Origin of the sequence: Pseudomonas sp. MWU12-2037, from assembly GCF_023242345.1 — a bacterium.
In the GTDB taxonomy this organism is placed as follows: Bacteria; Pseudomonadota; Gammaproteobacteria; order Pseudomonadales; family Pseudomonadaceae; genus Aquipseudomonas; species Aquipseudomonas gingeri_D.
In genome coordinates, this window is sequence record NZ_JALLIZ010000004.1 from 172,528 (window position 1) to 230,198 (window position 57,671).

The 57,671-nt window shown below is 63.5% G+C and carries 36 protein-coding genes (2 of these 36 only partly in view); 22 read left to right on the top strand and 14 right to left on the bottom strand.

Going from position 1 to position 57,671, the window contains the following annotated elements; translation table 11 throughout:
- A protein-coding gene (locus M5B42_RS08870) for a calcium-binding protein (RefSeq protein ID WP_248745591.1) crosses the window boundary here: on the top strand, positions 1-15 show its end. It extends 3,456 nt beyond the left edge of the window; 15 of the gene's 3,471 nt are visible here — the last part of the coding sequence; its start codon lies off the left edge, out of view; it ends in the stop codon at positions 13-15.
- Positions 16-249: 234 nt separating this feature from the next.
- A complete protein-coding gene (locus M5B42_RS08875; protein ID WP_248745592.1) occupies positions 250-2,973 on the top strand; it encodes a membrane-targeted effector domain-containing toxin in 2,724 nt (907 codons plus the stop codon).
- A 34-nt stretch (positions 2,974-3,007) separates the two neighbouring features.
- Here M5B42_RS08875 and M5B42_RS08880 read toward each other — a convergent pair whose 3' ends face one another.
- The 4 genes from M5B42_RS08880 to M5B42_RS08895 all read right to left on the bottom strand — a co-directional run bounded on the left by M5B42_RS08880 (position 3,008) and on the right by M5B42_RS08895 (position 6,882).
- The gene (locus M5B42_RS08880; RefSeq protein ID WP_248745593.1) at positions 3,008-3,232 is read right to left on the bottom strand and encodes an MbtH family protein; all 225 of its coding nucleotides are present in this window, start codon (positions 3,230-3,232) and stop codon (positions 3,008-3,010) included.
- Positions 3,233-3,315: 83 nt separating this feature from the next.
- Positions 3,316-4,728 carry an aspartate aminotransferase family protein gene (locus tag M5B42_RS08885; RefSeq protein WP_248745594.1) on the bottom strand — a complete coding sequence of 471 codons (1,413 nt, stop codon included), beginning with the start codon at positions 4,726-4,728 and terminating at the stop codon, positions 3,316-3,318.
- A gap of 151 nt (positions 4,729-4,879) precedes the next feature.
- Positions 4,880-6,205, bottom strand: a complete 1,326-nt coding sequence (locus M5B42_RS08890) for an ATP-binding protein (protein WP_178129724.1) — start codon at positions 6,203-6,205, stop codon at positions 4,880-4,882.
- A complete protein-coding gene (locus M5B42_RS08895) occupies positions 6,202-6,882 on the bottom strand; it encodes a response regulator (RefSeq protein ID WP_103496883.1) in 681 nt (226 codons plus the stop codon). The genes M5B42_RS08890 and M5B42_RS08895 overlap by 4 nt, the downstream gene beginning before the upstream one ends.
- A 192-nt stretch (positions 6,883-7,074) precedes the next feature.
- Here M5B42_RS08895 and dsbD point away from each other — a divergent pair, with 192 nt between their 5' ends.
- Genes dsbD through dsbG form a run of 3 tightly spaced genes read left to right on the top strand, consistent with a single transcriptional unit; the run spans position 7,075 to position 10,447 of the window.
- A complete protein-coding gene (gene dsbD, locus M5B42_RS08900; protein WP_248745595.1) occupies positions 7,075-8,823 on the top strand; it encodes a protein-disulfide reductase DsbD in 1,749 nt (582 codons plus the stop codon).
- The gene (locus M5B42_RS08905) at positions 8,823-9,692 is read left to right on the top strand and encodes a TlpA disulfide reductase family protein (protein ID WP_103496881.1); all 870 of its coding nucleotides are present in this window, start codon (positions 8,823-8,825) and stop codon (positions 9,690-9,692) included. Before dsbD ends, M5B42_RS08905 begins: the two co-directional genes overlap by 1 nt.
- Entirely contained in the window at positions 9,668-10,447 is a 780-nt protein-coding gene (gene dsbG / locus M5B42_RS08910) for a thiol:disulfide interchange protein DsbG (RefSeq protein ID WP_152736981.1), read from the top strand. Before M5B42_RS08905 ends, dsbG begins: the two co-directional genes overlap by 25 nt.
- A 170-nt stretch (positions 10,448-10,617) precedes the next feature.
- On the opposite strand, the gene M5B42_RS08915 is transcribed toward dsbG, so the two are convergent.
- On the bottom strand, positions 10,618-23,649 hold the full coding sequence (locus tag M5B42_RS08915; RefSeq protein WP_248745596.1) for a non-ribosomal peptide synthetase: 13,032 nt from the start codon (positions 23,647-23,649) through the stop codon (positions 10,618-10,620).
- Positions 23,650-23,748: 99 nt separating this feature from the next.
- Entirely contained in the window at positions 23,749-24,507 is a 759-nt protein-coding gene (locus M5B42_RS08920; protein ID WP_103499701.1) for an alpha/beta fold hydrolase, read from the bottom strand.
- A gap of 298 nt (positions 24,508-24,805) precedes the next feature.
- On the opposite strand from M5B42_RS08920, the gene M5B42_RS08925 reads away from it, so the two are divergent.
- Positions 24,806-25,354, top strand: a complete 549-nt coding sequence (locus M5B42_RS08925) for an RNA polymerase factor sigma-70 (protein ID WP_152736984.1) — start codon at positions 24,806-24,808, stop codon at positions 25,352-25,354.
- 7 nt (positions 25,355-25,361) lie between these two features.
- On the opposite strand, the gene M5B42_RS08930 is transcribed toward M5B42_RS08925, so the two are convergent.
- Positions 25,362-26,171 carry a transporter substrate-binding domain-containing protein gene (locus M5B42_RS08930; protein WP_248745597.1) on the bottom strand — a complete coding sequence of 270 codons (810 nt, stop codon included), beginning with the start codon at positions 26,169-26,171 and terminating at the stop codon, positions 25,362-25,364.
- A 98-nt stretch (positions 26,172-26,269) separates the two neighbouring features.
- Positions 26,270-26,893 (bottom strand): TetR/AcrR family transcriptional regulator, encoded by a 624-nt coding sequence (locus tag M5B42_RS08935; RefSeq protein ID WP_248745598.1) that lies wholly within the window; start codon positions 26,891-26,893, stop codon positions 26,270-26,272.
- 178 nt (positions 26,894-27,071) lie between these two features.
- On the opposite strand from M5B42_RS08935, the gene M5B42_RS08940 reads away from it, so the two are divergent.
- From M5B42_RS08940 to M5B42_RS08970, 7 genes are all read left to right on the top strand, one after another.
- Complete coding sequence (locus tag M5B42_RS08940; RefSeq protein ID WP_248745599.1) at positions 27,072-28,856, top strand: acyclic terpene utilization AtuA family protein; 1,785 nt, start codon at positions 27,072-27,074, stop codon at positions 28,854-28,856.
- Positions 28,857-28,911: 55 nt separating this feature from the next.
- On the top strand, positions 28,912-30,528 hold the full coding sequence (atuC, locus tag M5B42_RS08945) for a geranyl-CoA carboxylase subunit beta (RefSeq protein ID WP_248745600.1): 1,617 nt from the start codon (positions 28,912-28,914) through the stop codon (positions 30,526-30,528).
- A 24-nt stretch (positions 30,529-30,552) separates the two neighbouring features.
- Entirely contained in the window at positions 30,553-31,710 is a 1,158-nt protein-coding gene (gene atuD / locus M5B42_RS08950) for a citronellyl-CoA dehydrogenase (RefSeq protein WP_103499695.1), read from the top strand.
- Positions 31,707-32,498 (top strand): enoyl-CoA hydratase-related protein, encoded by a 792-nt coding sequence (locus M5B42_RS08955; protein WP_349292769.1) that lies wholly within the window; start codon positions 31,707-31,709, stop codon positions 32,496-32,498. Before atuD ends, M5B42_RS08955 begins: the two co-directional genes overlap by 4 nt.
- A gap of 135 nt (positions 32,499-32,633) precedes the next feature.
- Positions 32,634-34,586, top strand: coding sequence for an acetyl/propionyl/methylcrotonyl-CoA carboxylase subunit alpha (locus tag M5B42_RS08960; protein WP_248745601.1), 1,953 nt, complete (start codon positions 32,634-32,636; stop codon positions 34,584-34,586).
- A gap of 69 nt (positions 34,587-34,655) precedes the next feature.
- Positions 34,656-35,198 (top strand): exonuclease domain-containing protein, encoded by a 543-nt coding sequence (locus M5B42_RS08965; protein ID WP_103499702.1) that lies wholly within the window; start codon positions 34,656-34,658, stop codon positions 35,196-35,198.
- A gap of 85 nt (positions 35,199-35,283) precedes the next feature.
- Positions 35,284-35,565, top strand: a complete 282-nt coding sequence (locus M5B42_RS08970; protein ID WP_218224964.1) for a pyrimidine/purine nucleoside phosphorylase — start codon at positions 35,284-35,286, stop codon at positions 35,563-35,565.
- A gap of 67 nt (positions 35,566-35,632) precedes the next feature.
- Here the strand turns inward: M5B42_RS08970 and M5B42_RS08975 are convergent, their stop codons facing one another.
- The gene (locus tag M5B42_RS08975) at positions 35,633-36,655 is read right to left on the bottom strand and encodes a Fic family protein (RefSeq protein ID WP_248745602.1); all 1,023 of its coding nucleotides are present in this window, start codon (positions 36,653-36,655) and stop codon (positions 35,633-35,635) included.
- Between the two features lie 62 nt (positions 36,656-36,717).
- On the bottom strand, positions 36,718-38,496 hold the full coding sequence (locus M5B42_RS08980) for an ABC transporter transmembrane domain-containing protein (RefSeq protein WP_248745603.1): 1,779 nt from the start codon (positions 38,494-38,496) through the stop codon (positions 36,718-36,720).
- Positions 38,497-38,754: 258 nt separating this feature from the next.
- Here M5B42_RS08980 and M5B42_RS08985 point away from each other — a divergent pair, with 258 nt between their 5' ends.
- Positions 38,755-38,931 (top strand): PA1571 family protein, encoded by a 177-nt coding sequence (locus tag M5B42_RS08985; protein WP_177103040.1) that lies wholly within the window; start codon positions 38,755-38,757, stop codon positions 38,929-38,931.
- A 54-nt stretch (positions 38,932-38,985) separates the two neighbouring features.
- On the opposite strand, the gene pdxB is transcribed toward M5B42_RS08985, so the two are convergent.
- Positions 38,986-40,128, bottom strand: coding sequence for a 4-phosphoerythronate dehydrogenase PdxB (gene pdxB / locus M5B42_RS08990; RefSeq protein ID WP_248745604.1), 1,143 nt, complete (start codon positions 40,126-40,128; stop codon positions 38,986-38,988).
- A gap of 184 nt (positions 40,129-40,312) precedes the next feature.
- On the opposite strand from pdxB, the gene M5B42_RS08995 reads away from it, so the two are divergent.
- Positions 40,313-41,722, top strand: coding sequence for an MATE family efflux transporter (locus M5B42_RS08995; RefSeq protein WP_178129726.1), 1,410 nt, complete (start codon positions 40,313-40,315; stop codon positions 41,720-41,722).
- On the opposite strand, the gene tusA is transcribed toward M5B42_RS08995, so the two are convergent.
- Both tusA and rlmM read right to left on the bottom strand, forming a co-directional pair.
- On the bottom strand, positions 41,719-41,970 hold the full coding sequence (tusA, locus tag M5B42_RS09000) for a sulfurtransferase TusA (protein ID WP_103499689.1): 252 nt from the start codon (positions 41,968-41,970) through the stop codon (positions 41,719-41,721). The two genes, M5B42_RS08995 and tusA, sit on opposite strands and share 4 nt — an antisense overlap.
- Before the next feature lie 26 nt (positions 41,971-41,996).
- A complete protein-coding gene (rlmM, locus tag M5B42_RS09005) occupies positions 41,997-43,064 on the bottom strand; it encodes a 23S rRNA (cytidine(2498)-2'-O)-methyltransferase RlmM (protein WP_248745605.1) in 1,068 nt (355 codons plus the stop codon).
- Positions 43,065-43,226: 162 nt separating this feature from the next.
- On the opposite strand from rlmM, the gene acnA reads away from it, so the two are divergent.
- The 4 genes from acnA (at position 43,227) to M5B42_RS09025 (ending at position 51,131) form a co-directional block, all read left to right on the top strand.
- Positions 43,227-45,968, top strand: coding sequence for an aconitate hydratase AcnA (acnA, locus tag M5B42_RS09010; protein ID WP_248745606.1), 2,742 nt, complete (start codon positions 43,227-43,229; stop codon positions 45,966-45,968).
- A 386-nt stretch (positions 45,969-46,354) separates the two neighbouring features.
- Positions 46,355-47,146: a CPBP family intramembrane glutamic endopeptidase gene (locus M5B42_RS09015; RefSeq protein ID WP_248745607.1), complete on the top strand. Its 792-nt coding sequence runs from the start codon at positions 46,355-46,357 to the stop codon at positions 47,144-47,146.
- Between the two features lie 213 nt (positions 47,147-47,359).
- On the top strand, positions 47,360-48,925 hold the full coding sequence (locus M5B42_RS09020) for a PAS domain-containing methyl-accepting chemotaxis protein (RefSeq protein ID WP_177103028.1): 1,566 nt from the start codon (positions 47,360-47,362) through the stop codon (positions 48,923-48,925).
- 352 nt (positions 48,926-49,277) lie between these two features.
- Entirely contained in the window at positions 49,278-51,131 is a 1,854-nt protein-coding gene (locus M5B42_RS09025) for a hypothetical protein (protein WP_248745608.1), read from the top strand.
- 78 nt (positions 51,132-51,209) lie between these two features.
- On the opposite strand, the gene M5B42_RS09030 is transcribed toward M5B42_RS09025, so the two are convergent.
- The gene (locus tag M5B42_RS09030; RefSeq protein WP_248745609.1) at positions 51,210-53,372 is read right to left on the bottom strand and encodes an autotransporter outer membrane beta-barrel domain-containing protein; all 2,163 of its coding nucleotides are present in this window, start codon (positions 53,370-53,372) and stop codon (positions 51,210-51,212) included.
- 503 nt (positions 53,373-53,875) lie between these two features.
- Between M5B42_RS09030 and M5B42_RS09035 the strand changes: the two genes are divergently transcribed.
- The 3 genes from M5B42_RS09035 to M5B42_RS09045 form a co-directional block, all read left to right on the top strand.
- Positions 53,876-55,666: a hypothetical protein gene (locus M5B42_RS09035; protein ID WP_248745610.1), complete on the top strand. Its 1,791-nt coding sequence runs from the start codon at positions 53,876-53,878 to the stop codon at positions 55,664-55,666.
- A 117-nt stretch (positions 55,667-55,783) separates the two neighbouring features.
- Positions 55,784-57,256: an addiction module component gene (locus tag M5B42_RS09040; protein WP_248745611.1), complete on the top strand. Its 1,473-nt coding sequence runs from the start codon at positions 55,784-55,786 to the stop codon at positions 57,254-57,256.
- A 31-nt stretch (positions 57,257-57,287) separates the two neighbouring features.
- Positions 57,288-57,671: the 5' portion of a hypothetical protein gene (locus M5B42_RS09045; protein ID WP_248745612.1), read on the top strand. 339 nt of this gene lie beyond the right edge of the window; only the first 384 of its 723 coding nucleotides appear in the window; it begins with the start codon at positions 57,288-57,290; its stop codon lies off the right edge, out of view.

Consider the following 57,671-nt stretch of genomic DNA (forward strand, 5'->3'; position numbering starts at 1 on the left):
CACACCCCGCGCTAGCCGCGCGGGGCCTCCAACCCTACCCGAGAAACACCGGACCGGGCTTGCCCACGGCACAAGACGCGCCGTTGGCCGGCCCAGTGAGAACACGCTCAACGAAAGGATTCCGTCATGTCCCCCAGAACACCGATTCGCCCCGGCACCTCCGGCACCGGACAACCCGATCTGCCGGCCATCAGACTCCCCGAAATCAGCCCGGCGATACGCAACCGCCTGCCCGCCACCGGCACCCCGGTGCTGCCGAGCGCCCCCGGGGGCACACCGCCCGTCAGGCCGGTAGTGGCTCCCGTCGCACAAATCCCCGGCACGGCCCCCATTGCCATCAGCAGCATCGTCGGTCCCGTTGCCAACAGCCTATCGCCGGGCCGCCCCTTGAGCGCCTACTCAAGGCCCGCGCCCAAAGGCCTGCCGCCCGCCGACAGCGAAGGGTTTCGCGTGGCCCAGCAGCGCAAGTTCGTCAATCTCGAAGATGGCCAGGTGGTCATGGTCCGCTATGACGAAAGCGTCAGGTCCTACTGCGCCCAGGCGCGGGAAGAGTTCCTACCCTCGGGCCCGGCCTTGTACCGGGTCGCGGGCAGCGATATCTGGAAAGAAAACAGTGCTGCAACGGCCTTGCGTCAGTATCAACTGCCTGAGGAACATCGACTGGTTGTCGCCCAGGCGCCAGCCTTGTCGAACACCAGCAGTTCCCTCGTGCAAATCGCCACGAAGAAGAAACTCGTGGAGCTGCGCGCACGGCTGCTGGCGAATTCCGACACTTTCTTCAGAAACAACACACTGCCGCCCGCGCCCACACGTCCCCAGCCAAGCCGTGGCACCAGCCCCCGCGCAATGATCGAAGCCTTTTATCAAGACGCCGAAGGCTTGGTCCTCGGCGAAGTGCTGACCAGCCCGGGCAGCAAGCTGTTCCTGATCGAGAACATGGCCACCTTGGCTGAAAAAGGCGTGAAAACCCTTTATCTGGAGCACCTCAGAACCGATATCGAGCAAATTCACCTGGACCACTTCCACAAAACCGGAATCATGAGCCATCAACTGGATACCCACTTGCGAGTACTGGGCACCGTGTATGGCAGCTCCTCGCCGGGCTTTTACAATTACCATCGCCTGGTCAGCACCGCGCAAGCTCACGGTATTCGGGTTCAGGCGCTCGATTGTGCGGCGAGCTACTCACTCTCGAAAGATGAACGCGCCCTGTTCGACCACGGACGGGTGATGGTCCAGCATGCCAATCAGGTCATCCACGCCGATCGGCTGAATGGCGCCGGGGGTAAATGGATTGCCCTGCTGGAAAACAAACATGCCAATAGCCGTCACTCCAGAATTGCCCCGGGACTGGCCATGGCCCAAGGCGTTATCGGCCTGCAGGTCGAAGATGTGGTGATCGGGCCCGCGGCACAAACGCTGCTGCCGGTCGCCTCCAGCACCACCCATACCAACTTCATCGGCGCCGACCTGAAACTGTCGGTAAAAGTACCCTGGAATGTCTCGTTTGAAGCTTCGCCCCGCTTCAGGGACTTGCTCAACCCCGAAATCCGCGAAAAAAAGGGTGTCGCGATAATGGACTCCGGCAATGCCACGAATAGCGTCAATCGCAATATCCGCAGCGAATTCTTTCGCCGCAAGGAACTCCTGGAGAAAACCGCCCAGGCCTTCTTTTCCCACTCCCAGGTCATCCCTGGCCAACGCCCAGTGCCGCAGTTATCGGCAGAAAGTCCTCCGGCGCGGTTCCTTGAAAAAATCTACGAAAACAGCCAGGGACTGGTGCTGGGGGCTGGTAGCCAGTCAACCATGGCGAGGCAACTGCTGATCGACAACCTGCCGGTTCTCTCGAAGCTGCAGGTGCAAAGGATTTATGTACAGCACCTGATGAAAGACTTCGACCAGCAGCTTCTGGACGACTTTCACACCACGGGTGTGATACCCGACGAACTGAAGAACCTGCTTCGCAATGAGGACAGCAAGGACTCGATTGATCCGAAGGGCAAGTATTCACTGCGGCAATTGCTGGTCGGCGCTCGCCAGCACGGTATCAGGATCCAGGCACTGGACACGGCCATCAGCTATCCCGATGGGAAGCGCGTGCAGAACCGGGACCCGGCATGGAGTCCGAGCATCAGGCGCTTGTCCACCTTCAACTATATTGCCCACAAGCTGATCAGCGCCGACCAACAGCAATACGGTGCGCATCGATGGCTGGCGCTGGTGGAAAGTATCCATGTCAACACGCTCAGGCAAATACCCGGTCTGGCCGAATTACAAGGCGCGGTGGGCCTGCGTACTGTCGCCACGGGGGGGAAGCCGGCGCTACGGATCACGCCAGACAGCGGCGAAGTGGCGCTTTTTTCCAATGGGGTTCATCAGGTCCGCGTGGACCTGAAGCTGGAGATCAGTATTCAGTCCTCCCCCCTGCGCCCCAACCAGCACAACCCCAGGGAGTGTCTGCACAAGCCATCGGACTTCCTGATTGAAACCACCAACGAGGGTTTCCTGCTGGTCCAGAAACCTAAAGACAGGCCCTACACGGAGATCCCATTGATTGCCAGCGAAGGACAGTTCCTTGCCCCGGCCGGATCCGGTATTCCTGACAGCGAAAGATTCAGCAGCATTGGCGATCTGGTATGGCGGCTCAAGAGCATCGGCATGGTGCAGGTGGCCGGGACGCCCGGAGGCCTGCCCGGGACACTCAGGCTCGATACCCATCCTCAACTCCATCGACCTGGCATGTTTCTGTTCGGCCAGGTCGAGAACGGCCCCGTTCTGGTCTATCGCTCAACGGACCGCTCATTGAAGGTCATCCCGATCCTGCAAAAGGCCGGGATGCCCGACCAGCTCTGCCTTAAAGCACCAGCACTGGGCTACGACGGATCGGAAGTCTTTGACGATCTCGATCATTTGAAGCGCGAATTGATCTACGCGAAGAATCTGGACCCTTACATAGCCCATCACGATCTCTGAACAGTCGGCCCCCATCGCGCGCGGGGGCAAGCCTTCAACCCGAGATGGCCTGCGCCTCCATTTTCTGGCGCAGGCTCAGCGGGCGCATATCGGTCCAGACCTCTTCGATATAGTCCAGGCACTCTTTCTTGAAACCGCTTTTACCCACGGCGCGCCAGCCATTGGGGATCGCCTTGTAGTCCGGCCAGATGGAATATTGCTCCTCGTGGTTGACCACTACCTGGAAGAGGATGTCGTCGCGGTCGAATACTGAAGTCATTGCTGTTCTCCGTCGTGTGGGGATGAGGCCGCGCCCGCTGCGCAGCGCTCGTGTAGAAGGAAACGTTGAAGCCCGGCAAAAAATTAGAGGCCGGCCACCGCCGCCGCCAGCGCATCACCGAAAATCCGTGCCACTTCGTCAATCTGAGGCGCGCTTATCACCAGGGGCGGCAAGAACCGCACCACGCCACCGTGACGCCCGCCCAGTTCGAGAATCAGCCCGCGCTTGAGGCACTCACGCTGAATCAGCGGCGCCAGGCGCGCAAAGGCTGGCGGATGACCCTGGGCATCCGGGGTACCGCTCGGATCGACCAGTTCGACCCCCAGCATCAGGCCGCGCCCACGGATATCGCCCAACTGCGGGAAGTCCCGCTGCAGGATGCGCAGGTGCTCGCTCAAACGCGCGCCCATGGCCGCCGCGTGGGCCGGCAGGTCGTGTTCCTTGAGATAACGCATCACCGCGGAACCGGCGGCCATGGCCATCTGATTGCCACGGAAGGTCCCGGCATGGGCGCCCGGGGCCCAGGTGTCGAGCCAGTCGCGATAGACCATCACCGCCAGGGGCAGGCTGCCGCCAATGGCCTTGGACATCACCACCACATCCGGAATGATGCCGGCGTGTTCAAAGGCGAACATCTTGCCGGTACGCCCGAAACCGCTCTGGATCTCGTCGACGATCAGCGCCACGCCGGCCTGCTCGGTGATCCGCCGCAGGCCGCGCAGCCAGTCGAGGTCCGCCGGGATCATGCCGCCCTCGCCCTGCACCGCCTCGACAATGATCGCCGCCGGCAACTGCACGCCGCCCTCGGGATCGTTCAGCAGGTTTTCCAGGTAATGCAGGTTGACCTTGACCCCCTGCGCGCCACCCAGGCCGAACGGGCAACGGTAGTCGTAGGGATACGGCAGGAACTGCACGCCATTGCCCAACAGTGCACCCAGCGGTTTTTTCGGCCCCAGGCTGCCCATCAGGCTCAAGGCGCCCTGGCTCATGCCGTGGTAGGCGCCCTGGAAGGACAGGATGGTGCTACGCCCCGTGGCCGTACGCACCAGTTTCAGCGCGGCCTCCACTGCATCGGTGCCGGTGGGGCCGCAGAACTGGATCTTCGCCTCCTTGGCCAGGGCCTCGGGCAACAAGCCGAACAGGTCCTGGACAAACTGGTCCTTGACCGGCGTGGTCAGGTCGAGGGTGTGCAGCGGCAGCTCATCGGCCAGGACCTGTTGGATCGCCTCGATCACCACCGGGTGGTTGTGCCCCAAGGCCAGGGTCCCGGCACCGGCCAGGCAGTCGATGAAACGACGGCCCTCGACATCCTCGACATACAGGCCCTTGGCGCGCTTGAGCGCCAGGGGGATACGCCGTGGGTAGCTGCGAGCGTTGGATTCCTGGCGACTCTGACGGGCCAGGATCGGCGACTCGTCGAACTGATAGAGCGTTCCAACCGGCAGCTGGCTGGCGCTCACCGGTATTTTTTCGATAAGGCTGGTAGCGACTGACATCTCTCGATCCCTCAATACTCTGCTGATAGTGACCAAAACCCTGTGCCCGCGCGCGGGTGCGCGCAGGCTTTGTGTTCTGGAAACGCACTGGCGCCGCCAGGATTTACACCCGGGCGACGCTTTGCATCAGGAGTTTTTCAGGAGAGGGGGTTCAGACCGCCTGCAACGGCATGGTCAGTTCGACCCGCAGCCCGTCGGGACGGCTGTCGAAGTGCAGCACGCAGCCGCAACGCTGGACGATGGCGTTGACAATCGCCAGCCCCAGGCCGCAACCGGTGCTGGTGCTGTTGCGCCAGAAACGTTGGGTCAGGTGTTGCAGATCGTCCGGGGCGATGCCCGGGCCGTGGTCGCGGACCTGGAAGCGCACGCGGTTGCCGATGGTTTCCACGTTCAATTCCACTGGCGCATCCCCCGGTGTGTGGCGCAGGGCATTGTCCAGCAGGTTGCGCAAGGCGGCGATGGACAGGGTCGAGGGCATTTCCAGCGGCGCCGCGGAGAAGTTTTCCGCGAGGTGCAAGGCAATGCGACCACGATTGCCATTGGCCGAATCCTGGATCGCCAGGCGCGCCACCTGCTCGGCATTGCACTGCACACCATCGTCGAACGACAGGCTGCCTTCGACCCGCGCCAACAGCAGCAATTGCTCGAGGGTCCGGTGCAGGCGGTCGGCGCCGGCCTCGGCGTGGGCCAGGGACTGGTCACGGGCCGCGCCTTCGGTCATGCGCGCCACTTGCAGGTGGGTCTTGATCGCGGTCAGCGGGCTGCGCAGTTCGTGGGCGGCATCGCCGGTCAGGCGGCGCTCGCGCTCGATGGTCTTGCCGATACGCTGGAACAGCTGGTTCTGGGTGTCCAGCAGCGGCTGCAATTCCCGGGGCAACGGCTGCACCTGCAAGGGTTCGAGGGAGTCGGGGCTACGGCGCATCAAGGCATCGCGCATGCGATTGAGCGGCGCCAGGCCCTGGCCGATCCCCAGCCACAGCAGGCACAGGCAACCCACCAATGCCACGCCGACCGGCACCGAGGCCGCCAGCAGCACCGAAAGGTTCAACGCCTCGCGTTCGACCTGGCGGTCGGCGGTGGTGATATGCACGTCGCCGCGCACCAGGGTAAAGCTGCGCCAGGGCGCGCCGTCGATCATCTGGTCGTGGAAACCGGCGGTCTGGTCCTCCAGGGCCTGTTCCGGGTTGTTGTGGCTGCGGGCGAGGATCTCGCCGCGCAGGGAGCTGACCTGGCAGGCCATACCGCCGGGGATATTAAGCTGCTCGGCGCTGAAATGGGTGCCGTCGCCCTTGGTCGAAATCGGCGGCAACTGCTCCAGCAACCCGGCGACCATGCGCGCCGAAGCCACCAGGCGCTGGTCGAGGGAAAACATCATCTGGTGACGCAGGTCGCTGAGCATCCAGGTCGCGGCCAGGGCCCAGATCAGGATAAACGCCGCGCCGATGGTCAGGCTCAGGCGCAGACGCAGGCTCATCATGACGCGGTGTCCTCGTTACCCGCCGGGCCCAGTCGATAGCCGAGGCCGCGAACGGTTTCGACAATGCCGTTGCCGAGCTTGCGGCGCAGGTGGTGGATATGCACGTTCAAGGCATTGCTTTCCAGCTCGTCGCTGAAACCGTAGACGCTGTCTTTCAGTTGCTCGCTGGAGAGGACCCGGCCGCGGTTGTGCAGCAGCGCCTGCAACAGCGCCTGCTCACGGCGCGACAGGTCCACCGGCTGGCCGCCGAGCAGGGTCACGCGGCTGCTCGGGTCGTAGCTCAGGGCGCCGTGCTCGATCAGGTTGACGCTGCGCCCGGCCACGCGCCGCAGCAGGGTTTGCAGGCGGGCGAAGAGTTCGCGCAGGTCGAAGGGCTTGAGCAGGTAGTCGTCGGCGCCGGCCTGCAGGCCGTCGACCCGGTCGGTCACCGAGTCGCGGGCGGTGAGGATCAGCACCGGTATCTCCAGGCCCTTCTGGCGCAGTTGTGCCAGCAGCTTCAGGCCGTCTTCATCGGGCAGGCCGAGGTCAAGTACCATCACGTCGAACTCGGCCGCGCGCAACATGGCCCGCGCCGCCGCGGCATTGGCGACATGCTCGACGATCATGCCCTGGGCGGTCAGTCCGGCCTTGATGCCGCTGGCGATCAGTTCATCGTCTTCGCAAACCAGTACATGCATGGGGATACCTGCGCAAATGTGTCGATTGGAACGCAAATGGATTAAGCGGCGATTATGCCGCCAATGCCCGCAGAATAGTTAATCACCCGGTGCCTACAAAGTCCGTGTACAACCCGGATAATATCGGGTTAATGATCGGTTAATCGCCCGCTTGCAGGCTGGCCCCACTCGCCACGGTTCTAAGGCTTTTTTATGCGTTGGTTGTTGACCTTTGTTTTTGTCCTTTTCGCAGGCCTGGCCCAGGCCGGTAACGATCCGTTCGCGGTAAAAAAGCCGGACTTCCTGCCCGTCGGCCAGGCCTTCGCCTTCAGCACCGAGACCCTGGCCTCGGGACAAACCCGGCTGTACTGGCAGATCACCGACGGTTATTACCTCTACCAGAAACGCCTGAAGCTCGACGGCCTCGACCCGGCCCAGCGGCCCGCGCTGCCCGAGGGCGAGCACCATAGCGACGAGTTCTTCGGCGACCAGCAGGTCTATCGCAGCGAACTCGAGCTGCTGATCCCGGCCGGCGCCACGGGCAAGGTCACCGTGGGCTGGCAAGGCTGCGCCGACGCCGGCCTGTGCTACCCGCCACAAAGCCAGGTCGTCGACCTGGGCGGCAAGGCCCCGGTGTCCACGGCGCCAGGCCAGGCTCAGGCGCAGGATCAATCCCTGGCCGCCAACCTGCAGCACAACGCCCTGGGCTGGAGCCTGCTGGCCTTCTTCGGCCTCGGCCTGCTGCTGGCGTTCACCCCGTGCATGCTGCCGATGCTGCCGATCCTCGCCGGCCTGGTAGTGGGCAGTGGCGCCAGTCCAAGGCGCGGCTTTGCCCTGGCCGGCAGCTATGTGATCTGCATGGCGCTGGTGTATGCCGCACTGGGTATGCTCGCGGCCCTGCTCGGCGGCAACTTGCAGGCGCTGCTGCAACAACCCTGGTTGCTGGGCAGTTTCGCCGCATTGTTCGTGGTGCTGGCCCTGCCGATGTTCGGTTTCTTCGAACTGCAATTGCCGGCGGCCCTGCGTGACCGCCTGGAAAACGCCGGCAGTGGCCGTCGCGGCGGCAGCCTGGTGGGGGCCGGGATACTCGGCGCCCTTTCCGGCTTGCTGGTCGGCCCGTGCATGACCGCGCCCCTGGCCGGTGCCCTGCTGTATATCGCCAAAAGCGGCAATATCGTCGAAGGCGGCCTGGTGCTGTTCACCATGGGCATCGGCATGGGCTTGCCGCTGTTGCTGCTGGTGACCGTCGGCAACCGTTTCCTGCCCAAGCCGGGATCCTGGATGGACCGGGTCAAGGCGGTGTTCGGCTTCCTGTTCCTCGGCACCGCCGTGCTGATGATCCGCCCGGTGGTCAGCGAATCCCTGTGGCTCGGCCTGTGGGGCGCGTTGCTGCTGATCATCGCCTGCAGCTGCATCTGGCAACAGACCCGGCAGCCGGGCCCCACCGCCCTGCTGAGCACCTGCGCCGGCGTCCTGCTCGGCCTCTGGGGTTCATTGCTGGTAGTCGGGGCGGCGGGTGGCAGCACCGAGCTGTGGCGACCGTTGCACGTCTATACCGGGGCGGCCGCGGCCAACGGCGCGACAGCGGCCCACGATGCCTTTATCACCCTCAATGACCCGGCTGCCCTGCAGCGCGAACTGGACACGGCCAAGGCCCGGAGCCAATGGGTGCTGGTGGACTACTACGCCGACTGGTGCGTGTCGTGCAAGATCATGGAAAAAACGGTCTTCTCCCAGGCCGAGGTACAGGCTGCCCTGGGCGATGTCCGGCTGGTGCGCCTGGATGTGACCAACGACAACCCCGCCAGCCGCGAACTGCTCGGCCGCTATGAAGTGCCGGGACCACCGACCCTGCTATGGCTCGCACCGGACGGCCAGGAACGCCGGGCCAGCCGGATTACCGGCGAAGTCGATGCCAAGGCTTTTCTCCAGAACTGGAACAGCACACGGGATGCTCGCTGATGCTCACCCTGACCCTCGGTACCTTCGCGTTGTCGATCAACCACCTGCTGTTGTTGCTCGCCCTCGCCCTGGCGACGCTGGTGGGCTGGCGGGTGGCGAAACGCAGCGGTGACAACCCGGAGTCGGTGCTGTTCGGTCTGTTCATGCTGGCCATGCTGGTGGCGCGGATCAGTTTCGTGATCGCCTACTGGAGCTATTTTCGCGAAGATCCGTTGCAGGTGCTGGATATCCGCGACGGTGGTTTCCTTGCCTGGCCGGGGGTGCTGGCGCTGCTGTCGGGCACCGTGCTGTTCTGCTGGCGACGTCCGGCCCTGCGCCGGCCGCTGGGTTTCGGCCTGGGCAGTGGCCTGGCGTTCTGGCTGCTGGCCAGCCTGTCGATGACCCTCTACGAACAAGGCACCCGCCTGCCGGAAATCACCCTGCGCAATGCCCAGGGCCAGGAGGTGCAATTGCGCGACTACCAGGGCGGCCCGCTGGTGATCAACCTCTGGGCCACCTGGTGCCCGCCGTGCCGACGGGAAATGCCGGTGCTGCAAAAAGCCCAGCATGAACGCCAGGACGTGACCTTCCTGTTCGTCAACCAGGCCGAAAGCATGCAGAGCGTCAGCACCTTCCTGATGACCCAGGGCCTGAACCTGGACAACGTGCTGTTCGACGGTACCGGCAAGCTGGCCCAGAGCGTCGGCTCCATGGCCCTGCCCACCACCCTGTTGTACAACGCCGAAGGCCGCCTGCTGGGTACTCACCTGGGCGAATTGTCCCAGGCCAGCCTGGCCCGGGCCCTGGAAAACTTCGGTCCGCCCAAATCCACTTCGGCCACACCGGCCACCGCAAGGAAACCGCTATGCCCTTCAACCGCCACCTGCTGAACCTGAGCCTGAGCACCGCACTGGGCGCGTTGCTGCTGCAAGCGCCCATGGTCCAGGCCGAAGAACTGCCCGCGCCGATCAAGAGCATCGAAGCCAAGGGCGCGAAAATCGTCGGCAGCTTCGACGCGCCGGGTGGCCTGCGGGGTTATGCCGCCCAGTTCCAGAATCGGGGCATGGCCCTGTACCTGACCGCCGATGGCAAGAATGTGATCGCCGGCAACCTGTATGACGCCGACGGCAACGACCTGAGCCAGGCGCCGCTGCACAAGCTGGTGTATGGGCCGATGGCCAAGCAGGTCTGGGGACAGATGGAGAAGAGCAGCTGGATCGAGGACGGCAAGCAGGATGCACCGCGCACCGTCTATCTGTTCAGTGATCCGAACTGTCCGTACTGCAATATGTTCTGGGAACAGGCACGGCCGTGGGTCGACTCGGGCAAGGTGCAATTGCGCCATATCATGGTCGGGATTATCCGCGAGGACAGTGCGGCCAAGGCGGCCGCGCTGTTTACCGCCAAGGACCCGCAACTGGCCCTGCATGACCATGAGAAGGCCGGCAAGGGCAGCAAGCTCAAGCCGCTGGACACGATCCCGGCACCGATCCAGGCCAAGCTCGATGCCAACATGAAGCTGATGGAGGATCTGGAGCTGTCGGCGACCCCGTCGATTTTCTATCTCGATGAGAATGGTGATCTGCAACAGCAGCAGGGTGCACCGTCACCGGACAAGCTGCTGAAGATTCTCGGGCCGAAGTGATTCGCGGCCAAGCTCCAGACGGCTGGGCCTGACGCTATTTGGCGCCAAAACACGTGACTGTAGGAGCAGGGCTTGCCCGCGAAGCTTTTAGCGTCCTCACGGGCCTCTTCGCGAGCAAGCTCTGCTCCTACAAGTTTTGCAGTGTATTCAGGTTCCCTACTCCGGCCCCCTTACAACCCTTCCAGCTCCGCCATCAGGTCACTCAGGCGATCAACCTTATCCTCGCTGATCCCATTGGCTTCCAGCCCGTCGATATAAACCGCCAACGCCTCCACCGTGCCGCACTCGAACATCGCCCGCAGCGGCACATTGCGCTGCAGGACCTTCTGCACCCGTGAAGCGATCTGCGTGGCCAGCAACGAATGCCCGCCCAGTTCGAAGAAGTTGTCGCGTACACCGACCTGCTCGACCTTCAGCACTTCGGCCCAGACCCCGGCCAGAATCTGCTCCAGTTCATTGCGTGGAGCCAGGTAGTCCTGGCAGACCAACTGGCCGATCTCCAGGACCGGCAAGGCCTTGCGATCAAGCTTGCCATTGGCGTTCAACGGCAGCGCGTCCAGCCACAACCAGTGCAACGGCACCATGTACTCCGGCAACTCGGCCCGCAGGCGCTGGCGAATTCGCTCCAGTCGTTCGTTCACACCCAGGGCCGAATCCGTCGCCACCAGATAACCCACCAGATGCTTGCCATTGGCCCCCTCCTGGACCCCGACCGCCGCCTCGCAAACCTCCGGCTGTTCATGCAGGCGCGCCTCGATTTCCCCCAGTTCGATCCGGTAACCACGGATCTTCACCTGATGGTCGATCCGCCCGACATACTCCAGCACCCCATCGACACGGCGCCGTGCCAGGTCACCAGTGCGATACAGACGCTCGCCCGGAGCTCCGAACGGATGCGGCACAAACACCTGCGCGGTGCGCAACGGATCGCTGACATAACCGCGACCGACCCCGATCCCGGCCACGCACAACTCGCCCACCGCCCCCGGCGGCACCAGTTCATCGGCACCGTCGAGCAGGTACAGACGGTTGTTGTCGGTCGGCAGGCCGATCGGCAGGTAGCTGCCCCGCGTCGAGGCCTCGTCGACCCGGAAAAACGCCACATCATCCGAGCACTCGGCTGGACCATAGGCATTCACCAACCCGACCTGTGGATAGCGTTGCAACCACTGATGGGCCAGCTCGGGCGGCATCGCCTCGCCGGTCGGCAGCAACCAGCGCAGGCCGTCAAGGCTGACCGGGTCGAGGGCGAGCATGCCCTGGATCAGCGACGGCACGCTTTCCAGCACACTGATGCCCTGCTCCCGGACATGCTCCAGCAAAGCTTGCGGATCATGGGCCAGGGCATTCGGCACGATAGCCACCCGCGCGCCGAACAACGGCGCCGCCAGGAACTGCCAGACCGAGATATCGAAGCTTTGCGAGGCCGTCTGGGCAATCACATCCGCCTCGCTCAGTTGCAGGTACGGCACCTTGCTCAACTGGTTGTTGAGCATGCCGCGCTGCTCCACCATCACGCCCTTGGGCAGGCCGGTGGAGCCGGAGGTGTAGATCACGTAGGCCAGATTATCCGGGGCGCTGTGGATACCCGGGTTGGACGACGCATATCCCCCTTCCTGGACGTCTTCCCAGACCAGCAGCTTCGGTCGCAGCGGCTCGGCGAACTCCGCCAGCAAGGCCCGCGCCCGCGCCAGGCAATCCCGGGTGCAGACCAGCAACGGCGTGCGGCTCAATTCGACAATCCGGCTCAGGCGCTGGCCCGGCAGACCCGGGTCCAGCGGCAGGGAGCCGGCGCCGGCCTTGAAGCTGCCGACGATCATGCCCAGCAGCTCCAGGCCCCGTTCGGCCAGCAGCGCCACGGGCTGATCGAGACCGACACCGGCTTGAACCAGTGCATGGCCCAGTCGGTTGGCCGCCAGGTTCAGTTGTTCGTAACTTTGCTGTTGATCCCGGCAGCTCGCCACGATCCGTTGCGGATGTTCGTCGACCCGCGCCTCGAACAGCGCCACATAACTCTGCTCCAACGGATAAGCCCGTTCGCTCTGGTTGCAGTCGTGCAACAGAAATTCCAGCTCCTCTTCAGCCAGCAGCGGCAAGTCGGCCATATCGCCGTGCAAACCGTCCATCAAGGCCAGCAACAGGCGTTTGAACTCGCCGAGCAGACGCTCGATGCTGGCTTCCTCGAAATAACGCCGGTCGTAGGACAGGTGCAGCCCGAGGTCATCGCCCGGATAGCAGACCGCCGTCAGCGGGAAGTTGGTGTGGGTCCGACCCGAATCCGAAGTGGCATTGAAGCTCTGCGCATGGTCGAGTACCGAGACCTGCACCGGGGCGTTCTCGAACACGAACAGACTGTCGAACAACGGCTGGCCCTTGGGCAGCTCGCTGTGTTCCTGGATATTCACCAACGGCAGGTATTCGTACTCGCGCAGTTCCAGATTGTGCGCCAGCAACCCGCTCAGCCAATCACGCACGCTGCAGGTCACGCCGTCCCGGGGCAGTTTCACCCGCAGCGCGATGCTGTTGATAAACAGGCCGACGGTGCGTTGCATCTGCGGCATATCCACCGGACGACCGGCCACGGTCACACCGAACAGCACGTCGCGATCACCGCTGAAACGACGCAGGACCAAAGCCCAGGCCGCCTGGGCAAAGGTGTTCACGGTCAGCTGATGCTGCTGGGCCAACTCCCGCAGACGTGCGCCATCGCGGACATCAAGACGGGTATGGCAATCCCCTACCCGCATCCCGCCAGTAGCCCCCGCATGCTCGCGCAGGAACGGCCGGTCACTCGGAATATGGGTGGCCCGCTCGAAACCTTGCAGGTTATGTTTCCACCACTGCCGGGCCTGCACCAGGTCCTGGCGTTGCAACCAGCCGATATAGTCGCGGTAGCGCGGTGGCTGCACCAGTTGCGCCTCACGGCCCTCGCCCATGGCCGTGTAGATTTCGAAGAAATCGTCCATCAGCAACGAGCGGCACCAGGCATCGATGAGGATATGGTGGTTGCTCATCAGGAACCAGTAGCGCGCCGCGCCGACCTTGATCAGGCGCAGGTGGAACGGCGCCTCACGGAGCAGATCGAAACCGGCTTCGCGCTCGCTTTCGAGCAAGGCTTGCAGACGCGGCTCATGGCCGGCCTCGGCTTCAAGGCTCCAGTCCAGGTATTCGAAAGGCGTGCTGCCCGGCTTGTGGATAACCTGCAACATGTCCTCGCCGACGTTCCAGCAGAAGGAAGCGCGCAGGGCTTCGTGACGGGCGATCACCTGCCGCCAGGCCTCGGCGAAGCGCTGCGGGTCCAGTTCGCTGTCGATGCGGTAGCGGTCCTGCATGTAATAGAGGCCGGTGCCCGGTTCCAGCAAGGTGTGCAGCAGCAGGCCTTCCTGCATCGGCGTCAGCGGGTAGACGTCCTCGATCCGCGCGGCCGGCACCGGCAGTGCATCGAGCTGCGGCTGGGTCAGGCGCGCCAGGGGGAAGTCCGATGGGGTCAGGCCGCCGTTGCCGTCTTTCAGGCAATGTTCGATCAGGCTGTCCAGTTCGCCCAGGTAGGCCTGGGCCAGCTCGGCGACGGTCTGTGGGGCGAGGCGTTCGCGGCTGAAGGTCCAGCGCAGGACCAGCTCACCGCCATACACCTGGCTGTCGATACTCAACTCGTTGGGCAGCGGTGCCTCAGGCGAATGGGCTTGCCCGACCGATTCGTCCAGCGGCCGGAACAGCGCCTCGTCGCCAAAGCTCTGGTCGAACTGCCCCAGGTAGTTGAAGGTGATCGCCGCCTGCGGCAACGCCGCCATCGCCGCGCGATGCGCCGGATCGGCCAGATAGCGCAGCACGCCATAACCCAGGCCCTTGTGCGGCACGCCGCGCAATTGCTCCTTGATTGCCTTGATCGAGGCGCCCTGCCCAGAGGCCTCTTCGATCAGGCACGGGGTCAGGCGCACCGGGTAGGCACTGGTGAACCAGCCCACGCTGCGGGTCAGGTCGATTTCGTCGAACAGGGTTTCGCGGCCATGGCCTTCGAGCTGGATCAGCGCCGAGTCGCTGCCGGTCCAGCGGCAGATCACCCGCGCCAAGGCGGTCAGCAGCAGGTCGTTGACCTGGGTGCGATAGGCCGCCGGAGCCTGTTGCAACAAGGCCCGGGTGCGCGCCGCCGGCAGGCGCACGCTGAGGGTTTGCCCATGACGGTTCTGCAACCCGCCCTGGCGGTTCGTGCCCGGCAGTTCGGTCCCAGGTCCAGCCAGTTGCGCCTGCCAGAGGGTCATCTCTTCGCGCAGCGATTCACTGCCGGCATAGGCCCGCAAGCGCACCGCCCAGTCGCGCAAGGCACTGGTCTTGGTCGGCAGTTGCAAAGCCTGGCCTTCGATCAATTGGGCATACGCCGTTTGCAGATCGTCCAGCAGGATGCGCCAGGAAACGCCATCCACCACCAGGTGATGAATGGCCAGCAGCAGGCGTTGTTCACCCTGCGGCCCGTCCACCAGCAAGGCCCGCAGCAGCGGTCCCTGTTGCAGGTCGAGGCTGCGCTGGGCTTCGGTGTACAGCTCGGTGCACTGCGCCCAGTCCAAGACACGAACCAGCTGCAACACACTGACTTCCGTGGGCGCCACGTACTCCGCCAGCCACTGGCCATGGGGCTGGGTAAAGCGCAGGCGCAACGCGTCGTGATGTTCCAGCAACACCAGCAGCGCCTGTTCCAGGGCATGGGGTTCGAGGACACGTGTTGGGGCCAGCAAGACCGCCTGGTTCCAGTGCTGGCGTTCGGCAATTTCATTGTCGAAGAACCAGTGCTGGATCGGTGTCAGGCCCGAGGCGCCGCTGAGCAGGCCTTGTTCGGCGACGATCCGCTCGCTGCGGGTGGCCACCGCCGCCAGGCTTTGCACGGTCTGGTGCTGGAACAGGTCGCGGGGGCTGAAATGAATCCCCTGCGCCCGCGCCCGGCTGACCACCTGGATCGACAGGATCGAGTCGCCGCCCAGTTCAAAGAAGTTATCGTGCAGGCCCACTGGCGAGAGGTTCAGCACTTCGCTCCAGATAGCCGCCAGGGACTGCTCCAGTTCGTTGCCTGGCGCCACATAGTGCTGGCGGTTGAGCTCCGGGTCCGGTGCCGGCAAGGCGCGGCGATCCAGTTTGCCGTTGCCGGTCAGCGGCATCTGTTCCAGCAGGATCAGGTACGCGGGGACCATATAGTCCGGCAGTTGGCGCTTGAGATGCAGTTTGAGGGCTTCACGCAAGGCAGCCTGTTCGGTCTCGCCCTGCTCGACCACGTCGCTGGTCAGATACGCCGCCAGTTGCCGGCCGCCCGGCATTTCCAGGGCGAGGACCACCGCCTCGCGAATCGCCGGATGTTCCAGCAGACGGTTTTCGATTTCCCCCAGTTCGATGCGGAAACCGCGAATCTTCACCTGATGGTCGACCCGGCCCAGGTACTCGACCTGGCCGTCGGCCAGCTGCCGGACCCGGTCACCGGTGCGGTACAGGCGTCCGCCATCGGCCGAGAACGGATCGGCGACAAAACGCTCGGCGGTCATGCCGGGACGCGCATGGTAACCCTGGGCCAGGCCCGCGCCGCCGACATACAGCTCGCCGGTAGCGCCTTGTGGCAGCAATGCCAGGTCCTCGTCGAGAATAAACGCCACCCGCGCCCCGACCACGCGGCCAATCGGCACGCTGGCGGCACCCTCCTCCAACTGCTCGGGAGCGAGACTGGTCAGGGGCATGACCACGGTTTCCGTCGGGCCGTAGGCATTGAAGAACAGTTGTGGCTTGAAGGCCGCGCGAATCCGCTGCAGGTGCTCACCGGTCAGGGCTTCGCCGCCGGTGATGCACAGGCGCACCGGCAAGATCCGCTCCTGGGTCGCCAGCCATTGGGCCAACTGGCTGCCGTAGCTGGGGGTAAAGCCAAGAACATTGACCCGCTGCTCATCAATCAACTGGCAGATCTGCTCGGCATCCCATTGTCCCTGGGCCCGCAGTACCACTCGGGCACCGCTGAGCAACGGCACCAGCAGGCGTTCGGTGGCGGCATCGAAGTTGATCGAATAGAAATGCAGTTCACAATCGTCGGGCCGCATCTCGAAACGCCGGATCACCGCCTGGCAATGCATGGCGATTTCGCCGTGGGATACCACCACGCCCTTGGGTTTGCCGGTGGAGCCGGAGGTGTAGATCAGGTACGCCTGGTGCTGCGGCAGATTGATAAACGGCAGCTCGGTGGCGGGATAGTCGGCCAGGGCCGGAGCGTCTTGCTCCAGGCACCAGCTCGCCACACCGGTCGGCAGTGGCCCGAGGGCGTCGAGCAACGCGGTGTGGCTCAGCAGCAAACCGACGCCGCTGTCTTCAATCATGTAATGCAGGCGGTCCAGCGGGTATTCCGGGTCCAGCGGCACATAGGCGCCGCCGGCCTTGAGAATCGCCAGCAGACCAACCACCAGGTCCAGCGAGCGCTCCAGCGCCAGGCCGACCCGCACCTGCGGGCCGACGCCCTGCTCGCGCAGGCACCAGGCCAGGCGATTGGCGCGGCGGTCGAGTTCGCCGTAGCTCAGGGTCTCGCCGGCAAAGGTCAGCGCCGGAGCGTCCGGACGGGCCAGGACCTGCTGGCCGAACAGGCTCTGGATGCACGGGTCCAGGCGCTGTTCGCCGGCCTCGTTGCCCAGGCTGTCATGCAACGCCTGTTGCTCGTCGGCCTGCAACAGCGGCAGCTCGCAGAGGCGTTGTTGCGGATCCTCCAGCAAGGCCCGCAGCAGGTTGCGCCAGTGCCCGGCCATACGGGCAATACGCGGCTCGTCGAACAGATCGGTGCTGTAGGTCAGGCAGCAACCCAGGCGCTGGTCGAGGTCGGTGACTTCCAGGTTGAGGTCGAACTTGGTCGCCCGGGCATCGTTGACCAGGTATTCCACGGTCATCTCGCCCAGGCGCCGGCTTTGCTGGAACTCCCAGCGCTGGACATTGCACATCACCTGGAACAGCGGGTTGTAGGCCGCGCTGCGGGGCGGTTGCAGGGCCTCGACCAGTTGATCGAACGGCAGGTCCTGATGGGACTGGCCTTCGATCACGGTATGCCGGACCTGCTCGAACAGCTCGCCGACGCGCATCTGGCCGTCGAGCTGGCAACGCAGCACCTGGGTATTGAGGAAGGCACCGATCAGGCCTTCGCTTTCCGGACGGATCCGGTTGGCCACCGGCGCGCCGATGCGCAGGTCGCCCTGGCCGCTGTAGCGATAGAGCAGCACGGCCAGGGCGGCGGTCATGGTCATGAACAGGGTCAGGCCGTGCTCGGCATTGAAGGTACGAACCCGCGCGGCCAGGGCATCGTCGAGGTCGAAGCGGTACAGCTCGCCACGGTGACTTTGCACCGGTGGCCGCGGCCGGTCGCCGGGCAGTTCGAGCAACGGGTGTTCGTTGCCCAGTTGCGCGGTCCAGTAATCCAGCTGGCGCTGGCGCTCACCGGACTCCAGCCATTCGCGCTGCCAGGCGCTGTAGTCCAGGTATTGCACGGCCAGTGGCGCCAACGGCGATTCGCGGCCTTCGACAAAGGCTTCATAGAGCGCGCTCAGTTCACGGGCGAAGATATCCATCGCCCAGCCTTCGGTGACGATATGGTGCAGGGTCAGGACGAAGTAATGCTCCTGTTCCCCGGCCTTGACCAGGCAGGCGCGCAGCAAGGGTCCGGTTTCCAGATCGAATGGCTGGTGCGCCTCGTTGTCCGCCAGTTGCCGCAGACGCTGCTCGCGGGTGACGGGGTCCAAGGCGGAGAAGTCCTTCAGGGCCAGGCTCAGACCGGTCTCGGCGGCAACCCGCTGACAGGCCACGCCATCCACGCTCGGGAAGGTGGTGCGCAGGGTTTCGTGGCGCAGGATCAACGCCTGCAACGCCGCCTCGAAACAGCCCAGGTCGAACACACCACTGAAGCGCGCCATGCCGCCGACGTTGTAGGCCGGGCTGTCCGGTTCCATCTGCCAGAGGAACCACATGCGCTGCTGGGAATAGGACAAGGGCACCGGCCGGCTGCGGTCGACCGGCTGGATCGCGGTTTGCAGATTACGCCGACCGGCCCCCTGGATCAGCCGGATCTGTTCGGCAAAGGCCCCCAGTTCGCTGGCTTCGAACAGCACCCGTAGCGGCAGCTCGACATCGCAGGCCTGGCGGGTGCGGGAAATAATCCGGGTGGCCAACAACGAATGGCCGCCGAGGGCAAAGAAGTCGTCCCGCAGGCCGACGCGCGGCTGGCCGAGCACTTCGCGCCAGATCGCGGCGATCTGCTGCTCCAGCGCACTTTGCGGCTCCAGATGCTCGCGCACCTGCCACTGCGGTTCCGGCAGGGCCTGGCGATCCAGCTTGCCGCTGGGGCTCAGGGGCATGGCGTCGAGGCGCACCAGTTGCGAGGGCACCATATAGTCCGGCAGCTCGGCGGCCAGCGCGGTCTTGAGGCGTTCGTTCTGTTGCGCTTCGGGCTCGGTGCTGGCGACGCTGGTGTAATAGCCGATCAACTGCGCACCGGCCGCGGTTTCGCGTACCAGCACCACGGCCTGGACCATCTCTTCATGGGCCAGCAGCCGCGCTTCGATTTCCTGCGGTTCCAGGCGGAAACCGCGCAATTTGACCTGCTGGTCGAGACGTCCGAGGTATTCCAGCACGCCGTCGGCATTCCAGCGCACCCGGTCGCCGGTACGGTACAGACGCGCGCCCGCCTCTCCCAGTGGATCGGCGACAAAGCGCTCGGCCGTCAGTCCCGGCCGTCCCAGATAACCCCGGGCCAGGCCGATACCGCCAATGCACAGTTCCCCGGGAACACCGGCGGGCAGCGGATTGAGGTCGGCATCGAGGACCCGGGCAAGCACATTGCCCAGCGGCCGGCCGATAGGTGAACGCTCGCCGTCCGTTACCTGGCAGTGCCAGTGGGTCACGTTGATCGCGGTTTCGGTCGGGCCATAGCGGTTGTGCAACTGCACATTCGGCAAGGCTTCCAGGGTCCGGTCGCGCAGCTCGGCGGGCAAGGCTTCGCCACCGGAAAACAGCCGCCGCAAACTGCCGCAAGCGGACACCTGCGGCTCATGAACGAAGAGTTGCAGCAGTGCCGGGACAAAGTGCAGCGTGGTCACGCCGTAGGTCTGCACCAGTTGCGCGATACGCTGCGGGTCACGGTGTTCGCCGGGGCCGGCGAGCACCAGGCGGCAGCCGCTGATCAGCGGCCAGAAGCATTCCCAGACCGATACGTCGAAGCTGATCGGGGCCTTTTGCATCAGCACGTCGCGGTCATCCAGCACGTAGGTCGCCTGCATCCATTGCAGGCGCTCGGCCAGGGCCGCGTGGGTGTTGCCGACGCCCTTGGGCTGGCCGGTGGAACCGGAGGTGTAGATCACATAGGCGAGGTGCTCGCCTTCCAGATGCAGGCCCGGCGCCTGGCTCGGCCAGGTGTCGAGCTTGAGCAGGTCGAGGGCGATGGCACTGACCCCGGGGGCCACCGGCAAGCTGTCGAGCAGATGACTCTGGGTCAGCAGCAGTTCGACGCCGCTGTCGGCGAGCATATAGGCCAGGCGCTCGGCCGGGTAGTCCGGGTCCAGCGGCACATAGGCGCCGCCGGCCTTGATGATGGCGAGCAGGCCGATCAGCAGTTGCGGCGAGCGCTCGACGGCGATGGCCACCCGCACGTCCGGGCCGACGCCCTTGTCCCGCAGGTAGTGGGCCAGGCGATTGGCCTGGGTGTGCAGGCTGGCGAAGTCGAGACTGCCGCCCTCCCATTGCAGGGCGATGCGTTCCGGGGTCAGCCGGGCCTGTTGTTCGAGCAGCTCCGGCAGCCATTGCCGGGCCGGGGCACAGGCCGCCGCGCCCCATTCGATCTGCCGTGCCTGTTCGGTGTTATCCAGCAGTTGCACATCAGCAATAGCCCGTTGCGGTTGGGCGCAGACTTCACGCAGAAGGCTGACGAAATGTCCGGCCAGGCGCTCGATGGTCGGCGCGTCGAACAACTCGTCGGCGTAGTCGAAGGACAGGCTCAGGCGCCCGCTGCGGTCTTCCTCACTGTGCAATTGCAGGTCGAACTTGGCCTCGCGGCTGTGCCAGGGCAGCTCGTCGGCCAGCAGGCCGGGCAAGCGGCGCAAGGCCCCGAGGTCGCGTTGCTGGTGGTTGAACAGGACCTGGAACAGACCCTGTTCGCGGGCCTGCGGAAAGGCTTCGAGTAGTTGTTCGAACGGCAGGTCCTGGTTCGCCTGGGCTTCGAGGGTGGCCTGGCGGGTGCGGGCCAACAGTTCGCTGAACGGCAGGCGCGCGTCCAGCTCGACCCGCAGCACCAGGGTGTTGATAAAGAAGCCGATCAGCCCCTGGGTTTCCAGGCGCGGACGGTTGGCGCCGGGCACGCCGATGCGAATGTCCTGCTGGCCGCTGTAGCGGTGCAGCAGGCCCTGGAACACCGACAACAACAGCATGAACGGCGTCGACTCGAAGGCCTGGGCGGTCTGGCGCACGGCCTCGCCCAGCGTCTTGTCCAGGCGCAGGGTCAAGCGTTCGGCGCTATGGCGCTTTTGCGCCGAGCGCGGGTGATCGGTGGCCAGGCTCAGGGTCGGCAGTTCGTCGCCGCCCAGGCGGGCTTTCCAGTAATCCAGCTGCCGCTGGCCTTCGCCCTGGGCCAGCCATTGGCGCTGCCAGCCGGCGTAGTCGGCGTACTGCAGGGACAGTGGCGCCAGCTCCGCAACCTGGCCTTGGGCCGCCGCGGCGTAAAGCCTGGCGAACTCGTCCATCAGGATATTCAACGACCAGCCGTCGGCGATGATGTGGTGCATCGTCACCAGCAACTGATGTTCCTGGTCGTCCAGGCGTACCAATGTCACCCACAGCAACGGGCCGTTTTCCAGATCGAATCGAGTGCGCGCTTCGTCCTCGCGGATTTGCCGGGCGCGGGCTTCACGGGCGTCGGCGGGCAAGTCACCGAGGTCGATGCATTGCAATTCGAAAGTGGCCTTGGCCTCGATCCGTTGCAGGGCCTGACCGTCGCGTTCGAGGAACCGCGTGCGCAGGGATTCGTGGCGGTCGATCAATTGCTGGAAGCTGCTGCGCAGCGCTGCTTCATCCAGCTCACCGCGCAGGCGCAGGGCACCGGGAATCGTATAGGCGCTGCTCTGCGGGTCCAGTTGCCAGAGGAACCACAAGCGGTTCTGGGCCAGGGATTGCGGCAGGTCCTGGTTTCGCGACAGCACGGCAATAGCGCCCTGGGCCAGGCCGCCGTCCTGCTGCAAGCGCGCCACTTGTGCGCTGAAGTCGCCGAGGGTCGGCGCTTCGAACAACAGGCGCAGGTTCAGTTCGATACCCAACGCCTCGCGCAGGCGGGCCACCACCTGGGTCGCCAGGATCGAGTTGCCGCCGAGCAGGAAGAAATGATCGTCGCTGGCGACTTGCGTAACCTGCAACAGCTCGGACCAGATTCGGCCGATCAGGGCTTGCAGTTCATCGCCGGCGTTATCTGCCGCCAGGGCGACGTCCGGCTCCACGCCTGTCGTGCGATCCGGGAAGACGGCATAGGCGTCAAGGCTGCCATCGGCCAGGCGGCTGCGGCAGGCCGAACGTTGCAACTTGCCGCTGGAGGTTTTCGGCAAAGCCCCGGGATTGAGCAGCACCACCAGGCTCGGCGCCTGCTGATACGCCTCGGCCACCGCCTGGCGGATCGCCTTGATCAGGGCTTCTGGCGGCAGGATCTTGCGCACGCTGCGGCTGATCTCGGCGGCGATACCGATGCCCTCCTCGCCCCGTTCGGTAACCGCAAACGCCGCGACCCGGCCTTTGCGCACCACCTCCACTTCCCGCTCGATGGTCTTTTCGATGTCCTGGGGATACAGGTTGTGACCACGCACGATCAGCATGTCCTTCAGGCGCCCGGTGATGTAAAGCTCACCGTCGCGCAGGAAACCCAGGTCGCCGGTGCGTAGCCAGGTCGCCCCGGCGTGCTCGACAAAGGTCTTGGCCGAGGCTTCGGGATTGCGCCAGTAACCCCGGGCAATACTCGGCCCGGTGGCCCAGACCTCACCGACCTGATTGTCGGCCAACACGTGCAGAGTGTTCGGTTCGACCACCTGCACGGCATGCCCGGGCTGGCCGGTGCCGCAACTCATCACCGCGTTGCCGTCGCCCGGTTGCGCGCGATTCTGCGCCAGGGCCGCATCGTCCAGGCGCAGGGCGGGAATCCCCCGGCCACGCTGGCCACCGGCAACGAACAAAGTGGCTTCCGCCAGGCCATAGGAGGCGAACCAGGCATCGGCGCTGAAACCGCAAGGCTCGAATTGCTCGGCGAAACGCTCCAGGGTGTCGAGGCGAATCGGCTCGGAACCGGAATAGGCCACCCGCCAGCTTCTCAGGTCCAGGCGCGCCAGCGCGCTGTCGCTGACCCGCTCGCTGCACAGCCGATAGGCGAAGTCCGGGCCGCCGCTGATGGTGCCGCCGTATTCGCTGATCGCTTCCAGCCAGCGCAATGGGCGAGCGAGGAAATAGGCCGGGGACATCAGCACACAGGGCACGCCGCTGAAAATCGGTTGCAGCAGCCCGCCGATCAGGCCCATGTCGTGGTAAAGCGGCAGCCAGCTGACGATCACGTCATCAGGATTGAGATCGATACCGAAACCGCGACGGATCAGTAGTTCGTTGGCCATCAGATTGCCGTGGCTGACCTGCACGCCCTTGGGAAACGCGGTGGAACCCGAGGTGTATTGCAGGAAGGCGATGCCGTCGGCATGCAGTTCGGGCGGGATCCAGTCAGCCGCCAGCGCGCTGTCCAACTGATCGACACAGAGCAGGCGCGGGGCGTCGCCGGCGGACAGTTCATCCATCTGCAACAACGGTTCGCGCAAGGCTTCCTGGGTCAGGACCAGGCGTGGCTCGGCATCGGCAATAATCGACAGCAGGCGTTCCTGATGATGACGACGGGCGGATTCCGGCGGATAGGCCGGCACCGCGATCACCCCGGCGTAGAGGCAACCGAAGAACGCCGCGACGTAATCCGGGCCGCTGGGAAACAGCAGGACCGCGCGGTCCCCAACCTCGGCCTGGGTCTGCAACGCTGCCGCAATGGTCCGCGCCCGCAGGTCCAGGTCGCGGTAACTGAGCACGGCGCCCTGCTCCTGGTTCTCGGCGAGAAAACGCAAGGCCAGCCGCTCCGGCGTCTGCGCCGAGCGACGTTGAAGGGCCTGGGCCAGGGTGCTGGGGAGGTCGAACGCATCCATCATGGTATTCCTGCCTGAAGTCGGCCGGCCCGGAGTCTTGAAGACGGGCAGGCCGATTGAATATGAGACGTGAAAAATAAAGGTGAGGCGCAAAGCCCCGGGTCAGCCCGTCGCCCAGGCCAACTGACGCCGCGTGCCATTACGCCAGCGGGCCAGATGCTCGTCGGCATAACGCCGCAGGCAACGCAGCAGCGCGGCTTCCTGATCGATCAGGTAGAAGTGATGGCCGTCGAACATATCCAGGGAGAAACCGGTGCCGGTTTCTTCCTGCCAGTCGAGCAGCTCATCGGCGCGGATACTGTCCTGCTTGCCGCCGAACACATGGATCGGCAGCGGCAGCGGCGCGCGCTGGCCGTAGCTGAAACTGCCGCAGAGCAGGAAGTCGGCGCGCAGGATTGGCAGCATCAACTGCATCAGGTCGCGGTTGGCCAGGGTTTCCTCGGCCGTGCCCTTGAGTTCGCGCAGCCGCTCGAGCAGTTGTTCATCGGTTTTCGCCACGGCGTACTGGCTGACATCGCGCCGCACCGGCCCGGCGGTCGCCGAAACGAACAGCGCCAACGGCAGCGGCAAGCCACGCTCGTGCAGGACGTGCAGCAACTCGAACGCCAGCAGGCCGCCAAGGCTGTGGCCGAACACGGCATAGGGCTGGTCGAGATCAACGGCGATCTCCTCGGCCAACTGCCCGGCCAGGGTCCTGATATCGCTTTGCAGCGGCTGGTTCATGCGCATGCCGCGCCCCGGCAACTCCAGCGGCGAGACCTGCAGCCACTGCGGCAGCTTGCGCCGCCAGCGGTGGTAGAACGTGGCGCTGGCACCGGAGTAAGGAAGGCAGAACAGTCGCAGTCCGGGGGAGGTGTTCATGCCCAGCCACCCTTGATGAAAACCATGTCGCCCTCCTCGAAGATACCGATCCTGGACCGTGCGGGTGCCCGGCCTGTTCTCCATGAGAACGGATGGCCCGAGGGAATAATTAGTCCCGGTCGCCCTCTGCAAGGCCGGTGGCAGAGCACAATGAACAGGCAGGTATCAAGCGGCACACAATATGATTAGTTATTTTTCTCATTTGACAATCATTATCATTCATCCTACTTTTATGTCCGCCAAGCCGGGCACCTCTCACGGCACTGCCCCGCTACCTACTCGCTACAAGGTGATTTCCATGATGGAACATGTACCCACAAGCAAGTGCGACTCACCGCTACTGCAGGCCTTTGTCGACAACCGTCTGATCCTGGTCAAGATTGCCGCGCGCATCACCGGCTGCCGCTCTCGCGCCGAGGACGTGGTGCAGGACGCGTTTTTCCGCCTGCAGTCGGCGCCGCAGATCACCTCCTCGTTCAAGGCCCAGTTGAGCTACCTGTTCCAGATCGTGCGCAACCTGGCCATCGACCACTACCGCAAGCAGGCGCTGGAGTTGAGGTATTCGGGGCCGGAAGAGGAAGGCTTGAACGTAGTGATCCAGGGGGCGTCGCCGGAAAACTCGCACATCAATTTCCGCACACTGGAAAATATCGCCGATGCCCTCGGCGAGTTGCCGCAGCGCACCCGCTATGCGTTCGAGATGTACCGGCTGCACGGCGTGCCGCAGAAGGACATCGCCAAGGAGTTGGGGGTTTCACCGACCCTGGTGAACTTTATGATTCGCGATGCGCTGGTGCATTGCCGCAAGGTCTCGGGAACCCGCGGCAACAGCCTGGCAGGACGTTAAGCAGGGACTACTGGCCCGCCACCGCAGCAGCGGCCGGCATCACCGTGATGCGATAAGGCTGGAAGATTTTCAGCAACTCGCCGCTGTCATGCAGGCGCTGCAACAGCTTGCCGAACGCCTCGCCACTGATGGGCGCTTGCGGACGCAGGATCGCGTAGTGATGGTAGACCTGGTCGATCCGCTCGGAGATCAGCAGCTCCTTGGCCACATCCGGGTTGCGGATCAGGTAGTCGGACAGGTAGGAGCGGGTCACCAGGGCGATATCGGCCCGCCCGCGCAGCACCATCAGCAGATTGGCGTCATGGGAGTACGTCAGGGTGGCGTTGTAGGTGTCGGCGAGGAACTTGGGGTCGGCGTTGAAGCTGGCAAACTCGTAGTGGTAACCGCTGAACAGGGCCAGGCGCTTGCCCTTGAGGTCGGCAAAGTAGCTTTCGCCGCGACCCGGCTCACGCTGGGCGACAAACACTTCGGCGTCCTCCAGCCCCATGTCGACCGCTGTATGCGGAATATCCTTCCAGCCCCAGGCCGGGTTCTCGAAGATCGCCATATCGGTCCGGCCCTGCTGCAGATCACCGAAACGACGCGGAATCGAGGTCGGCACCAGGGTGAACTGGTAATCGCTCTGCAACTTGTTCAAGGCCTCGGCCAGCTGCGGCAACAAGCCGGTATCGGCGCCCTGCTCGGGTCGGATGGTGTAGGGCGGGAAATGCGCGGCGCCAATCCGAACCAGTTGGGCCGCCGAAACCGGCAAGATCACCAACGCCGAGAGCGCCAACAACAGGATCCGGGAAACCGTGCGCACGGGCAGGACGTTCAAAGGCACACACCTCAGGAAAAAAATCGTGGCATCAAACTAGGCGGTTTTCCCAACTTAGACAACTTTCCGCCCGCTAATTAATGACTTGCGCAGCAACATCACGAGTCTTTGAGAATCAACATCAAAGCCTCTTCGGCCAACTGATCCAGCGTCAGGCTGCCCTGGGGTCGAAACCAGGTGGTGGTCCAGGACAAGGCGCCGGTCAGGAAGCGCCGGGTGATGAACACGTCGCCCTTGATATAGCCGGCATCGCGGGCTTCGCCCAGCACCTGGAGCCAGATCTGCTCGTAGAGATCGCGCAAGGCCAGGACCTTGGCCTGCCCCTGCTCGGACAACGAGCGCCATTCATAGACCAGCACCGCCATGGCTTCACCGGTGCCACCCATGATCGATTGCAGTTCACAACGGATCAGCGCCAGCACCCGTTCACGCAGGCTGCCGGCTTCGGCCAGCGACGCGCGCATCAGGGCGGTGTTGTAAACGATAGTCTCCTCCATCACCGCGCGCAGGATTTCGTCCTTGCTTTTGAAGTGATGGAACAGGCTGCCGGACTGAATGCCGATGGCACTGGCCAGGTCACGCACCGTGGTGCGGTCGAAGCCCTGGCTACGAAACAGGTGGGCCGCGGTCTGCAGCAATTTGCCCCGGGCGCTGTCCGGGTCGGTCAGTTGTCCGGTGCTGACCAGTTCGCGCATGACACGCTGGGCTTGTTGCTCGTTCACGGCATTTTCCTCATGACTCTACGGCGTCCCACCCTCGGCCCACCGCAGGAGGGAGGTTGCGCGCAATTTAAGCCTACCAGGACAGCCAAGCAAGCGCTTGGGGTGAACGGACCGGCGGGATTTACAAACCAAGCGCTTGCTTGGTAGTCTCGTCCAGGGATTTTCGGAGGCGGCTCTGATGAAGGCAAGGGTTCGTGTCGGTTGCGCCAGTGCGTTCTGGGGCGATACCAGCAGCGCGGCGGCGCAGTTGGTCGAAGGCGGGCGCCTGGACTACCTGGTGTTCGACTATCTGGCGGAAGTGACGATGTCGATCATGGCCGGGGCGCGGATGAAGGACCCCGCCGCCGGTTATGCGACGGACTTCGTCGAGGTCCTGCGGCCCCTGCTCGGCGAGATCGCCCGCCAGGAAATCCGTGTGATCAGCAATGCCGGCGGGGTCAATCCACAGGCCTGCGCCGCGGCCCTGCAAGCAGCCTGCAACACCGCCGGAGTACCGTTGAAGATTGCCGTGCTGCTGGGCGACGACCTGCAACCGCAGCTTGGGCAACTGGCCGCGAGCGGTATCCAGGAAATGTTCAATGGCACGGCGCTGCCCGCGCACTGTGTGTCGACCAACGCCTACCTTGGCGCGCCGGGCATCGCCCATGCACTAAGCCTGGGCGCGGATGTGGTGATCACCGGGCGGGTGGTCGACAGCGCGCTGGTCAGTGCCGCCCTGGTGCATGAATTCGGCTGGTCCTGGCAGGACTACGACAAGCTGGCCCAGGCCGCCCTCGCCGGGCATATCATCGAGTGCGGCGCGCAGTGTACCGGCGGCAACTTCACCGATTGGCGCGAGGTGCCGGACTACGAACACATCGGTTTTCCCATCGTCGAGGTCAGCGCCGACAGCCACTTCGTTGTCAGCAAGCCTGAAGGTTCCGGCGGTCTGGTGACACCGCTGACCGTGGGCGAGCAACTGCTCTACGAAATCGGCGATCCCAGGGCCTATCTGCTGCCGGATGTCATTTGCGATTTCACCCGGGTCCGGCTTGTGCAGCAGGCCGCCAATCGCGTCAGCGTCAGCGGCGCCAGGGGTTTGCCACCGACCGCGCAATACAAGGTCTGCGCCACCTATCCTGATGGATTCCGCTGTACCGCCAGTTGCCTGATGGCCGGGATTGACGCCGTGGCCAAGGCCCGCCGGGTCAGCCAGGCGATCCTCGACAAGACCAGTGAAATGCTCGGCGCCCGGGGCTGGCCGCCCTACAGCGAAGTCAGCAGCGAGCTGCTCGGCAGCGAAGCCACCTACGGGCCCCATGGCCACCGCCAGGACAGCCGCGAGGTGGTGATCAAGCTGGCGGTGCGTCATCCCGAGCGCCAGGCGCTGCTGCTGTTTTCCCGGGAGATCGCCCAGGCCGCCACCGGCATGGCCCCGGGGCTGACCGGGATCCTCGGCGGACGGCCCACGGTCTCCCCGCTGATCCGCCTGTTTTCCTTCCTGATCGATAAAGAGGCCTGCACATTGAGCGTGCATCTCGACGGCCAGGCGCATGCCGTCGCCCTGCCCGCCTCGAACGCCATGCAATCCATTGCCGAAGACCTGCAACCGCCCAGGCCACAGGGCCGTGCCGAAGCCAATGTGCCCCTGGTGAAACTGGCGGTGGCGCGCTCCGGCGACAAGGGCAATCACAGCAATATCGGGGTCATGGCGCGGCATCCCGACTATCTGCCGTGGATCGCCGAGGCCTTGACCCCGGCGGTGGTGGTGGACTGGATGGGCCATGTCCTCGACCCCATCCATGGCCGTGTCGAACGCTGGTATCTGCCCGGCAGCCACAGCCTGAACTTTTTGCTGGAAAACGCCCTGGGCGGCGGCGGTATCGCCAGTTTGCGCATCGACCCCCAGGGCAAGGCCTTTGCCCAGCAACTGCTGGAAATCCAGATTCCCGTGCCACGACAGATTGCCGATCAACTGGCTTGAGGACTGTCACCGTGACCTGTGCATCCCTGTTCGATCAAGCCCCCAGGAGAATCCCATGCCCGTGATCGAATCCCGGCTCGATGACCATGGCGAGGATTTCGCCCGTCATCGCCAAGCCATGCTCGCCGGCCTCGGGCAGATCCGCCAACTGGAACAGAACCTGCTGGACAAGGCCGAAAGCGCGCGGGAGAAATTCGCCGGCCGGGGTCAGTTGCTGCCCCGGGAACGCCTGAACCTGCTGCTCGACCCCGGCGCGCCGTTTCTCGAACTGGCCAGCCTGGCCGGCTACAAGTTGCACGACGACAAGGATGGCAGCCTCGCCGGTGGCGGCCTGATTGCCGGTATCGGCCATGTCTGCGGCGTGCGCGTGCTGGTGGTAGTCAACAACAGCGCGATCAAGGGCGGGACCATTTCCCCCAGCGGCCTGAAAAAGACCCTGCGCCTGCAACAGATTGCCCTGGAAAACAAACTACCGGTGATCACCCTGGCCGAAAGCGGCGGGGCCAACCTCAACTACGCGGCGGAGATTTTCGTCGAAGGCGCGCGCAGTTTCGCCAATCAAGCGCGGATGTCGGCAATGGGCCTGCCACAGGTCACCGTGGTCCACGGCTCGGCGACGGCGGGCGGCGCCTATCAACCGGGGCTCTCGGATTACGTGGTGGTGGTCCGTGGCAAGGCCCGCTTGTTTCTCGCAGGTCCCCCATTGCTCAAGGCGGCCACCGGTGAAGTGGCGACCGACGAGGAACTCGGCGGCGCGCAGATGCATGCCCAGGTGGCCGGCACCGCCGAATACCTGGCGCAAAACGATGCCGACGGCGTGCGTATCGCCCGGGAAATCATCGCCCAACTGCCCTGGAACGACCGACTGCCGATCACAGCCGCCAGGACCTGGGCCGAACCGCTCTACCCCATCGACGAGCTGCTCGGACTGATCCCCGACGACCCGAAAAAACCCTATGACGTGCGCGAGATCGTCGCCCGGCTGGCCGACGGCTCGAACTTCCTCGAATTCAAGGCCGAGTTCGACACCCAGACAATCTGCGGCCATCTGCAGATCCAGGGCCGGCCCTGCGGCCTGATCGGCAATAACGGCCCGATCACGCCCAAGGGCGCGAGCAAGGCGGCGCAGTTTATCCAGCTCTGCGACCAGAGCCGCATGCCCCTGGTGTTCCTGCATAACACCACCGGCTTCATGGTCGGCACCGAGGCCGAGCAACAGGGGGTGATCAAGCACGGGGCGAAGATGATCCAGGCGGTGGCCAACGCCCGGGTGCCGAAATTGACCCTGGTGGTCGGCGGTTCCTATGGCGCCGGCAACTACGCCATGTGCGGCCGCGGCCTGGACCCGCGTTTTATCTTCGCCTGGCCCGGCAGCCGTACGGCGGTGATGGGCGGCGCCCAGGCCGGCAAGGTGCTGCGCATCGTCACCGAGGCGCGGCAGCTCAAGGACGGCCTGGTGCCCGACACCAAGATGCTCGACGGGCTGGAACAGATGACCGCGCAGAAGCTCGACAGCCAGTCCACCGCGCTCTATGGCACGGCCAACCTGTGGGACGACGGCCTGATAGACCCTCGGGACAGTCGCACGCTGCTGGGTTATTTGCTGGATATCTGCCACGAAGCCGAGGTTCGTCAGCTACAACCCAATAGCTTTGGCGTGGCGCGGTTCTGATCAACGATCACGGAGCACAAGGAAATGATCTTCACCCAGGAACATGAAGCCCTGCGGCGCACCGTGCGCCAGTTCGTCGAACGCGATATCAACCCCCATGTCGACGAGTGGGAGAAAGCCGGACGCTTTCCCATTCATGAGATTTTCCGCAAGGCCGGCGAGCTGGGCCTGCTCGGTATCTCCAAGCCGCAAGCCTTCGGCGGCCTGGGCCTGGACTACAGCTACTCCATCGTCGCCGCCGAGGAGTTCGGCACCATTCATTGCGGCGGGATTCCCATGTCCATCGGCGTGCAGACCGATATGTGCACCCCGGCCCTGGCGCGCTTCGGTTCCGATGAACTGCGCGAGCAGTTCCTTATTCCGGCGATCCGTGGCGAACAGGTGGGTTGCATCGGCGTGTCCGAGGTCGGTGCCGGCTCCGATGTCGCCGGGCTCAAGACCCGCGCGCGCAAGGACGGCGACGACTATGTGATCGACGGCAGCAAGATGTGGATCACCAATTCGCCCTGCGCCGACTTCATGTGCCTGCTGGCCAATACCTCGGACGACAAGCCGCATCTGAACAAGTCGTTGATCATGGTGCCGATGGACAGCCCCGGGATCAGCCTTAGCCCGCACCTGGACAAGCTCGGCATGCGCAGTTCGGAAACCGCCCAGGTGTTTTTCGACAATGTGCGGGTGCCCCAGCGCAACCGCATCGGCCAGGAAGGCGCGGGTTTCATGATGCAGATGTTGCAGTTCCAGGAGGAACGGCTGTTCGGCGCGGCCAATATGATCAAGGGACTGGAGTATTGCGTCGACAGCACCCTGGCCTACTGCAAGGAGCGCCAGACCTTCGGCGCACCGCTGATCGACAACCAGGTCATTCACTTCCGCCTGGCGGAGCTGTCGACCGAGATCGAAGCGCTGCGGGCGCTGGTCTACCAGGCCACCGAGCAGTACATCAACGGGCAGGACGTGACCCGGTTGGCCTCCATGGCCAAGCTCAAGGCCGGGCGCCTGGGTCGCGAGGTCAGCGACAGTTGCCTGCAATATTGGGGCGGCATGGGCTTTATGTGGGACAACCCGGTGGCCCGGGCCTATCGCGATATGCGCCTGGTGTCGATTGGCGGCGGTGCCGACGAGATCATGCTGGGGATCATCTGCAAGTTGATGGGCAGCTTGCCGGGGAAAAAGCGGTGATTGCCCTGCCGGTGTGCCGGACCTTGCGCCTGGCTTTGGAAGGCGGCGTGCTGCGGATCACCCTTGCTCGTCCGGACAGCCGTAACGCGATGAACCGGCAGATGGTCGACGAGCTGCGCGCGACCCTCGCCGCCGTGCGCCTTGATCACAGCGTTCGCGTGCTGGTGCTGCGGGGAGACGGCGGGCATTTTTGTGCCGGTGGAGATCTTCAGGATATGGCCCGGGCCCGGGACGCTGGTGTCGAGGCCTGCCGCGATTTGAACCGGGCCTTCGGCGCCTTGCTGGAGGAAACCCAGAGCGCCTCGCAGGTGGTGATTGCCCTGCTGCAAGGGGCGGTGCTGGGCGGCGGCTTGGGATTGGCTTGTGTCAGCGATATCGCCATCGCTCAGAGCAGCGCCGGCTTCGGCTTGCCGGAAACCAGCCTGGGGGTATTGCCGGCGCAGATTGCGCCGTTCGTAGTGCGGCGGGTCGGTTTGACCCAGGCGCGGCGCTTGGCTCTGACTGCAGCGCGGTTCGATGGGAACGAAGCCGGGCGCCTGGGGCTGGTGCATTTTGTCGAGGTGGACGAGAAGGCCCTGGACGCACGCCTGGAGACAGTGATCGCCCAGGTGCTGCGCTGCGCGCCGGCGGCGAATGCGCTGACCAAGGCGTTGTTGCTGGATGAACAGCCGCTGGGGCCTTTGCTGGACCAGGCCGCCGAATGGTTTGCAAAAGCCGTGACCGGAGAGGAAGGGGCCGAGGGGACGTTGGCCTTTGTGCAGAAACGGGCACCGCGTTGGCAGCCCTGAAAAGCTTCGCGGGCAAGCCCTGCTCCTACAGGACCGAGTCGAACACAAAACGAGAGTACGACACAAATTTGTAGGAGCAGGGCTTGCCCGCGAAGACGGCCTCACTGACAACCCATTCACCCGAGGATGAGCCCCATGCCCGCCTTCCATAAAATCCTGATCGCCAACCGCGGTGAAATCGCCTGCCGGATCATCCTCGGCGCCCAGGCCCTGGGCTATCGCACCGTCGCCGTCTTCAGCGAAGCCGACGCCCAGGCCCGCCATGTCCACCTGGCCGACGAGGCCGTATGCATCGGCCCGCCCCCGGTCGCCCAGTCCTACCTGAACAGCGCCACCCTGCTCGACGCCGCCCGCAGAACCGGCGTCGATGCCCTCCACCCCGGCTACGGCCTGCTCTCGGAAAACGCCGCCTTCGCCCAGGCTTGCCTGGACGCCGGCCTGACCTTTATCGGCCCCAGCCCCGCCGCCATCGCCCTGATGGGCAGCAAGCGCCTGTCGAAAATCGCCATGCTCGCCGCCGGCGTACCGTGCATCGCCGGTTACCAGGGTGCCGAACAGGATGACGCGACCCTTGCCCGCGAAGCCGAACGCCTCGGTTATCCGCTGATGATCAAGGCCAGCGCCGGCGGTGGCGGTCGCGGCATGCGCCTGGTGCAAGGACCTGAGGAGCTGGCGCAACAGCTCCACTCCGCCCGCTCGGAAGCGCTGAACGCCTTCGGCAGCGACGAACTGATCCTGGAGCAGGCGCTGATCGAACCGCGCCATGTGGAAATCCAGCTGTTCGGCGACCAGCAGGGTCACCTGATCCATCTCGGCGAACGGGACTGCTCGATCCAGCGCCGGCACCAGAAAGTCATCGAGGAGGCGCCCTGCCCGGTGATGACCGCCGAACTGCGCCAGGCCATGGGCGAGGCCGCGCTGAAGGCCGGCCGCGCGGTGAACTATGTCGGCGCCGGCACCGTGGAGTTCCTGCTGGACGCCCGCGGGCAGTTCTATTTCCTCGAGATGAACACCCGCTTGCAGGTCGAACACCCGGTCAGCGAAATGGTCACCGGCCTCGACCTGGTGGCCTGGCAGATCAATGTCGCCGCCGGCCTGCCGCTGCCGCTGCGCCAGGAACAGGTCGAGTTCCAGGGCCATGCCATTGAAGTGCGCCTGTATGCGGAGGATCCGACCCGGGACTTCCTCCCGCAAACCGGACGGATCCTCGGCTGGGAACCGGCACCGATGGCGGGCGTACGGATCGATCACGGCCTGGTCGAGGGCGACGCCATCAGCCCGTTCTACGATCCACTGCTGGGTAAGCTGATCGCCCACGGCGCAACCCGCGAAGAAGCCCGGCGCAAATTGTTGCGGACGGTCGAAGATTGCGTGCTGCTGGGGATTGCCAGCAATCAGCGTCTGCTGGTGCAATTGCTGAAACATCCGCGCTTTGTCGAAGGCCGGTTCAGTACCGCCTTTATCGACGAACATTTCAGTGAACACCCAAGTTATGTCCCCTCGACGGTGGAACTGGCCCTGGCCGCCGCGCTGTTCTATCGGCAGGCGGCTGACCGGCATGCGCCCGGGCTGTCGGGCTGGAGCAACACCGCCAGCGTCCCGCGCCCCTGTCGACTGGCGCTGGAAGACAGCCACTTCGATCTGTTGCTCACCGATCGTCCCGGCGCGGCACTGCGGGTTCAACGAGCCGATGAACGTGTCGAACTACGGATACTGGAGCGCGATGCACGCTGGGTACGGGTGCAGATCGACGGTGTGCTCCGGCGCTACGCCTACCGCCTTGACGGCGACCAGCTCTGGCTTTGCACCGGCCCCGGCAGCCTGCACCTGCGCGATCGTACCCACGCCCCCGTGCAAGCACCGGGCGCTATCGGCTCGGGCACACTGCAAGCACCGATGGACGGCGCCATCGTCCAGGTACTGGTCAGCGAAGGCAGCCCGGTCAGCAAAGGCCAGTTGCTGCTGGTGCTGGAGGCCATGAAAATGGAGCATCCACTCAAGGCCGGAGTGGAGGGTGTGGTGCGGCGAGTACGGGTTATCCAGGGCGATCAGGTAAAAAACCGCCAGATCCTGCTGGAAGTCGAATAAGCCGCTAGGCGGATCAAGCGCCTTTGGCTACGCTTGAGTCCGACTAGGATGCTGTATTCGGAGCTTGAGATGCCCCACTGGCTGGTGATTGATCTGGAAGCCACGACGGATGATGGGGGCTGGCCGCTGGCCGAGATGGAAATCATCGAAATCGGCGCCACCCTGGTCAACCGTGAAGGCCGCGAGCTGGACCACTTCCAGCGTTTTGTCAGGCCCCTGCGCCGTCCCCTGCTGACCCTCTTCTGCCGCGAGCTGACCCATATCAGCCAGGCGCAGATCGACGGTGCGGCGCCACTGGGCGAGGTCTGGCCGCTGTTCGAGCGCTGGCTGGGCCAGCACCAGACGCGCTTGGAAGGCTGGGCCAGTTGGGGCGACTACGACCGCCGGCAGCTGGAACAGGACTGGCGACAGCTCGGGCTGTCGAGTGCCCTGGGCCAGGTGCCGCATATCAACCTCAAGCAGCGCTTCGCCAAGGCAAGGCGCCTGGAGCGGCCGCTGGGCCTGAACGGCGCCTTGCAACTGGCCGGACTGCAATTCAATGGCCAGCAGCACCGGGCACTGGAGGATGCACGCAATACCGCGCGCCTGCTGCCGTTGAGCCTGCCGAACTGAATACCCCTCTTCAACGCGTGACGAGGCAAAACGCCTTGGGCATACTGATCGGCCCAATTTTTCAGCTCATTTCGAGGAATCGCCCATGTTTAAAGTCAACGAGTACTTCGACGGCACCGTCAAGTCGATTGCCTTCGCACAAGCCGAAGGCGCCGCCACCATCGGCGTGATGGCCGCGGGCGAATACGAATTCGGCACCGCCCAGCGCGAGATCATGCACGTGATCGCAGGCAAACTGACCGTCAAGCTGCCCGACAGCAGCACCTGGGAAACCTTCGAAACCGGCAGCCAGTTCAACGTGCCGGCCAACAGCAAGTTCCAGCTGAAAGTCGCCGTGGACACCGCTTATCTGTGCGAATACCGCTAAGTCAGCAACGCTGACTGCCCCCAGCCCTTGAGAACATCCCGTCTGGCATTGTCCCGATGCCAGGTGGTCAAGGGCGAACCCTGGCCCGCCCCTTCTCGGTCAACCGATACTTCTGCGCAGGACTGCGCGGTGAGTCCGGGTCCGTCATCTCCACACACCCGGACACCAGCGCCGGTCCCAGATAAGTGCTGCGAAAGCTCGCGCGATGGTTCAGCTCAAGACGCGACATAAGCTCGCTGGCACTGAGCTCAGACGTATCGTCGAGCACCGCCAGCAGACGCGCTACTTGGTCGGTTACTTGGTCGGTTACTTGGTCGGTCAAGTAGTCGCTTTGCGCTGCTTCCGTAAAGGCCAACGCCAGGGCCTGGAGCATAAACTCGACGAAAGGCGTGGCCTCGGCCCGCTGGTCGGAGGCGGCCAAGGCTGCGTAATAGGCATCCTGCTGCTCACGAATAACCGTTTCCACCGGCAAATACGCCAGTATCGGGCGCCACTGGCTCAGGATCAGCGTCTGCCAGAGACGCCCCATGCGTCCGTTGCCATCGGCAAAGGGGTGGATGAATTCGAATTCATAGTGGAATACACAACTGGCAATCAGCGGATGCAGATCCGAATCCTTGAGCCAGAGCAGCAGGTCATCCACCAATTGCGCTATGCGGCTGGCCGGAGGCGCCATATGCAGCAACCGGTCACCTCGGTAGATGCCGACCCCAGCCTGGCGCAAACGACCGGCATCATCGATGAGCCCCTGCATCAGCAAGCCATGGGCCTTTAGAAGGTCGCCCCGGCTCTCGGGTCGCCAATCCGGCATCGCCTCATAAGCTGCAAAGGCATTGCGCACTTCCTGGATTTCCCGCGGCAGCCCCAATACCTGCTTGCCATCGAGTACCGCCGTGACCTGCTCCAGGCTCAAGGTGTTGTTCTCGATGGCCAGCGACGCCTGGATCGTCCGGATACGATTCCCGCGACGCAGTTGTGGCGTGAGCGGTTCGTTGCGCACCGCCGACAACTGCCCCAGTTGCTCACTGATACCGGCAACCAGCGAAAACATGCGGGGCGTCAAGGTCAAAGGCGGCTGATAGCGGGACATATCCTCATCCGGGATGGCTGGCGAAGGTCGTCATAATGCCCGAACCTGGAAGTCCAAGCACATCACTCGTGCACCACGGACTCCCGCGCATTGAACTGCAACGCCGCCAGCCGCGCGTACAACGGGTTGCTCGCGATCAGCTGGGAGTGGGTGCCGATCGCCACCAGCTTGCCCTGGTCCATCACCGCGATCCGGTCGGCGTTCTGTACCGTGGCCAGGCGGTGGGCGATCACCAGGGTGGTGCGGCCGTGCATCAGGCTCGGCAGCGCTTCCTGGATCAAGTGCTCGCTCTGGGCATCAAGGGCGCTGGTGGCCTCGTCCAGCAGCAGGATCGGCGCGTCCACCAGCAACGCCCGGGCAATCGCCAGGCGTTGCCGTTGGCCGCCGGACAGCCCCAACCCACCATCCCCCAGGTGCGTGCGATAGCCCTCGGGCATTTGCTCGATAAACTCGTGGGCATGGGCGATACGTGCCGCCTCGCGGACCTGGGCGTCGCTGGCCGCCGGGTTGCCGTAGCGGATATTTTCCTCGACGCTGCCAAAGAACAGCGCCGGGCTTTGCGAAACCAGCGCAAAGCAACGACGCAGGTCCTGCGGGTCCAGCTCGGTCAAGGGCTGACCATCGAGCAGCAGGCGCCCCTGTTGTGGATCGTAGAAACGCAGCAACAGGTCGAACACCGTGGATTTACCCGCCCCCGACGGCCCGACCAGGGCCAGGGTCTCTCCAGCCCTGACTGTCAGGTTCAGGCCATCGATGGCATGGCTGTCCGGACGCGAGGGGTAGCTGAAGCGCAGATTCTCCAGCACCAGGTTGCCGCTGACCCGTTCGGCCAGCTTCACACCGCCGCCGACCGGCGCGGTGATCTCATTGCTCGACTGCAACAGTTCGCCGATCCGCTCCCCGGCCCCGGCCGCCCGTTGCAACTCACCAATCACCTCGCTGAGGGTGCCGAAGGCGCTGCCGACGATCAGGCTGTAGAAGACAAAGGCCGCCAGTTCGCCGCCGGAAATCTTCCCGGCCATCACGTCCATGCCACCGACCCAGAGCATCACCGCCACCGCGCCCAGCACCAGCACGATCACCAGGGTAATCAGCCAGGCCCGTTGCACGATGCGCTTGCGCGCCGTCTCGAAGGCCTGCTCGACGGTTACGGCGAAGCGCTGCTCGTCCTGCACCTGGTGGTTGTAGGCCTGCACGGTCTTGATCTGGCCGAGGGTTTCGCTGACATAGCTGCCGACATCGGCAATCCGATCCTGGCTCAGCCGCGACAGGCCACGCACCCGGCGACCAAAGATCAGGATCGGCACCAGCACCAGCGGCAAGGCGACCACCACGATGCTGGTGAGCTTGGGGTTGGTGATAAACAGCAGCACCACCCCGCCAATCACCATCAGCGCATTGCGCAGGAACAACGAGAGCGACGAGCCGATCACCGACTGCAACAGCGTGGTGTCGGCGGTCAGGCGTGACTGGATTTCCGAACTGCGGTTATTCTCGTAGAACCCCGGGTGCAGGTAGATCAGGTGGTTGAACACCTGCCGGCGAATATCCGCCACCACCCGCTCGCCAATCCAGGACACCAGGTAGAACCGCGCGAAAGTGCCCACCGCCAGGCCCAGGACCAGCAGCATGAACAAGCCGATGGACTGGTTGAGCAACTGCGGCGACTGGGTCATGAAACCCTTGTCCACCAGCAGGCGGATACCCTGGCCCATGGACAGGGTGATGGCGGCGGTGACGATCAGCGCCACCAGGGCGCCGGCCGCCTGCCAGCGATAAGGGGCGACAAAACGACTGGCCAGGCGAATGGCGCGGCGATGGCGTGCAGAGAGCATGGGCAAGGAATCCGTTGGGCGACGAAGACAGAGCCTACACCGAACCGGGAAGGAACTTATGCAAAACGCAATCAATCGGATTAATTATGACCGTGCATGCTAATCCCTAGAAAGTATTGGTCTAAAGCCTCTCTGGCGGTGACGGGCGGTTTCTGCTGCACTGGTGCCGTGGCCCTGCTTGTAGCCTGTTGTCACAGGCTGGTCATGCGACGCTTATAATCTTTAACTGAACCTGATGACGAAACCTGAGCGAGGAGACAGGCCATGGATTTGCAAAACAGCAGCAACAACCAGATTCCGGTGATTCGTCCCTGCCCGCAGAAATTGGGCTGCGCGATTATCGACGCACAGGGCCGTGAAGTGCCGATCACCGAAGAAATGATCCAGGACGCCTGCCGCGAACTGGAACAGCGCTTGGTCAAGCCTGCTGAGCAAGACTGACAGCCCGAACTCCCCCTTGACCCGGCCTCGCTGCCGGGTTTTTTATGCCTGCGTCTACAACAGGACAGCCCCCAGGGCCAACACCAGCTTGCGCAGCACTTCGTCGTCGCCGTTGATCTTCACCGGCAAGCCTTCGATTTCCCGGCGCTCGGGATAGTGTTTGCGCAGCAGGTCGAACGCGACCTTCTGCTCGGCCACGTTGCCGGTCAGGCTGCGGCGGAAATCCGCATCGTCACGCCGTGGGTCATAGACCCCGCGACAGATCATCGCCATGGCCCAGGCCGGGTCGCTACCGGCATTGAGGGTGACCTGCGCCAGCCAGGGCTTGGGCAACAGTTCATCGAGACCGACCGTGGGAGCCTGGTCGAGGAAGGCGCAGAACGCCTGGTAGATCTGCGCGGTACCGCGTTGCTTGCCGTCGAGGCTGTACCCGGCGATATGCGGCGAGCCCAGTACGCACAACTCGGCCAGGGCGACATCCACTTGCGGCTCGGCCTCCCAGACGTCCAGCACCGCCTGCAGGTCCTCACGCTCCAGCAGCACTTCGCGCAACGCGGCGTTGTCCACCACCGGACCGCGCGCGGCGTTGATCAGCCAGGTACCGGGCCTGAGCTGCTCCAGGTGCCGGCGATCGAGCAGATGCCAGGTGGGTTGCTCGCCCGTGCGGGTCAAGGGCGTGTGCAGGCTGATTACATCGCACTGCTCGATGATCTGCTCCAGGCTGACATAATCGCCGCCTCCAGCCGCCTGCCGCGGCGGGTCGCAGACCAGGACGTTCCAGCCCAGCCCGCGCAGGACCTTGATCAGCCGCCCGCCGACTTCACCCGCGCCGACCACCCCATAGGTGCGCGCGGTAAGGTCCGCGCCTTCGATTTCCGCCAGGGTCAGCAGGCTGCCCAGCACATAGTCGACCACTCCACGAGCATTGCAGCCGGGGGCGCTGGACCAGTGAATGCCGGCCTGTTCGAAGTAGTCGAGGTCCAGGTGGTCGGTGCCGATGGTGCAGGTGCCGACAAAGCGCACCGGGCTGCCTTCGAGCAACTCGCGGCTGACCGGGGTCACCGAACGCACCAGCAGCACATCCGCCTCGGCCACCGCCGCCCGGTCGATGCTGCGGCCCGGCAAGCGACGGATCTCGCCAAAACCGGCAAAGAAGGCATCGATCAGGGGAATATTTTCGTCGGCAACAATCAGCATGGCAGGCTCCTTGGGCAAGGGCGCAGTGTAGGCGCAGTCAGCGTCCGAGGGCCAGCCAAGCGTCAAGCCTCCTGTCCCTGGCGGAACTTCGACCTTACAAATGAGCTACAACCGGCGATTACCTGACTCCTGCGTCAACAGGTAGAATCGGCGGCTTTTCGCGTCATGCCTGGATACATCATCGGTGAACAGCCTCACTGCAACATCTGACACCCCGCCTCTGAGTCGCCCGGCCCGGGTCCGCCTGGAACTGCGTAACCTGCTGGGCCTGGCCCTGCCGATCATCATTGCCCAGCTGGCGCATACCGCCATGGGCTTCGTCGACGCGGTGATGGCCGGCCGGGTCGGCCCACGCGACCTGGCAGCGGTGGCGCTGGGCAACTCGATCTGGGTGCCGGTGTTCCTGTTGATGACCGGCATCCTCCTGGCGACCACCCCCAAGGTCGCCCAGCGCCATGGCGCCGGAACCCCGGCCGAGATCGGCCCGCTGGTGCGCCAGGCCCTGTGGCTGGCGCTGGTGGTGGGCCTGGCGGCGGGCGTGATCCTCTACAACGCCGAGCCGGTCCTGCATTTGATGAAGGTCGACCCGGAACTGATCGGCCCGTGCATGGACTACCTGCGCGGCATCGGCATCGGCCTGCCGACGGTGGCGCTCTATCACGTGCTGCGCTGCTGCAGCGACGGCATGGGCCGCACCCGGCCGAGCATGGTCCTGGGCCTGTGCGGGCTGGCGCTGAATATTCCGCTGAACTACGTGTTCATCTACGGGCACTTCGGCGTGCCGGCCATGGGCGGACCGGGCTGCGGCTGGGCCACGGCGATCGTGATGTGGTGCATGCTGTTCGGCATGGCCGGCTGGGTGCGCTGGGCCAAGGTCTATCGGCCGAGCCAGGTATTCAGCCATTTCGAGTGGCCGCAGTGGGCGGTGATCAAGCGGTTGCTGAATATCGGCCTGCCCATCGGCATCGCGGTATTCGCCGAGGCCAGCATCTTCTCGGTGATCGCCCTGCTGATCGGCAGCCTCGGCGCCACGGTGGTGGCCGGACACCAGATCGCCCTGAACATCAGCTCGCTGGTATTTATGGTCCCCTACTCCCTGAGCATGGCCATCACCGTACGGGTCGGCCAGGCCCTGGGCCGCGAACAGCCCCGTGAAGCGCGCTTTACCGCTGGGGTTGGAGTGGCCACGGCGCTGGCTTATGGCTGTTTGTCGGCGAGCCTGATGCTGCTGTTTCGCGAACACCTGGCGACCCTCTACACCAACGATCCGCGGGTGATCCAGGTGGCAACCATGCTGATCGTGTATTCGGCGCTGTTCCAGATCTCGGATGTGATCCAGGTCACGGCGGCCGGGGCCTTGCGCGGTTACCAGGACACCCGGGTGACCATGATCCTGACGTTGTTCGCCTATTGGGGCATCGGTTTGCCGGTGGGCTACGCCCTCGGCTTGACCGACTGGCTGGGTGCGCCGAGTGGCCCGAGCGGGCTGTGGCAGGGTTTGATCGTGGGATTGTCGTGCGCGGCGGTGATGCTCTCGATCCGCCTGGTACGCAGCGCGCGCAGGCGGATCCGGATGAGCCGCTCGACGGCCTAGTCGAGCTTCTTGCGAATCCAGTACAGGTAGGTACCGGCCTCTTCGCGCTGCTCCACCAGTTCATGGTCGAGAAACACGCAGAACTTGGGGATATCGCGACGGGTCGACGGATCGGTGGCGATCACCTTGAGCAGCCCCCCCGGCGCCAGGTCGCGGATATGCTGGTGCAACATCATCACCGGCTCCGGGCAATTGAGCCCGGTGGCGTCGAGGGTGCCGTCAACGGCGGGGTCGTGGGGTTGGGTCATGCTTCACTCCTGAAACCAGGCCGGCATTATCTAGCTTTTTTCACATCCAGTCGACGCAAGTGGCAGGTCACTTCCTCACGGTCGTGGTACAGCTGCTTGCAGCCGATCTCCACCCGGATGCCACGGGCCTTGAAGCCCTCTTCGATACGCTCCAGTAAACGCCGGACTTCGGCATAACGCTGCTTCATCGGCAACTTGAGGTTGACCACCGCCTCGCGGCAATGCCCCTCGCCGATCCAGGTCTCGAGCAAGGCGGCATTGCGCGCCGGTTTCTCGACGATATCGCAGACCATCCAGTCCACCGGCTGTTTCGGCTTGAAGGTGAAGCCGTCGGCCATCAGATGCTGGACCAGGCCGGTATCCATCAGGCTTTCGGCCATGGGACCGTTGTCGATGGCGGTCACCAGCATGCCCCGGTTGACCAGTTGCCAGGTCCAGCCACCGGGCGCGGCGCCGAGGTCGACGCCGGTCATGTCGCTGTGCAGGCGCTCGTCCCACTGGTCGCGGGGGATAAAGTGGTGCCAGGCCTCTTCCAGCTTGAGGGTCGAGCGGCTCGGGGCGCTCCTGGGGAACTTGAGCCGGGGAATGCCCATCGGCCACATCGCCGAATTGTCCGCGTCGGCCAGGCCGAGGAAAACTTCCCGACCGCTCTTGAAAGTCAGCAACAGGCGCGGCTTGTGCGCGTCCTCCACCAGCTTGCCGGCCTGGACCAGGGCCTTGCGCAGCGGGCCTTCGAATTTCTTGCAGAAGTTCGAGAGTTCCTTGCCATCGTTGGTATCGACCACTTCCAGCCAGAGGCTGCCGAACGTCGGCCACGCCGCCAATTCAGCGAGGATCACGCTGATACGGTCGGTTTCCGGGAGGTCGATGAACCGTCCGCGCGCCCACTGCCGGGGGAAGATCAACTCGGCGAAACGCAAGCCGTTCATCAGACGACGGGCGTCGCCGTCGTCGCTGCAGACGAACTCGGCGCAGGCGCTGTTGGTCTTGGCCTTGGCGTAGCCCGGGACGTCCAGGCGCGCGGCGTGCTCGGAAATCTCCGAGCAGACTTCGCCTTCGAAGCCCGGACGGCAATGCATAAAAAGGGTGTTCATTGAACTCAGCCTGTCACTAAAACCGGCGCATCATAGCCGAGTTCGGAACCTTGGACCTGCCCATAGAGTCCAGTAACTAGCCAGTTTTCCCGATCGGAGCTAGCGTTAAGGCTCTGTTCGTTCCACCCGGCCCGTGCCGTGCGGGCCTCAAGGAGTCATTTCATGTCCTCCCTCGATAGCCTGAAAACCCTTAAAACCCTGGAGGTAGGCGCCAAGACCTACCACTATTTCAGCCTCCCGGATGCCGCCAAGTCCCTCGGCAACCTGGACAAGCTGCCGATGTCGCTCAAGGTCCTGCTGGAAAACCTGCTGCGTTGGGAAGACGACAAGACCGTCACCGGCGCCGACCTCAAGGCCATCGCCGCCTGGCTCAAGACCCGCGGCTCCGACCGGGAAATCCAGTACCGCCCGGCCCGGGTGCTGATGCAGGACTTCACCGGGGTGCCGGCGGTGGTCGACCTGGCCGCCATGCGCGCCGCCGTGGCCAAGGCCGGCGGCGATCCGCAGCGGATCAACCCGCTCTCCCCCGTCGACCTGGTGATCGACCACTCGGTGATGGTCGACAAATTCGCCACGCCGCAGGCCTTCGGCGAGAACGTCGATATCGAAATGGAGCGCAACGGCGAACGCTACGCCTTCCTGCGCTGGGGCCAGAACGCCTTCGACAATTTCAGCGTGGTGCCGCCGGGCACCGGGATCTGCCATCAGGTCAACCTCGAGTACCTCGGCCGAACCGTCTGGACCAAGGATGAGGACGGCCGCACCTATGCCTTCCCCGATACCCTGGTCGGCACCGACTCCCACACCACCATGATCAACGGTCTCGGCGTACTCGGCTGGGGCGTCGGCGGCATCGAGGCGGAAGCGGCGATGCTCGGCCAGCCGGTGTCGATGCTGATTCCCGAAGTGATAGGTTTCAAGCTCACCGGCAAGCTCAAGGAAGGTATCACCGCCACCGACCTGGTGCTGACGGTGACCCAGATGCTGCGCAGGAAAGGCGTGGTCGGCAAGTTTGTCGAGTTCTACGGCGATGGTCTCGCCGAACTGCCCCTCGCGGACCGCGCGACCATCGCCAACATGGCCCCGGAATACGGCGCCACCTGCGGTTTCTTCCCGGTGGACGAGGTGACGCTGGATTACCTGCGCCTGTCCGGCCGGCCGAGTGAAACCGTCAAGCTGGTGGAGGCCTACAGCAAGGCCCAGGGCCTGTGGCGGCTGCCGGGCCATGAGCCGGCCTTCAGCGACAGCCTGGCCCTCGACATGGCCAGCGTCGAAGCCAGCCTGGCCGGGCCAAAACGTCCGCAGGACCGGGTGTCGCTGCCGGATGTCGCGCAAGCCTTCAACGACTTCATGGCGCTGCAATTCAAACCCGTGCACAAGGACGAAGGTCGCCTGGAAAGCGAAGGCGGCGGCGGTGTCGCGGTGGGCAATGCGGATATGGTCGGTGAAGCCGACTACAGCTATGAAGGTCACACCTACCGGCTGAAAAATGGCGCGGTGGTCATTGCCGCCATTACCTCCTGCACCAACACTTCCAACCCCAGCGTGATGATGGCCGCTGGCCTGGTGGCGAAGAAGGCGGTGGAAAAAGGCCTGAAACGCAAACCCTGGGTCAAGAGTTCCCTGGCCCCCGGCTCCAAGGTGGTAACCGACTACTACAAGGCCGCCGGCCTGACCCGCTACCTCGACGAACTGGGCTTCGCCCTGGTGGGTTATGGCTGCACCACCTGCATCGGCAACTCCGGGCCGTTGCCCGAGCCGATTGAAAAAGCCATTACCCAGTCCGACCTCACCGTCGCCTCGGTGTTGTCCGGCAACCGCAACTTCGAGGGTCGGGTGCATCCGCTGGTGAAAACCAACTGGCTGGCCTCGCCGCCGCTGGTGGTGGCCTACGCCCTGGCCGGCAGCGTGCGTATCGATATCAGCCGCGAGCCGCTGGGGGAAGACCAGGACGGCAAGCCGGTGTACCTGCGGGATATCTGGCCGAGCCAGAAGGAAATCGCCGACGCGGTGGCCCAGGTCGATACCGCCATGTTCCACAAGGAGTACGCCGAAGTCTTCGCCGGCGACGCCCAGTGGCAGGCGATTGAAGTACCCCAGGCCGCCACCTATGTCTGGCAGAAGGACTCGACCTATATCCAGCACCCGCCGTTCTTCGACAATATCGCCGGGCCCCTGCCGGTGATCGAAGATATCCAGGGCGCACGGGTACTGGCCCTGCTCGGCGACTCGGTGACCACCGACCACATCTCCCCCGCCGGCAATATCAAGGCCGACAGTCCCGCCGGACGTTATCTGCGCGAGCTGGGCGTGGAACCCCGGGACTTCAACTCCTACGGTTCGCGCCGTGGCAACCATGAAGTGATGATGCGCGGCACCTTTGCCAATATCCGCATCCGCAACGAAATGCTCGGCGGCGAGGAAGGTGGCAATACCTTCCATGTGCCGTCCGGCGAAAAACTGCCGATCTATGACGCGGCCATGCGTTATCAGGCCGAAGGCACGCCACTGGTGGTGATTGCCGGCCAGGAATACGGCACCGGCTCGAGCCGAGACTGGGCCGCCAAGGGCACCAACCTGCTGGGAGTCAAGGCGGTGATCGCCGAGAGTTTCGAGCGTATCCACCGTTCCAACCTGGTGGGTATGGGTGTGCTGCCCTTGCAGTTCAAGCTCGACCAGAACCGCAAGAGCCTGCAACTGACCGGCAGGGAAACCCTGAGTATCGGCGGACTGAGCGGCACCGAACTGCAACCGCGAATGAACCTGCCACTGACCCTGATCCGTGAAGATGGCAGCCAGGAGAAAATCGACGTGTTGTGTCGGATCGACACGCTTAATGAAGTGGAATACTTCAAGGCCGGGGGAATCCTGCATTACGTATTACGGCAACTCATTGCTTCTTGATGGTTCAATGAAATAGCGCGAAGGCGCGCCGGCGTTGGTCGGTGCGCCTTTCAAGCCAGATCGGCCAGCCCCCGGTTATTCATCCCCAAACACTATCTTACAAACGACGAAACAGTTTCTTCCCTTCACGAATATCGCCTCTCACACGCTCAAATAACACAGCGCAACCTCCGCGCACTACTTATGCGTTCAGTCTCGCAGAGTCATGCTACATCCCTGACAACCGCCGTTGAGAGTGTGCCTCATCGCCCGGGCTGGAGGAGCCCAGCCTTGAAAACACGCCGGTACGGCCGCTGTTTTTCATTGACCAGCGGCTCTGGCCCGTACGTTATGATAGTTGGCCCTCAACACCGGGATTTACTTGTTCAACGAATAGAGGACCCTGCATGTCTGTTTTGCCCTGGGCGTATCTGGCCCTGCTTTCCCTGGGTTATGCCCTGGCCTTGAGCGTGGGCCATCTGGGGCTGCCCAGCCTGATCGCCTTCGCCCTGCTGCTGGCCACCGGTGCCGCGGCATTCCAGCAGCGCAATCGCCCGGTTCGCTACCTGGGTCACGGCCTGTTCCTGCTGCTCGCCATCGGCCTGGCCCTGCACTGGCTGCCGGGCTTCGAGAACGGCCGGATGATCAGCGCGGTGCGTTTCACCCCGGACGCCGTGCCTTTCACCATGTACCTCAATCTCGATAAACCGCTGGTCGGCTTCTGGCTGCTGCTGGTCTGCCCGTGGGTGGTCAATCGCCGCTCCGCGCGACGGGTGCTGGGCACTACGGCGCTTGCCGGGGCCGTGACCTCGCTGCTGGCCCTGGGCGGCGCCATCAGCCTGGGCATCGTCGACTGGGCGCCGAAGTGGCCAGAACAGGGCGGGCTCTGGCTGCTGAACAACCTGCTGCTGGTGAGCCTGGTCGAGGAAGTGCTGTTTCGCGGCTATATCCAGGGCGGCCTGAGTCGCTGCTTCAGATCCTTGCCACGGGGAGAAAGCCTGGCGCTGTTCGGCGCCGCGCTGATCTTCGGGCTGACGCACCTGGGGGCAGGCTGGCAATGGGCATTACTGGCGACACTGGCCGGTGTCGGCTATGGTCTGGCCTACCGTTTTGGCGGTTTGGCCGCGGCCATCGCCACCCATGTCGCACTTAATACAGTGCACTTCGTTTTCTTTACTTATCCAATGTTGCAACCGTGATAAACCGAACGATAGTACCTATTGGGTACTGTCGTTCGGTAAACCCCCAGGGGAAACTGAACACATTAACTTCACGCGTGTTCGACTCGTATTCAAGGACGGGTACGAGTACGCAAAGGCCAGAATATGAACCGGCGCTGAAAGTTGAAAAATATATTCAATATTTCCCCTGCCCTGCCGACAACCCGTCAAAGCCTTGCGGATAGAGAAACCATGCGTAATAACCAACCCATTACCCAACGCGAACGCACCTTCCCCGCTCAGCAACGGTTGATTTCCACTACCGACGCCAAAGGCGTGATCACCTACTGCAACGACGCTTTTGTCGAGATCAGTGGATTTTCCCGCGAAGAACTGATCCGCGCGCCCCACAACCTGGTGCGCCACCCGGACGTTCCGGAGGCGGTGTTTGCCCATATGTGGAACACTCTGAAACAAGGCCTGCCATGGATGGGCATTGTCAAGAACCGCTGCAAGAGTGGTGACCATTACTGGGTCAACGCCTATGTGACGCCCGTTTTCGAAGGCAGCCAGGTGATCGGCTACGAATCGGTGCGGATCAAACCCACCGCCGAGCAGATCCGCCGTGCCGAGGCGCTGTACCAGCGCATCAACCAGGGCAAGTCGGCCGTGCCGCGGCGCGACAAGTGGCTGCCGGTACTGCAGGACTGGCTGCCGTTTATCCTGGTCAGCCAGGTCAGCTTCCTGATCAGCATCTGGCTCAACTCCTACTGGGGCTTTGCCCTGGCCGCGGCGGTCTCGGTACCCCTCGGGCTGATGGGCCTGAGCTGGCAGCAGCGCGGCCTCAAGCGCCTGTTGCAGTTGGCCGAACAGACCACCTCCGACCCACTGATCGCGCAGATGTACACCGACAGTCGTGGTGCCCAGGCCCGTCTGGAAATGTCCATCCTCAGCCAGGAAGCCCGTCTGAAAACCTGCCTGACCCGCTTGCAGGACACCGCCGAGCACCTGACCAGCCAGGCGAAGAAGTCCGACGAACTGGCGCAGAAAAGCTCCACCGGCCTGGATCGCCAGCGCCAGGAAACCGAGCAGGTGGCCACCGCCGTCAACCAGATGGCCGCCACCACCCAGGAAGTCGCCAGCCATGTCCAGCGCACGGCCGATGCGACCCAGGAAGCCAATCGCCTGACCAGTCGCGGTCGTGATATCGCCGGCGAGACCCGCGAGGCCATCGAGCGCCTGTCGGTGGTGGTCGGCGAGACCGGCAGCACGGTTACGCAGTTGGCCAAGGACAGTGACGAGATCGGCGGCGTGGTCGATGTGATCAAGGGCATTGCCGACCAGACCAACCTGCTGGCCTTGAACGCGGCGATTGAAGCGGCCCGCGCCGGGGAAATGGGTCGTGGTTTTGCGGTGGTTGCCGATGAAGTGCGTCAACTGGCGCAACGCACCAGCGAATCCACCGGCCAGATCCACGCCCTGATCGCCAAGCTGCAACAGACCGCCGGCAACGCCGTGCAAACCATGGACGCCGGCCACCGCCAGGCCCAGGAAGGCGTGGCGCGAGTCATGGAAGCCGATGCGGCGCTGGTGGGGATCAGCGAAGCAGTGGCCAATATCACCGACATGACCACCCAGATCGCCGCCGCCACCGAAGAGCAAAGCTCGGTGGCCGAAGAGATCAGCCGCAATATCAGCACCATTGCGCAACTGGCCGACCAGACCTCGGAGCAGGCGCACGACTCGGCGCACTTGAGCGAAGAGTTGACCCGCACCGCCAACACGCAGTATTCGTTGGTGGAGCGTTTTAACCGGTAATCGTTAAAGCGCCCGGAAAACCCGATGATTAATAGTCATCGGGTTTTTTATTGCCTGAAGAAAGTCAATCAACTCTACTTTTAGAGTAAGAAACCTCCTAAAACATACAAACCTTTAACCGACACAACTTGCCTCATCAAAACCATCCCTGCAAAACCCTTGACAATGCTCAACCGTTACTATTCGTTAAAGAGCAGGCATGACATCCCATAGATAGTTACTACCCACTTGAGACGTTCATGCCTTATTTGCCAGATCAGCACGTGCCGACATAAAACACTCACAATAATCGGTAACGCGTCTGACCGTGAAACGACCTGACAACACTCAATTAGATAGCAGGACTATCCTTATGATGGATCTAGTAAACACCCTACAGTCTCGCTTCACGAAAGAGGACCTTATCGCCCCCCGTGTCGAGCAAGCGGCCCCGGAGGATGGGCTGCTGCCAGTCGGCGAGCTTGACAGTCCCCTTTCGGTTTCCCTGCCACTGTGGCCGAATGCACGGCCCGATGACCGCTATCAACTCACCTGGAACAATGTATTGATTGGCGACCCCATTCCACTGACGCCGCCTCTGCAATCGGGTGATATCTTGTATGCGCATCTCCCGGTCAGCACACTCGCCGTCGAAGGGACTTATCAACTTGGTTACCGAATCAGCACGGGGCCGGGCGCAATCGCCTATCAGTCGCAAACCACGCCCCTGGTTATTGATCGCAGCCCACCCGGCGGCACTCTTCTCGCCGCCCTTATCCTTCCGCCGGTCACCCTCGACGGCCTGAGCAACCATGAACTCGTCGCCCTGGGCAACCAACTCACCGTCACGGTTCCCGGTTACTTCGACATGCAGTGGGGCGATGTGATTCAAAGTTACTGGGGCGAGCAGGCCGGGCCCAGCCATACCGTGCAAGCCGATCAACTCGGCAGCGATAAAATCCGGCTCAGTGTCGACCGAAGTTTCCTCGAACACCTGGGCAACGGCGAATTCGCCCTGAGTTACAGCGTCCGCGATCGCGCCGGCAATACCTCCGTGCGCTCGCAAGCGGTCATGCTCAAGTTGCAGTTACAGCAGGCACCGGCCAACCTGCAAGCCCCCCTGGCCCTGCAACTGGAAAATGGCCAGGTCCATGATGCCCAGGCCCGCATCGGCGTGAAGATCGCGGTGCCCACCTACCAGCATGTCGCCATCGGCGACGAAATCTGCGTGCTGTGGAACGGCGAACGGGCCGCCGCCAGGCGGATCATCACCGCCCACGAACTGGACAAGCCTTTGCTGCTGAACGTCATGGCGCGTTATCTGGTGATTTCCCGCCACGGCGACGGCCCGGCCCGGCTGAACTACCAGGTTCGCCGCAATGGCGAGGTGTTCACCTCACCGACACTGGAACTCGAGGTTTTTTTGCAACTGCCCGGCCCGCAGGACCCGACCCCGCAGACGATGGTCAACGAGGCCCTGGCCGCGCCGTTGATCAAGGGCAAGAATCCGAATGGCCGGCGGCTGGACAACTACCTGGATGAGGACAATGCACAACTCTCGGCCGACGCGGTCATCGCCTGGCGCAAGGCGTTCCAGGCCGGCGACCGGATCAACCTGTTCTGGGGCCAGTCCAGCCAACCGCTGGTACACCTGATTACCCCTCGTGATGTCGAGGCCGCCTGCTATCTGGTGATCAACGTACCGAACAGCCTGATTGCCGAACAAGGCTGCGGCGTCGATATCAGTGTGCAGTACACCGTGACCCGGGAAGGCAATCCGAACACCTCCTACTCGCCCAAGCAATCGGTCGCGGTGATCTTCCAGATGCAGTTGCCGGGCGGTTCGGCGGGCCTGATGGAGCCGGTGTTCGCCGCGGCCAACGTGCTGAATGTAGTGGACCCGCGCCAGGACCCGGAGGGCACGGTGGTGCTGATCAGCCCCTACCGCAACATGAAAGTCGGCGACCGCATCGTCCTGCGCTTTTGCGGCTTCGACGCCCTCACTGGCGGCAACGAGATCGAGGCCGCGGCCTTCAGCAGCGAACGCCTGGTCAGCGAGCACGAACTGCGCAACGGCTGCCGGCTGCGGGTGCCGCTGGCGCGCCTGATGGCCATCGAGCATGGTCGTGGCCGGGCCCGCTATGAGGTGATCAGCGAGCTGGGGCGGGTCACCTCATTGCCCGCCGATGTCTACATCTCGTCACGCGCGACCGTCATGGCGCGTTGAGCGTCAGACACGAAAAAAGCCCTCGGCGATCCTTCGTCGAGGGCTTCGGATCAAAACGGTCGTCAATGACCGCGCCGATCAGAACGCGTAGCGCAGGCCGAGATTGACACCCCAGGGCTGCTCGATGTGCTCGCCCTTCATGTAATCGAAATCGGCATGCAGTTGCAGGTCCGTCGACAGCGCGGCGGAAACCCCCACGCCCAATTCGCCACGGGTGCCGAACAGGCTGTTGTCGAAGGCCGTGTCATTGACCTTCACCGTATTGTCGTTGCGGGAAAACTCATGGGCCATGGCCACCCGCAGATACGGCTGCAACAGACCGCCGTCGCGCAGTTCAAGGTTACGCCCCAGGGTCGCGCCGGCCTTGCCAAGCACGGAGACGGTACGGTCGTTCTCCGCTCGCAGCCCATTGTCCAATTGGTAGCTGCCGCCCTTGACCAGGACCGAGGACAACTGGGCGTAAGGCTCGACAAAGACATCGTCACGCAGCTTGATGTGTTTGCCTAACTCCAGCGAAGCGCCATAGGCGAAGTTGTCGTAGTCACCCTTGGCCTTGGTGCCGTTGGTCATCCTGACATCGGCCTGGTTATCGAAACGGTTCAGCTTGAGCACGCCGTCGAGGTAGTAGCCGTCGTCCCGCAGCCAGGTGCCGTAGGCACCGAGGGAGTAGCTGTCGACCGTGGCGGAGGTGCCACGATTGAGGCTCAGGTCGGAACGACTGTGGCCGGCCATGACCCCGACCAGCAACTGCCCGTCGCTGACCGGCACGGGCAGATCGGCCCCGAAAGACAAGCCTTTCTGGCGTTGCTTGTAGCCGAGCCCCGCCTCAGCGGTGATGTTGTGCTGGCTGCCGTAACTACGAATCCAGCCACCGCCCTCGCCACTGGTGCGAATTTCCCCCATGCGGCTGCGCAAAGTCGGCAGCTCGCCATACCAGATGGTCGGCCCGACGTTGAACAGCGCCAGCGAGGCCTCGGTCGAGGGGCTGATGGTCTTGCCGGAGCCGACGATAAACCAGTCATCGCCCTGCTTCTCCAACTGATAGGAGTAGACACCCAGGTCAATGCTGCCGCCGACCGCTTCGAACAGCGCATCGCCGCCTTCGGTGTGCACCACGTGCAAGGGCGTGATCTCCGGGGAGTTGGGTTCGAGCCCGGTGTTCTGGACATTCAGCAGGAAGTTGCCGTGGGCCTCGCCGTTGATATCCAGTTTGTCGCCGGTGTTGTCCATCAGGTTGACGTGCATATTGAACATGCCGGTACCGGACAGCTCCCCCAGCGACAGGGTGTAGAACTGCTCGGCCGAGCCCAGGGTCACGTTGCCGCCGTCCATGGACAGCGACTTGACCTCGGCGTCGCCGGTCAGCGTCCAGTTCGCTCGACTGTTGATCGCCACGCTGTTGGTGTTGATCAGGTTACCGAACAGTTGCGCGCCGTTTTGCAGGGTGACATCCAGGGTGCTGCTGTCGTCGGCCACCAGGTCGCCGCGCAGCAGGCTGCTGTCGGCGGTGAAACCGACGTTACTGGCGCCCGCGACGTCCAGCAAGATGCCGTTGCCGGACAGCAGGTGCGCGTCGTTCTGCACGGTGATTTTCGCAATCGTGCCTTCCACCGCCGAGATAGCCGGGCCAGAGAGACCTTCGATGATCGAGTTATCGACCACGATGTCGGCTTCCCGGGGAATGATCGGCCCGCCCGGCGCGGCGGTCCGGCCATCGAGCTGCAAGCCGATCGAATCGCCTTGCACATGACTGTTGTTGGTCATGGTCAGCGTTGCGCCGAGCAATTTTATCCCGACGCCCCCCACCCCGCCGAAGTCGCCGCCGAACACCCGGGTATTGTCGAGGCTCAGTTGTCCCAGCGCCGCCACCGCAATTCCGATTCCAGCTCCGGACAACGTACTGTCCTGGATAGTCGCCCTGGAGGCGGTTGTCGTACCCGCCGACGTCAGGGTACTCAGTTCGAGTGCCGTGCCGGTATCGTTGCGCACCTGCGCCTCATTGAGGGTAGCCCTGGCGCCCCCCAAGTGGATACCTCCGGTGACCGTACCGCCATTGACCCTCACCTGGGAGGTCGATCCGTCAGCCCTGACGCTGGTCGCGGCACCGCCGTCGACAATATCCAATATGCCGCCATTGATCACTTGCCATGACGTGGCCTCGCTCCCGGCCGTGACCGTCTCCCGGCGATTGTCCACTATCCCCTGGGGCTCATTGTCCGGAGCGTCTTGCGCCAGACTCACCGGGGACCCCAATACGGCCCCCATGAGGCAGGCGATTTTCCCGAGGCCTTTATACGGGGCCAATCGATAAGTCGTGCGTAACATTACTTCTTCTCCACCAAACAGAAGTAATAGTTTGATAAGGCTCGACCCCGATTTAATATTAAAAAAGGCCGTCAAAAAAGTAGGACACCTCCTAAATAACACAAGATACATTCCTACAAGAAAATCATGCTTTCGCACATCTCAACATCTAAAAAGCGCTTGACACTCTTTTCACATATCTATTACGTGAGCCCCAGATAGGAAAACACCTATCGATAAAACCTGAAGTAACGCATTCCTGACTTATCAATATCTGACACCGTCAGTCGCCTTATCTTCATCCATTTCCAATCAGGAACAGAAATATGTGCACAAACAAGAAGCGCCTTATTCTTACTCAAAACAGTTACACCCGAGCCAACCACAAAGAGCTGGATAAACCCGATGTAGCAAGTGCCTTTCCAGACGGCTTATTGCCCTTGAGTGCACTTAATGCACCACTTCCCGTCACCTTCAGATTATGGGACGACGCCACGACCGACCAGACCTATCAATTGTTCTGGGAGGGCGATGCCATTGGTACCCGCACCGATGTCCTCGATGAAGACCTGGCAAACCCGGAGGAATACCTGAGCCTGGATATTCCCGTGGAACTGCTGGTTGAGAAGAATGACCCGGTCAATCCAACCGATAAGAAATATAAGCTCAAATATCAGGTCTACGACAAAATCAGCAAAGAGGAAACCGACTCGTTCGAGACCCTGATCGAGGTCGACACCACCCGTCCCGGCCTGCCGAGCCATGGCCCGATGGCCTTCCCCCGGGAGGTCGATGATGGCCTGACTTCGGCGGAGTTGACCGCACTGGGCAATAGCCTCGATGTCATGGTGACCAGCTACAGCACCATGGCCGAGGGTGACTTCATCGAGACGTTCTGGGGCAACATCCCAGGCCCCACGGCCACGGTGCAGATGAACGATGTCGAGCTGGAGGAAGTCCCCCTGTCCTTCACCCGCGCCTTCCTTGAAGACGTCGAGTCCCAGGTCGGCAACGTCCTGTCGGATGTGACCTATATCGTCACCGACCGCGCCGGCAACGTCTCGCCGCGCTCCCTGGCGCGGCAGATCCGCCTGCTGCTGGCCGAGATCCCGGACGATCTGCCACGGCCGATCGTCGAACAGGCCAGCCCCGCACAAGGCGGGCTGATCGACTACAACGATGCGATCACCGGTGTCACCGTCGATATTCCACATTACCTGGGTGCCCAGGCCGAGGACCTGGTGACGCTCTATTGGGGCGACAACAACCCGTTGCCGGCCATTCCGGTCCAGGACGGCGAGGAAGACAACGATCCGGTTCTTTCGCCGGTCCTGCAATTCGACATTATCAATCGCTTCCCCGAGGCGACGGTCAATGTCCACTATGAAGTACGCCGCAACGGCCAACTGGTCGGGTCCTCGCTGGTGCAGCCCGTGGCGGTCTACCTGACCCTGCCCGTTCCGGAGGAACGCCTGCAGCCACTGACGATCCAGGGCACCAGCGGCAATCCCAACCGCGAAGACAACTTCATCGACCCGGACGACTATGAGCTGGATGGGCGGGCCATCTTCCGTTGGGTCAACGGCCTGCGGGTCGACGACTACGTCAACTTGCACTGGGGCCAGCAGGTGGTGGATCAGTGGTATCGGATCACCCAGGCGGACTTCAATGCCGGTGTCGATATCGACATTCCGGTGGGCAACCAGGTCATCAAAACCGAGGGGACCGGTGCCGCCATCCCGGTGACCTATACCATCACCCGCGACACCAACCCCAACCCGGCACTGGCGCCGAGCCAACCGGTGGTGGTGCGTTCGAAAATCGAACAACCCGGTGGCGAGCTCGGATTGCTGGAGCCGGTGTTCACCCGGCTGTCCGACGCCGGCCATGTCATTCCGAGCCTGAGTCCGGACGGCACGCCGGTACTGGTCAGGCCGTATGACAATATCCGCCTCTACCACGACATTGCCCTGACGTTCAAAGGGTTTGAACTGGACGGAACGCCTATCCCGGACGCGCTCTATGAAAAGACCGATACGATCAACCCGACCAATATCGGCACGGGCCTGACTTTTCTGATCCCGCTCCCCAAGTTGATCAGCATTTGCAAAGGTTATGCGGAGGTTACTTATCGGGTTGAACCGCGCCCTGAACATAATCAGGAACCGGCCAACTCGTTGATGGGCTCGGCCCCGGTCAGTATGAACAAACCCGGTGTCGGTTGCAGTTAACGCGCCAACTTAATATTCCCTGAAAACCTAAAAGCCCTTTATAAGCCAAGACTTATCAAGTGCCTCAGTGTGTCTGCGGCCTTCTCTTGAAGGCCGTATTCAAACAAGGAAATCAATATGACACTTAAAGCACCTGTTTTCGACCAGCCCCATGTTCCCGATGCCTTCGAAGATGGTTTGCTGCCCATCAGCGCACTGAATGCCCCGGTCCTGGTGACATTCAAAGTCTGGGACAATCCCTCGACCAGCGAAACTTACCAGTTGCTCTGGAACGAAGTGCCTATCGGCAATAGCGAATTTATCAAACCCGAGGACCAGCCCGGCGACACCCTGGAACTTTATGTTCCCCTCGACCAGCTGATCGAGGGCAAGTATCAACTGGCCTATCGTGTCACCGATAGTTTCAGCGAAGAATTCACCGACTCCTTCCCCTCCCCCGTCGAAATCGACACCACCGCCCCCGGCTATCCCACCACCCTCGCGCCCCTCGACTTCCCCGCGGCTGTCAGCGACGGCCTCACCTCGGAAGAACTGACGCAACTGGGCGATGTGCTGCCAGGCACCGTCCACGGCTACAGCGGCTTCGCCATCGGCGACCGGATCAGAACCTTCTGGGGAGCCACCGAAGGTCCCGGCGGCAAGGTCGAGGAAGATGACATGGAGGAGCCGCGAAAAGTCATCATCGAGTACCCCCGCGCCTTTCTCGAGTCCCTGGACGACTTCAACGGCCCGGTGTTCTATACGGTCACGGACCGCGCCGGAAATAGCTCCCAGGACTCGACCGCCATCGATGTGTTGCTGTTGCTCAACGGGCTTCCGCTGCCAGGCGACCTGCAACGCCCCACCATTCGCGGCGCCTCGCCCGAGGCTGTGGATAACCTGATCGACGAAAATGATTTTGAGCGGGATGCGCGTGCCGTCATTACCTGGAATCCCGGTTTGCGCGAAGGGCAAGACATCCAGTTGCTCTGGGCCGGACAACCGATGTTCGACCCGCCCTATGCCATCACCGAGGGCGATGTCGCCGCCGCCCGTGACCTGCACCTGCCGGTCCTCAACAGCCGCTTCAGGCCGCTGGGCACAGGCAGCGATATCCGCGTGTGGTACAGCGTGACCCAGGCCGGCAATCCGAACACTTCAAGATCGCCGGAGCAAAGCATCATCGTCCGCTCCCGCGATGAACTGCCCGGCGGACCCGAAGGGCCCGACGCCCCGCTATTCACCGAGCTGAACGAGAACGGCGCGATCAACACGGTCAACGGCCAGGACGGCGCACCGGTGCATATCGTCCCCTACTTCAATATCAAGGCAGGCGATGTCATCCACTTCCTTTACGAAGGTTTCGACCAGCTGATTGGCGGTAATCCAACAAACCAGTGGCCGCACACCTCCGCGCCATTGACCGAGGAACAGGTCCGCGACGGCTATGACCTGCGCGTCCCAAGAACGGTGCTGGATGCCACTTGCTACGGTCATGCCGAGGCCTCGTTCCACGTCGACAGCGTCACCGGAACCGGCCGCTCGAAACGCCGGAGCGCCTATCTGGACATGCGCGTGGCTGGTCGATGCCCGTCCGCCTTCAGCCAGTGACCTGATCTCTTTTGCCCGTGGAGCCTTTATCATGTCCAAGCACATCCATCAGCGAAACCTGGATAAACCGCTGATCCTCAGCGCCAATCCCGCCGGGGTCGGTGCCATCGATGTCGAAAACCCGGAGAAACCCTTGAACGTGCTGGTCGGGCCGTTGAACCTCAAGCCCCTGGATCATATCGATCTGTACTGGGCGGAGGCCGCGGAACCGGCCGCCACTTACGATCATCCCCTCGACGCGCCACCCACCAACGGCTTCGTGACCCTGTCCGTCGACAGCCGCAGCCTGGCGTCCGCCCCGGACCCGGTGCCGGTCACCTATCGCTTCAGCCCATTTCCCGGTGGCACATCGGAGGACTCCGACGCCAGCCACATCCGGGTAAAGCTGGAAGCCCCCGGCGGCATCGATACCGAC

Bases quoted from the DNA above. Each gene is read 5' to 3' on its own strand.
- M5B42_RS08880 (WP_248745593.1), bottom strand. From the start codon at position 3,232: ATGACTTCAGTATTCGACCGCGACGACATCCTCTTCCAGGTAGTGGTC.
- M5B42_RS08885 (WP_248745594.1), bottom strand. From the start codon at position 4,728: ATGTCAGTCGCTACCAGCCTTATCGAAAAAATACCGGTGAGCGCCAGC.
- M5B42_RS08890 (WP_178129724.1), bottom strand. From the start codon at position 6,205: ATGATGAGCCTGCGTCTGCGCCTGAGCCTGACCATCGGCGCGGCGTTT.
- M5B42_RS08895 (WP_103496883.1), bottom strand. From the start codon at position 6,882: ATGCATGTACTGGTTTGCGAAGACGATGAACTGATCGCCAGCGGCATC.
- dsbD (WP_248745595.1), top strand. From the start codon at position 7,075: ATGCGTTGGTTGTTGACCTTTGTTTTTGTCCTTTTCGCAGGCCTGGCC.
- M5B42_RS08905 (WP_103496881.1), top strand. From the start codon at position 8,823: ATGCTCACCCTGACCCTCGGTACCTTCGCGTTGTCGATCAACCACCTG.
- dsbG (WP_152736981.1), top strand. From the start codon at position 9,668: ATGCCCTTCAACCGCCACCTGCTGAACCTGAGCCTGAGCACCGCACTG.
- M5B42_RS08915 (WP_248745596.1), bottom strand. From the start codon at position 23,649: ATGATGGATGCGTTCGACCTCCCCAGCACCCTGGCCCAGGCCCTTCAA.
- M5B42_RS08920 (WP_103499701.1), bottom strand. From the start codon at position 24,507: ATGAACACCTCCCCCGGACTGCGACTGTTCTGCCTTCCTTACTCCGGT.
- M5B42_RS08925 (WP_152736984.1), top strand. From the start codon at position 24,806: ATGATGGAACATGTACCCACAAGCAAGTGCGACTCACCGCTACTGCAG.
- M5B42_RS08940 (WP_248745599.1), top strand. From the start codon at position 27,072: ATGAAGGCAAGGGTTCGTGTCGGTTGCGCCAGTGCGTTCTGGGGCGAT.
- atuC (WP_248745600.1), top strand. From the start codon at position 28,912: ATGCCCGTGATCGAATCCCGGCTCGATGACCATGGCGAGGATTTCGCC.
- atuD (WP_103499695.1), top strand. From the start codon at position 30,553: ATGATCTTCACCCAGGAACATGAAGCCCTGCGGCGCACCGTGCGCCAG.
- M5B42_RS08960 (WP_248745601.1), top strand. From the start codon at position 32,634: ATGCCCGCCTTCCATAAAATCCTGATCGCCAACCGCGGTGAAATCGCC.
- M5B42_RS08965 (WP_103499702.1), top strand. From the start codon at position 34,656: ATGCCCCACTGGCTGGTGATTGATCTGGAAGCCACGACGGATGATGGG.
- M5B42_RS08970 (WP_218224964.1), top strand. From the start codon at position 35,284: ATGTTTAAAGTCAACGAGTACTTCGACGGCACCGTCAAGTCGATTGCC.
- M5B42_RS08975 (WP_248745602.1), bottom strand. From the start codon at position 36,655: ATGTCCCGCTATCAGCCGCCTTTGACCTTGACGCCCCGCATGTTTTCG.
- M5B42_RS08985 (WP_177103040.1), top strand. From the start codon at position 38,755: ATGGATTTGCAAAACAGCAGCAACAACCAGATTCCGGTGATTCGTCCC.
- pdxB (WP_248745604.1), bottom strand. From the start codon at position 40,128: ATGCTGATTGTTGCCGACGAAAATATTCCCCTGATCGATGCCTTCTTT.
- tusA (WP_103499689.1), bottom strand. From the start codon at position 41,970: ATGACCCAACCCCACGACCCCGCCGTTGACGGCACCCTCGACGCCACC.
- rlmM (WP_248745605.1), bottom strand. From the start codon at position 43,064: ATGAACACCCTTTTTATGCATTGCCGTCCGGGCTTCGAAGGCGAAGTC.
- acnA (WP_248745606.1), top strand. From the start codon at position 43,227: ATGTCCTCCCTCGATAGCCTGAAAACCCTTAAAACCCTGGAGGTAGGC.
- M5B42_RS09015 (WP_248745607.1), top strand. From the start codon at position 46,355: ATGTCTGTTTTGCCCTGGGCGTATCTGGCCCTGCTTTCCCTGGGTTAT.
- M5B42_RS09020 (WP_177103028.1), top strand. From the start codon at position 47,360: ATGCGTAATAACCAACCCATTACCCAACGCGAACGCACCTTCCCCGCT.
- M5B42_RS09025 (WP_248745608.1), top strand. From the start codon at position 49,278: ATGATGGATCTAGTAAACACCCTACAGTCTCGCTTCACGAAAGAGGAC.
- M5B42_RS09040 (WP_248745611.1), top strand. From the start codon at position 55,784: ATGACACTTAAAGCACCTGTTTTCGACCAGCCCCATGTTCCCGATGCC.